This window comes from Bacillus silvicola (assembly GCF_050524305.1).
Classification (GTDB): domain Bacteria; phylum Bacillota; class Bacilli; order Bacillales; family Bacillaceae_G; genus Bacillus_A; species Bacillus_A cereus_AT.
In genome coordinates this window covers 1,062,501-1,118,305 of sequence record NZ_JBNGVC010000013.1, presented here as the reverse complement: position 1 = coordinate 1,118,305, position 55,805 = coordinate 1,062,501, and the positions used below count along the sequence as shown (strand labels likewise).

Genomic DNA, 55,805 nt, shown 5'->3' with positions numbered 1-55,805 from the left:
TGTCAAAATTGTAATATAAGAACAGCAACTTTACATTATACAAAAGTAATCAACGAGAAAAAGGCGGAAGTTCATCTTTGTGAGCAATGTGCAGAACAAAGTGGCTATACGTCTTTCTTTCAATCACAGCACTCTAATTTTTCATTCCATGAACTATTAGCTGGATTATTACATGGTGAATCAGCAATGTTTGAAGAAGGACAAAATACATTTTCGAATATAAATATACTAAGATGTCCAGATTGTAAGATGACATATGAACAATTTACAAAAGTGGGACGCTTTGGTTGTGCTTCTTGTTACGATACATTTAAAGAGCATTTAAAACCACTATTAAAACGTCTACACGGTGGACATACAGATCATTGTGGAAAAATTCCAGAGCGTATAGAAGGAAATATCCACTTAAAGAAAGAATTAGATGAACTAAAACTTACTCTGAAGCAATCTGTGCAAAAAGAGGAGTTTGAGAAAGCAGCTGAAATACGAGATGAAATTCGAGGTCTTGAAAATCGGCTTAGTGAGCATAGAGAGGGGGAATAGTTCTATGTCACTGGACAGAATTATGAACGAAGCAATTAGTCCGTGGATGAAGGGAGATGGCCCTGATTCTGATATTGTTTTAAGTAGTCGAATTCGTTTGGCTCGTAATTTAAAAAAATATCAATTCTCTACTATGCAAAACGAGAAAGAAGCTAAACAGATTCATGAATTATTTAAGAAGAAGTTTGTAAATAAACCGGTAGAACCTTTTGGGAAGTTTGAACTATTAAAAATGGATGAATTAAATCCTCTTCAAAGGAGGGTTTTAGTTGAGAAACATTTAATTAGTCCAAATCTTGCAGGAACAGAATACGGAGCATGTTTACTATCAGAAAGTGAACATATTAGTATCATGCTTAATGAAGAGGATCACGTTAGGATTCAGTGTTTATTTTCAGGGTTACAGTTATCAAAGGCGCTTCAGAGTGCCAATCAAATAGATAATTGGATCGAGGAAGAAGTTGAATACGCTTTTGATGAATCACTTGGATATATTACGAGTTGTCCTACTAACGTTGGTACAGGATTAAGGGCCTCTGTAATGATTCATTTACCGGGACTCGTTTTAACGAAAAGGATTAACCGTATTATACAAGTAATTCAAAAATTAGGGTTAGTAGTAAGAGGAATATACGGTGAAGGTAGCGAAGCGTTAGGTAATATATTTCAAGTGTCCAATCAAATGACACTAGGTAAAGCAGAAGAAGATATTATTGCAGATTTAAAGAGTGTCATTCAACAAATTATACAACAAGAAAAAATAGCTAGAGAATTAATCGTACAAAATTCGAGTGTTGAGCTTGAAGATAAAGTATATCGTTCTTACGGTATACTCTCTAATAGTCGTTTAATCCAATCTGCGGAAGCGGCTACTTGTTTATCCGATGTACGAATTGGTATTGACCTAGGATATATAAAAGGGATATCAAGAAATATTTTGACTGAGTTAATGGTCCTTACTCAGCCAGGCATTTTGCAGCAATATGCAGGAGGACCTTTAGGGCCAGAAGAAAGAGATTATCGAAGAGCAACCTTAATCCGTGAGCGATTACGTATTGAACAAAACTAAGCGCAAGTAGGAGGCGATTTCTATGATGTTTGGAAGATTTACAGAACGAGCACAGAAAGTATTAGCTTTATCTCAAGAGGAAGCAATTCGCATTGGGCATAATAATATTGGTACAGAACATATTTTACTTGGGCTTGTACGCGAAGGCGAAGGGATTGCAGCAAAAGCGTTAATTGCTCTTGGATTAAGTCCAGAGAAAGTTCAAAAAGAGGTAGAAGCATTAATTGGGCGTGGAACAGAAGCTTCACAAACAGTACATTACACACCTCGTGCTAAAAAGGTTATTGAGTTGTCTATGGATGAAGCACGTAAGCTGGGCCATTCCTACGTGGGAACAGAACATGTTTTACTTGGTTTAATCCGTGAAGGTGAAGGGGTAGCGGCACGTGTTTTAAATAATTTAGGTGTAAGTCTAAACAAGGCAAGACAACAAGTACTGCAACTTCTTGGAAGTAACGAAGCTAGTTCAGGTCACCAAGGTGGTTCATCAACAAATGCAAATACACCGACGCTTGACAGTTTAGCACGTGATTTAACAGTTGTGGCACGTGAAAATCGTTTAGATCCTGTTATTGGACGTAGTAAAGAAATTCAACGCGTAATTGAAGTGTTAAGCCGTAGAACAAAAAACAATCCAGTATTAATTGGAGAACCTGGTGTAGGTAAGACAGCAATTGCAGAAGGGTTAGCACAGCAAATTGTAAATAATGAAGTTCCTGAAACTTTAAGAGATAAGCGTGTTATGACATTAGATATGGGAACAGTTGTAGCTGGAACGAAATATCGTGGTGAATTTGAAGACCGTTTAAAGAAAGTGATGGATGAAATTCGTCAAGCGGGCAATATTATTCTATTTATTGATGAGCTTCATACATTAATTGGTGCAGGTGGAGCAGAAGGTGCAATTGATGCGTCAAATATTTTAAAACCATCTTTAGCTCGTGGTGAATTACAATGTATTGGGGCGACAACTTTAGATGAATATCGTAAATATATTGAAAAAGACGCAGCTTTAGAGAGACGTTTCCAGCCAATCCATGTTGATGAGCCGAGTTTAGAGGAATCAATTCAAATTTTGAAAGGTTTACGTGATCGTTACGAGGCGCATCACCGTGTATCTATTACAGATGATGCAATCGATGCGGCTGTAAAACTTTCAGATCGTTATATTACAGATCGTTTCTTACCTGATAAAGCAATTGATTTAATTGATGAGGCTGCATCAAAAGTACGTTTACGTTCTTACACAACACCACCGAACTTAAAAGAGCTCGAAGTGAAACTTGAGGAAATTAGAAAAGAAAAAGATGCAGCTGTACAAAGTCAAGAATTTGAAAAAGCTGCTTCCTTACGTGATATGGAACAACGTTTACGTGAAAAGTTAGAAGATACAAAACGCCAGTGGAAAGAGCAACAAGGAAAAGAAAATTCAGAAGTAACAGTAGAAGACATTGCAAATGTCGTTTCCACATGGACACGTATCCCAGTTTCTAAACTTGCACAAACAGAGACAGATAAATTATTAAACTTAGAATCAATTTTACATGATCGTTTAATTGGTCAAGATGAAGCAGTCGTAGCTGTGGCAAAAGCTGTTCGTCGTGCAAGAGCAGGATTAAAAGATCCGAAGCGCCCGATTGGTTCATTTATTTTCTTAGGACCAACAGGTGTAGGTAAAACGGAACTTGCAAGAGCGTTAGCAGAATCTATGTTCGGTGATGAGGATGCGATGATTCGTATCGATATGTCTGAATACATGGAGAAGCATTCTACTTCTCGTTTAGTTGGATCTCCTCCAGGATATGTTGGATATGAAGAAGGTGGACAATTAACAGAGAAAGTTCGTCGTAAGCCATATTCGGTTGTCCTATTAGATGAGGTAGAGAAAGCTCATCCTGATGTGTTTAATATTTTACTACAAGTATTAGAAGATGGTCGTTTAACGGATTCTAAAGGGCGTACAGTTGATTTCCGTAATACAATTGTTATTATGACGTCTAACGTCGGTGCAGATGCGTTAAAACGTAATAAACATCTTGGCTTTAACGTACAAGATGAGAGCCGCGATTATTCAGATATGAAAGGTAAAGTAATGGATGAACTGAAAAAGGCATTCCGTCCAGAATTCTTAAACCGTATTGATGAAATTATCGTGTTCCATATGCTTGAGAAAAAACATATTCAAGAGATTGTAACACTTATGGTTAATCAGTTAGTGAAACGCTTAAAAGAACAAGAGATTGAATTACACCTAACAGAAGGAGCGATTGCAGCGATTGCTGATAAAGGGTTTGATCGTGAATACGGTGCTCGTCCACTTCGTAGGGCAATTCAGAAGCACGTGGAAGATAGACTGTCAGAAGAACTGTTAAAAGGCGCTATTGAGAAAGGACAAAAAGTTATCTTTGATGTAGAAGGAGAATCATTTGTCATTCATAGTGCGGAAAAGGTAAAATAAGTATAGACAAACAAAGAGGGCTACGCGATAGCCCTCTTTCTTGTACGAGAAGGATAAACGTTTATAGATGAAAGTGAAGTGAAATATAAAAAGATATGGCTAAAAAGAAAACAAAGTTTACATGTCAAGAATGTGGTTATCAGTCACCAAAATATATGGGGAAATGTCCTGGATGTGGTCAATGGAATACGCTTGTTGAAGAGATGGAACCGGTTGTATCATCAAGACGCCTTAATTATGCCAATGCAATCCAATCAGAAGTAACAAAACCAAGACGCCTAACAGAAGTAGAAACAAAGTCAGAGGCGCGTATTGAAACGAAATTCCAAGAGTTTAACCGTGTACTTGGTGGTGGGATTGTAGATGGGTCCTTAGTACTTATTGGTGGAGACCCTGGGATTGGAAAATCAACATTGCTATTACAGATTTCATCGCAATTAGCAGATTCTTCATATGATGTACTATATATATCGGGTGAGGAGTCGGCAAAGCAGATTAAACTTCGTGCAGATCGTTTGCATGTAAAGGGTAGTAATCTATTTGTTGTAGCAGAGACTGATTTACAGCGAATTGCATCGCACATTGAAGAGATGAATCCAGCTTTTGTTGTTATTGACTCCATTCAAACGATACATTTACCTGAAGTGACGTCAGCACCAGGAAGTGTCGCGCAAGTACGTGAATGTACAGCGGAATTAATGAAACTTGCAAAGACGAAAGGGATTCCTATTTTTATAGTCGGACATGTGACAAAAGAAGGGGCAATTGCAGGACCACGTATGCTAGAACATATGGTTGATGCAGTTCTTTACTTTGAAGGAGATCGTCACCATACATATCGTATTTTGCGAGCTGTGAAAAACCGTTTTGGTTCCACAAATGAAATGGGTATCTTTGAAATGAAGGAGCTAGGTCTTGCAGAAGTACTAAACCCTTCTGAAATTTTCCTTGAAGAACGTCCAGTTGGAGTTGCAGGATCCACAGTGGTTGCTTCAATGGAAGGAACAAGACCGGTTTTAGTAGAAATACAAGCATTAATCTCTCCTACTAGTTTTGGAAATCCTCGAAGAATGGCGACGGGAATTGATCATAACCGCGTTTCACTTATTATGGCAGTGTTAGAAAAAAGAACCGGTTTATTGTTGCAAAATCAAGACGCGTATTTAAAAGTCGCGGGTGGTTTGAAATTAGATGAACCAGCAATCGATTTAGCCGTTGCATTAAGTATTGCTTCAAGTTTCAGAGATAAACCTACTGCACCAACCGATGCGGTAATAGGAGAAGTAGGCCTAACTGGAGAAATAAGAAGAGTATCAAGAATTGAACAACGTGTACAAGAAGCAGCGAAATTAGGATTTCAACGTGCTATTATTCCTAGAAAAAATTTGGGAGGATGGACAATTCCAGATGGGATTGAGGTAGTGGGTGTTTCTAATTTAGGAGAAGCGCTTCGTTTGACATTAGGAGGCTAGGCTATGGAGGAAAACAAGCAACGTGTCAAAAGTATGATTAACATTCTACAGCTCGTTGCCCCAGGAACACCACTACGCGAAGGGATAGATAACGTACTTCGTGCGCAAACTGGAGGGCTAATTGTTCTTGGGTATAATGAGCAGATTAAAAGTATTGTTGATGGAGGATTTCACATTAATTGTGCATTCTCACCGGCTAGTTTATATGAATTAGCAAAAATGGATGGGGCACTTATTTTAAATGAAACTGGGAGCAAAATTTTAATTGCAAATGCACAATTAGTTCCAGATCCATCCATTGATTCTATTGAAACAGGTATGCGTCATCGAACGGCAGAGCGTGTAGCAAAGCAGACGGCTAGCCTTGTTGTGGCTATTTCACAAAGACGTAACGTAATTACACTATATCAAGGTAACTTACGTTATACACTAAAAGATATAGGTGTAATTTTAACGAAGGCAAATCAAGCTATTCAAACGTTAGAAAAATATAAAGCTGTATGGAATGATGGGATTACGAATTTGGGCATTCTAGAATTTGAAGAGGTCGTTACAATGTCCGAGGTAGTTCATGTTTTACATAGTGTTGAAATGGTACTGCGTATTAAAAATGAAATATTGAGCTATATTCATGAGTTAGGAACAGAAGGAAGATTAATTCGTTTACAACTCACAGAATTACTAGCTGATTTAGAAGCAGAGGCAGCGCTATTGATTAAGGATTACTACCAAGAGAAAACGCAAGATCACCATCAAATTTTGAAGAAGTTACAAGATCTTGCAAATACACAACTTCTAGAGGATAGCGATTTAGTTAAGTTGCTTGGTTATCCAGGACAAATGAGCTTAGAGGAAAGTGTGACACCGAGAGGATACCGAATCGCAAGCAAAATTTCTCGCGTTCCACCACTTATCATTGAAAATTTAATTAATCGCTTTAAAACGTTGCAAGGTGTTTGTCGCGCAACTATTAATGAATTGGATGATGTGGAAGGAATTGGAGAAGTTAGAGCGAAGAAAATACGAGAAGGCCTAAAAAGAATTCAAGAGCATCTCTATATGAGTAGACACAATTAAGAATATTACATTGATTCCATAATATAACGACACTAGAACATTTTTGGTATATGATATGGTATATTGGTAAATAAAACTATTTACAAAAAAAACACGTCCGCTTTTGCATTCGGCGTTTTGATTAGCAAAACAATGGTTAATAATGAGTAGGAGGTGGTTGGATGTTAAAACGGATCGTACAGCTCTTCTTTTTAGTGATCGGGGGAGCGTTAGGGATTTTCTTGATCCCAAAAGTTATTAATGTATTGGACATAGGTGCTGTTCCATGGCTTGAAGGATCGTATGTTCGGGCAGTTATTGGTGCAATTATTTTATTTTTAACAACATTTTGGCTTGTAGATTATATTGTTCAACTTATTAAGCATATCGAAGAGGCCCTTGTAAAGGCGCCTGTAGCAGATGTTTTATTTGGTACATTAGGGTTGATCTCTGGTCTTATTGTTGCATATTTAATTTTAATACCAATTCGTGAATTTACAATCCCAGTCATTAGTACAGTATTGCAAGTGTTCTTTACCCTTTTGCTTGGATATTTAGGGTTCCAAGTAGGGTTTAAAAAGAGAAATGAATTGCTAGGATTATTTACATTACCACAACGTGGTGGTAAGAAAAAGAACAATAGTGAGACTGAAGAGGCCGAGGGAGAAGTAGAGAAGTCTACAGCTCACTGGAAGATTCTCGATACGAGTGTAATTATTGATGGACGTATTGCTGATATTTGCCAAACAAAGTTTTTAGAAGGAACAATTGTGATTCCACAATTCGTATTAGAAGAGCTTCAGCATATTGCCGATTCTTCCGATGCGTTAAAGCGTAATCGTGGTCGCAGAGGGTTAGACATTTTAAATCGTATTCAAAAAGAGATGCCAATTCCGGTAGAAATTTATGAAGGCGATTTCGAGGATATCCAAGAGGTGGATAGCAAGCTTGTAAAGTTAGCGAAAATCACCGGTGGAACTGTTGTAACAAATGATTTCAACTTAAATAAGGTTTCTGAATTACAAGGGGTAACAGTGTTAAATATTAACGATTTAGCAAATGCAATTAAACCAGTTGTACTTCCTGGCGAAGAACTAAGTGTTTATGTTGTGAAAGATGGTAAAGAACAAAATCAAGGTGTTGCATATTTAGATGATGGCACGATGATTGTAGTAGAAGACGGTAGAGAATATGTCGGTTCACAACTCAATGTACTTGTTACAAGTGTATTGCAAACATCGGCTGGTCGTATGATATTCGCGAAACGTAAATTTTTAGAAAAAGCATTATAAGTAGAGGATTTTTAATATGTATACATTAATTATTCCAGCAGCGGGTCAAGGAAAACGGATGGGTGCTGGCAAAAATAAGTTGTTCTTACTTATAAATGAAGTGCCGATTATTGTGCATACATTACGTGCTTTTGAAAAAGATAGAGCATGCAAAAGTATTATTATGGCAATTAACGAAGAAGAACGCCCGTATTTTGAGGAGTTAATGCAGAAGTACCCAGTTGAAAAACAGGTGCAATTTATTCAAGGCGGGGCTGAAAGGCAAGATAGCGTATATAATGCGCTTCAGCATGTGAGCGGAGTCGAGTATGTTCTCGTACACGATGGTGCGCGCCCGTTCGTAACGAATAAAATGATTCAAGATGTATTAACTGCAGCAGAAAAATATGGTGCTTCCATTTGTGCAGTACCAGTGAAGGATACAGTTAAGAAAGTAGAACAGAGTGTTGTTGTTGAAACGGTAGAACGTTCTCAGCTTAAAGCAGTTCAAACGCCGCAAGGGTTCTCTGTTCCTCTGTTATTAGAAGCTCATAGAAGTGCAAAGCAGAGTTGTTTCCTTGGTACAGATGATGCAAGTCTCGTAGAACGTATCGGGAAGCGAGTAGGTGTAGTGGAGGGGAGTTACTATAATATTAAGGTGACGACTCCGGAGGATTTGTTAATTGCTGAAAGTTTCCTTCATGTTCAGAAGAAATAGTAGTGATGGCATTATAGTAAAGAAAAGCTCGGCAACGGCCGGGCTTTTCTTTATAGGGATAGCAATATAATATAGAATCATAAAGCTCAGTAGTTTAGCTTGAGGAGGATGCAAAGAATGTTTCGAATTGGACAAGGTTTTGATGTACATGAATTTGCGGAAGGTAGACCATTAATTATCGGCGGAATTACAATTCCTCATGAGAAAGGATTAATCGGTCACTCGGATGCGGATGTATTGTTACATACGATTGCTGACGCGTGTTTAGGAGCAATTGCAGCAGGAGATATTGGAAAGCATTTTCCTGATACAGATCCTGCCTTTAAAGATGCAGATTCAGCTATATTGTTACAGAAAGTTTGGGAATTTGTGCGTGAACAAGGTTACGAGCTAGGGAATCTAGATTGTACAATTATTGCCCAAAAGCCAAAAATGGCACCGCATATTGAAAGCATGCGCAAACGTATTAGTGAACTATTAGAAACGTCTGTTGATAATATTAATGTAAAGGCAACAACAACAGAAAAATTAGGATTTACAGGTAGAGAAGAAGGGATTGCTTCTCAAGCAGTCGTATTATTGCAGAAAAAATAATGGTTTTTAATTCGTAAGATGGATAATCACATTTTTTTGTTGTACAATTATAGAATGTGTAGACATTAAGAATGGAAGGTGTACCAATTATGGAAAAGCAAGTGAGAGTGCGCTATGCGCCAAGTCCAACAGGACACTTACATATCGGAAATGCGCGTACGGCATTATTTAATTATTTATTTGCTCGTCATCAAGATGGTAAGTTTATTATTCGTATTGAAGATACTGATGTAAAACGTAATGTTGCTGGTGGAGAAGAAAGCCAATTAAAATACTTGAAATGGCTCGGTATGGATTGGGATGAAGGTGTTGATGTTGGTGGTGAGTTTGGACCATATCGTCAAACAGAGCGTTTAGATATTTATAAAAAATTATATGTAGATTTATTAGAGCGTGGTTTAGCTTACAAATGTTATATGACAGAAGAAGAGCTAGAAGCAGAGCGTGAAGGTCAAATCGCTCGTGGTGAAACACCGCGTTATGCTGGAAATCACCGTGATTTAACTGAGGAACAAATGAAAGGGTTTGAGGCTGAAGGCCGCATTCCAAGTATTCGTTTCCGTGTACCTGCTGATCGCGACTACACGTTTAAAGATATCGTAAAAGACGAAGTGGCATTCCATTCAAATGATTTTGGCGATTTCGTTATCGTGAAAAAAGATGGTATTCCAACTTATAACTTTGCGGTAGCAGTAGATGATCACTTAATGGAAATTACACACGTACTTCGTGGTGATGATCATATTTCAAACACGCCAAAACAAATGATGATTTACGAAGCTTTCGGTTGGGATATCCCGAGGTTCGGTCATATGACTTTAATTGTAAATGAAAGCCGTAAAAAATTAAGTAAGCGTGATGAATCTATTATTCAATTTATTGAGCAATATAAAGAGCTTGGATATCTTCCAGAAGCAATCTTTAATTTTATTGCACTACTAGGTTGGTCGCCGGTAGGAGAAGATGAAATCTTCTCTCAAGATGAGTTTATCAAAATGTTTGATGCAGCTCGTTTATCGAAATCACCTGCATTGTTTGATTCTCAAAAACTAAAATGGATGAACAACCAATATATGAAAAAGCAAGAATTAGATACGGTTGTTGAACTAAGCTTACCGCATTTAGTGAAGGCTGGTCGCGTAGGTGAAAACTTAAGCGAACAAGAACAAGCTTGGGTTCGTGATGTAATTGCTTTATATCATGACCAAATGAGCTTTGGAGCTGAAATTGTAGAGCTTTCTGAAATGTTCTTTAAAGATCATGTTGATTATGAAGAAGAAGGACAAGAAGTATTGAAAGGTGAACAAGTACCTGAAGTGCTTCGTGCATTTGCTGGTCAATTAGAAGCTCTAGAAGCGCTGGAGCCAGCAGCAGTTAAAGCTTCTATTAAAGCAGTTCAAAAGGAAACAGGACATAAAGGTAAAAACTTATTTATGCCAATCCGTGTTGCTACTACTGGACAAACGCATGGCCCAGAACTTCCTAATGCGATTGCTCTTCTTGGAAAAGAAAAAGTTTTAAATCGTATTCAAAAAGTAATTGGTTAACATTTTCTAGATTTAGAAATATAATAAGTATACTTAAAACCTAATAAGGAAAAGCGACGAGAAGGAGAAGTAGAAAATCAGGCTTTTTACAGAGAGAACCACCTTTAGGCTGGAAGTGGTTTATAAGCGGATTTTTGAAATGCCCCTTCGAGTCTTCTGTTGAACAGCGAATTATTTCGTAGAACGTCTTAGGGCGGAAAGTAAACAGAAGCGGTGTACACCGTTATCATGGATGAGTTTGAGGCTTTCTTTAGCCTAAACAGAGTGGAACCGCGCTTATAAGGCGTCTCTGTCGATATGACAGAGGCGTCTTTTTTTTATACCAAAATAGGGTATGAGTATAAGTTTTATCTCCTTGTATAAAGATTTAGGGGGAAGTGGGGAGTTAAGGGAGTTAGTTCATTCGAAAAAAGCAGCCCATAAAGGGGAGGGAACATCGATGTTTAAGAGGCTTCGGGAAGATATTGGAGTCGTTTTTGAACAGGATCCAGCGGCACGAAGTTATTTCGAAGTCATTTTAACTTACTCTGGATTACATGCAGTTTGGTCCCATCGAATTGCACATGCTTTTTATAAAAGGAATTTTTTCTTTATTGCACGCTGGATTTCACAAGTAAGTCGTTTTTTTACTGGCATTGAGATTCATCCAGGAGCAACTATTGGTCGTCGTTTTTTCATTGATCATGGAATGGGAGTTGTGATTGGAGAAACGTGTGAAATTGGTGATAATGTAACAATTTATCAGGGTGTTACATTAGGTGGCACCGGTAAAGAAAAAGGAAAGAGGCATCCTACAATTCAGGATAATGTATTAATTGCAACAGGTGCTAAAGTACTAGGATCGATTACGGTTGGAGAGAATTCTAAAATTGGAGCAGGATCTGTCGTATTAAAAGAAGTCCCTGCGCATTCTACAGTTGTAGGCATACCTGGTCGAGTCGTTATTCAAAATGGAGTAAAGATTGGTCAAGAATTAAATCATTCTGATCTTCCGGACCCAATTTTTGATAAATTAAAGGTTATGGAAGCAGAACTTGATAAATTGAGAAAGCAACTCGAAGTAAAGGTAGAAAGGAAGGATAAAAATGACTATTCACATTTATAATACGTTAACGCGTCAAAAGGAAGAGTTTATTCCACTAGAAGAAAATAAGGTAAAGATGTATGTGTGCGGACCTACAGTTTATAACTACATTCACATTGGGAATGCAAGACCACCTATGGTATTCGATACGGTACGCCGTTACTTAGAATATAAAGGATATGATGTGCAGTATGTATCTAACTTTACTGACGTGGATGATAAATTAATTAAGGCTGCAAATGAATTAGGCGAAGATGTGCCAACAATTGCGGATCGTTTTGTTGAAGCTTACTTTGAAGATGTAACGGCACTGGGTTGCAAACATGCGACGGTTCATCCGCGTGTAACGGAAAATATGGATATCATTATTGAATTTATTCATGAACTTGTGAATAAAGGGTATGCATATGAATCAGAAGGTGATGTGTACTTTAGAACAAAAGAATTCGAGGGTTACGGTAAATTATCGCATCAACCAATCGCAGACTTACGTCACGGTGCACGTATTGAAGTAGGAGAAAAGAAACAAGACCCTCTTGACTTTGCTTTATGGAAAGCTGCGAAAGAAGGAGAAATCTTCTGGGAAAGCCCATGGGGGAAAGGACGCCCAGGATGGCATATTGAATGCTCAGCGATGGCACGTAAATATTTGGGGGATACAATTGATATTCATGCTGGTGGTCAAGACTTGGCATTTCCTCATCATGAAAATGAAATTGCGCAGTCCGAGGCGTTGACTGGAAAAACATTTGCACGTTACTGGATGCATAATGGATATATTAATATTGATAATGAGAAAATGTCTAAGTCACTTGGGAACTTCATTTTAGTTCACGATATTATTAAGCAATATGATCCACAGTTAATTAGATTCTTTATGTTATCAGTGCATTACCGTCATCCAATTAACTTTAGTGAAGAGTTATTACAAAGTACGAATAATGGGCTAGAAAGAATTAAAACAGCTTACGGTAATTTAAAACATCGTATGGAAAGTAGTACAGATTTAACAGATCATAATGAGAAATGGTTAGCTGAAATGGAAAAATTCCAGGCTGCATTTGAAGAGGCAATGGATGATGATTTCAATACGGCTAATGCGATTACTGAATTATATAATGTAGCAAATCATGCAAATCAATATTTATTAGAAGAACATACTTCTAAAGTTGTAATTGGAGCATACGTGAAACAACTTGAAACATTATTTGATATTTTAGGATTAGAAATAGCGCAAGAAGAATTACTTGATGAAGAAATTGAGGCGCTTATCCAAAAGCGTATTGAAGCTCGTAAAAATCGTGATTTCGCATTATCCGATCAAATTCGCGATGATTTAAAAGAACGTAATATTATTTTAGAAGATACCGCTCAAGGTACAAGATGGAAAAGAGGATAAAAATGATTGATGCAAAGCAATTGAACAGCTTAGCGTTAGCATATATGGGTGATGCGGTATATGAACAATATATCCGCTATCACCTTCTTCAAAAAGGAACAGTTCGCCCTAATCAATTACATCGCTTAGGGACGAGCTTTGTTTCGGCAAAAGCACAGGCGAAAGTTGTTTATCATTTATTAGAGACGGCATTTTTGACAGAGGAAGAAGAGGCAGTACTAAGAAGAGGGCGAAATGCGAATTCGGGTACTGTTCCGAAGAATACGGATGTACAAACATACCGATATAGTACAGCTTTGGAAGCTTTAATCGGTTATCATCACTTATTAAATAATCGTGAAAGATTAGACGAAATTGTATATAAGGCAATTGCTGTTTTAGAAGAAAAGGAAGGGAGCACATCATCATGAGTAGTGAATATATTATCGGACGTAACCCTGTAATTGAAGCGTTACGGTCAGGGAGAGATATTAATAAAATTTGGATCGCAGAAGGTGCTGCCAAAGGGCAAGTACAGATTGTACTGGCATTAGCGAAAGAAAATAAGGTTATTTTGCAACACGCACCAAAGAAGAAATTAGATCAATTAGTTGAGGGAAATCATCAAGGTGTAATTGCTCAAGTAGCTGCATATCAATATGCCGAGCTAGAAGATTTATTTAAAGTAGCAGAAAAACGTAATGAAGATCCGTTCTTCTTAATTTTAGATGAAATTGAAGATCCACATAATCTAGGTTCTATTATGCGTACAGCTGATGCGACGGGAGCTCATGGAATTATTATTCCGAAAAGAAGAGCGGTAGGACTTACAGCGTCAGTTGCGAAAGCGTCGACTGGGGCAATTGAATATATTCCGGTTGCGCGTGTAACAAATCTATCTCGTACAATTGATGAATTAAAAGAACGTGGACTTTGGATTGCTGGTACAGATGCCAAAGGGAAAACAGATTACCGCAATTTAGATGGTAAAATGCCAATCGGATTAGTAATCGGTAGTGAAGGAAAAGGTATGAGTCGTATTATTGGTGAAAAATGTGATTTCCTAATTACTTTACCAATGGTAGGTAAAGTTACATCCTTAAATGCTTCAGTAGCCGCAAGTTTGTTAATGTATGAGGTATATCGTAAACGTCACGAAATTGGTAAATAAAAAATGAACGATATTTTAATCGTTGACGGCTACAACATTATCGGGGCTTGGGGAGACTTGAAGGAACTACGGGATGTAGATTTGCAATCATCAAGAGACGCGCTTATTGATAAGATGGCGGATTATCAAGGTTATACAGGAACGAAAGTAATGATAGTCTTTGATGCCTATACAGTGCATGGTATTGAAAAAAAGATGAAACAATCGCGGGTGGAAGTAATATTCACGCGTAAGAATCAAACTGCGGACGAAAAGATAGAGAAACTTGCAATCGAGCTTAGAAATATTAATACACAAATATATGTTGCGACTTCTGATTATACGGAACAATGGGTTATATTTGCGCAAGGTGCCCTTCGGAAATCTGCGCGTGAATTAGAGTTAGAAGTACAAGCGATGGAGCAACAAGTAAGAAGACGTACGAAAGACACGAAAGAAAAGCAACCAGCCATGCGAAAGATATTTAGTAAAGATGTTACAGAAAAGTTAGAAAAATTAAGAAGAGGAGAGCGTTGAAGCATTGACGCTCTTTATCTTTTTACTGTATAATATTGCTAAATCAATAGCGGTCGGAGGGATCAAGGTGGAAGCAGGCTTCGTAAGTGTAGGCGACGTTACATTTCGTGATTTAGAGGATGAGGCAATTGTTGAGTTAGTTCGAAAAGGTAATACTGACGCTCTAGAATATTTAATTCACAAATATAAGAACTTTGTTCGCGCGAAATCAAGATCTTATTTTTTAGTGGGTGCCGATCGAGAAGATATTGTTCAAGAAGGTATGATTGGATTGTTTAAAGCTATTCGTGATTATAAAGAGGACAAGCTGTCTTCATTCAAAGCATTTGCTGAACTGTGTATCACTCGACAAATTATTACCGCTATTAAAACAGCAACAAGGCAAAAACATATTCCATTAAATTCGTATGTGTCTTTAGATAAGCCAATTTACGATGAGGAATCTGATCGAACACTGTTAGATGTTATTTCGGAAGCGAAAGTAACTGATCCTGAAGAAATGATTATAAGTCAGGAAGAATATAGCGACATAGAATCTAAAATATCTGAATTATTAAGCGATTTAGAAAGAAAAGTACTCTCTTTATACTTAGATGGTCGTTCCTATCAAGAAATTTCAGAACAGTTAAACAGACATGTGAAATCCATTGATAATGCATTGCAGCGTGTGAAAAGGAAGTTGGAACGATATATGGAAATGAGAGAGAGTACAAATTTAAATTCATAGAAAGTACCGCAGGTGTAAATTAATTCACCTGTTTTCTTTTTGTAAAGAGAGTACGAGTCATGACATTGACATTGTCTTTTGTTGTATGATACATTTTTAGGGACATAACGTTACAAGGCTGGTGTAACTAATGAGAAAAAAAGTTGTACTCTCATGTGAAGAGTGTAAAAATCGAAACTACTCTACGATGAAAGATACGAGCTCAGTAGAGCGACTTGAGATAAAGAAGTTTTGTAAAACATGCAATAAGCATACAGTTCACAAGGAAACAAAATAAATAATTGAAATAATACACTGGAGGTCCCGTAGATGCGTTTAACGAACTTTTTCGGCGATGTAGGTCGCGAAATGAAAAAAGTAAGTTGGCCTAAAAAAGATGAATTACTCCGCTCAACAGCGACTGTTATCGCTACAGTTGTGTTCTTTGCGATTTTCTTCGCAGTAGTTGATATGGGCATTTCTTCTTTAATTCGGTTAATTCTTGGTTAATTCTTGAATAAGAAGCACTTATCCATGATATAATGTTATTTATAAGAACTGTGTAAAAGCCCGGTGAACGGGTTTTTTCATTTGCGCAAAAAAATGTACGTCAGGGAGGGAAGGACGCTCGTCCTAAATGAATGGAAAAAAGTTGGTATGTTGTCCATACTTATTCTGGATATGAAAATAAAGTAAAAGCAAACCTAGAGAAACGTGTAGAATCGATGGGTATGCAAGATAAAATTTTCCGTGTTGTTGTCCCGGAAGAAGTAGAAGTAGAAATGAAAAATGGTAAAGAAAAATTAATGAAAAGAAAAGTGTTCCCAGGTTACGTGTTAGTGGAACTAATCATGACTGATGACTCTTGGTATGTTGTTCGTAATACACCGGGTGTAACAGGCTTTGTTGGTTCTTCGGGTTCTGGATCTAAACCATCTCCTCTATTAGAAGAGGAAGTTGTTTCCATTATGAAACATATGGGAATGGACAACGAAGTGGTTGATTTCGACTTTGAACTTCATGAGACAGTACGTGTAAATGAGGGTCCATTCGCAGATTATACAGGTGCTATTGAAGAAATTGATGTGGAGAAGAAGAAAGTTAGTGTACTTGTAGACATGTTTGGTCGCGAGACTCCAGTTGAACTTGACTTCCATCAAATTGAAAAATTATAAAATGAAACTTGAAATGAATTGTAAAAAGTGATAATATCTTTTAAGTCAGTACGTCTTCGTTATCGGAGACGTTTTTTGAAAGATTTTATCGTTACAGATAAAATATGACGTGGGAGGGCAAATCACTGTCCAATTGACCACATCACGGACTTAAGGAGGTGTGTCTCGTGGCTAAAAAGGTAATTAAAATGGTAAAGCTTCAAATTCCTGCAGGTAAAGCTAACCCAGCTCCACCAGTTGGTCCAGCATTAGGACAAGCAGGTGTTAACATCATGGGCTTCTGTAAAGAGTTCAACGCTCGTACAGCAGATCAAGCTGGTCTTATCATCCCTGTTGAAATTACGGTATTTGAGGACCGTTCATTCACTTTCATTACTAAAACTCCTCCTGCTGCTGTTCTTCTTAAGAAAGTAGCTGGTATTGAGTCTGGTTCTGGTGAACCAAACCGTAATAAAGTGGCAACTGTTAAGCGTGATAAAGTACGCGAAATCGCTGAAACTAAAATGCCTGACCTAAACGCTGCTAGTGTAGAAGCTGCAATGCGTATGGTTGAAGGTACTGCACGCAGTATGGGCATCGTTATCGAAGACTAATTCGATTTGTTTTTAAAAAAAGGTTGCGGGTCTGGAATTCCAATTCGCAACCTTTATTATCGTAAATGATTATCGTTTTTTAAATAAAAGGATGGCGCGCATCCTCAGGTGAGCCCTGAAAAAAAGGCGTAAACGTGGGAGGTTATTCCGCTAAAACCACATTCGAGGAGGAAATAAAAATGGCTAAAAGAGGTAAAAAGTACGTAGAAGCTGCGAAGCTTGTTGATCGTGCAGCTGCTTACTCTGCAACAGAAGCAGTAGAATTAGTAAAGAAAACAAACACAGCTAAATTTGATGCGACTGTAGAAGCTGCATTCCGTTTAGGTGTTGACCCTAAGAAAGCTGACCAACAAATTCGTGGCGCAGTTGTTCTTCCACACGGTACTGGTAAAGTACAACGTGTATTAGTATTCGCTAAAGGCGAAAAAGCAAAAGAAGCTGAAGCTGCTGGCGCTGAATTCGTAGGCGATGCTGATTACATCGGTAAAATCCAACAAGGTTGGTTCGATTTCGATGTAGTAGTAGCAACTCCTGACATGATGGGTGAAGTTGGTAAACTTGGTCGCGTATTAGGACCTAAAGGTTTAATGCCAAACCCTAAAACTGGAACAGTTACTTTCGATGTAACTAAAGCTGTTAACGAAATCAAAGCTGGTAAAGTTGAATACCGCGTTGATAAAGCTGGTAACATCCACGTTCCAATCGGTAAAGTATCTTTCGAAGATGCTAAATTAGTAGAAAACTTCAAAACAATTGCTGACACGCTACAAAAAGCTAAGCCAGCTGCTGCAAAAGGTACTTACATGAAGAATGCAACTGTTGCTTCTACAATGGGACCTGGCGTACGCGTAGACGTTTCTACACTTGCGTAAAAATTGGAAGTTGACTTCATAAAGAAGTTTTAATATAATTATTTATGTTGTGAATTTAAATAGTGTACCGTAGACAGTAGGTGTCATTCGACTTAATTTCCTACCTAGGTGTTAATATACGAAGCGGAATCTTTTTTCTGTGACTATATGCCTCCATGTCTACAAGTTGGGCATGGAGGTTTTTAGTGCACTTTCGGTACATCTTCTATATAATCTACAGGAGGTGTAATAACATGAGCAAAGTAATCGAAACTAAACAACAAGTTGTAACTGAAATCGCTGAAAAACTTCGTGAGAGTAAATCTACAATCGTTGTTGACTACCGTGGTTTAACAGTTTCTGAAGTAACAGAATTACGTAAAAACTTACGTGAGGCTGGCGTTGAGTTCAAAGTTTACAAAAACTCTTTAACTCGTCGTGCTGCAGAGTCTGCTGAAATGGCTGAGTTAAACGAATTCTTAACAGGACCAAACGCAATCGCGTTCAGTAACGAGGATGTAGTTGCTCCTGCGAAAGTATTAAACGACTTCGCTACAAAACATGAAGCTTTAGAAATTAAAGCGGGCGTAATCGAAGGTAAACTTGTAACACTTGATGAGGTTAAAGCTATCGCTACTCTTCCATCACGTGAAGGCTTACTTTCTATGCTTCTTAGCGTTCTTCAAGCTCCAATCCGTAACCTTGCACTTGCTACTAAAGCAGTTGCAGAGCAAAAGGAAGAGCAAGGCGCTTAATTTTTTAAAAGATAATTACTTGTTATCTATAAAACAATACAAACCTATTTAAGGGAGGATATTTACAATGACTAAAGAACAAATCATTGAAGCAGTTAAATCTATGACTGTATTAGAACTTAACGACTTAGTAAAAGCTATCGAGGAAGAATTCGGCGTAACTGCTGCTGCTCCTGTAGCTGTAGCTGGTGGCGCTGGTGAAGCTGCTGCTGAGAAAACTGAATTTGACGTAGTACTTGCAAGTGCTGGCGCTCAAAAAATCAAAGTTATCAAAGCTGTACGTGAAATCACTGGTCTTGGCTTAAAAGAAGCTAAAGAATTAGTTGACAACACTCCAAAAGCAATCAAAGAAGGCGTTTCTAAAGAGGAAGCTGAAGAAATGAAAGCTAAACTTGAAGAAGTTGGCGCTGCTGTAGAAGTTAAGTAATTAACTTTTGATGCTTTAAAAAAGCTCGCTCTCATGCGAGCTTTTTTTTTAACTGTAAAGAAAAGAGGTGGCCATATGGCAGACCATTATTTTTCTAACGACCCTTCTAGTAAAAGTGATCGTAAACGATGGGAATTTACACTTCGTGAATCTCGATTTACTTTTTTATCTGACCATGGGGTGTTCTCGAAAAACGAAGTGGACTTTGGTTCTCGTCTTTTAATTGAAGCGTTTCAAATGCCGGATATTAAAGGTGATATATTAGACGTAGGTTGCGGATACGGTCCTATTGGTTTATCGTTAGCGAAAGAGTTTCAAGGTCGTGACGTTCACATGGTGGATGTGAATGAAAGGGCGCTTGGGCTTGCGAAAGAAAACGCCGCTAATAACAGAATCGAGAATATACGTATTTTCCAAAGTAGCGTCTATGAAAATGTAGATGGCAAGTATGCTGCTATTCTATCTAACCCTCCAATTCGTGCTGGTAAAGATGTCGTGCACGAGATTTTAGAAAAGGCTGTGGAGTATTTGGTTTCAGGTGGAGAATTGTGGATTGTTATTCAAAAGAAACAAGGTGCACCATCTGCGCTGAAGAAACTAGAAGAAGTATTTTCTGAAGTTGAAGTTGTAGAAAAGAAAAAAGGATATTATATCATAAAATCAAAAAAGCGTTGACGGTTATTTTTGGCTATGTTAACATTATACAATGCCAATATATGATTTTCTGCGTTGAGAAAGATGTATATTTTTGTTTCTCTTGGAAAAGATAGTAAAATCAGCAGATTATGAAACAGAATGATGGTTTTCTTAAAGAAGCCATTTTTCTTTTTTGAGCAGGTAGAAAGACTCAACGTATCTATCTTTAAGAGAAAAAACTACGCTAATAGCAGTAGTTGTATTTATTTGTGATTTTGCACAAATTTTTTTGTGCATTTATAATACTCATGATTTGAGGGGTGAAGCAGTTGACAGGTCAACTAGTTCAATACGGACGCCACCGCCAACGAAGAAGTTATGCCCGTATTAGTGAAGTATTAGAGTTACCAAATCTTATCGAAATTCAAACCTCTTCTTATCAGTGGTTTCTTGATGAGGGTTTGCGAGAAATGTTCCAGGACATTTCTCCGATCGAAGACTTTACGGGAAATCTATCGCTTGAATTTATCGACTACAGCTTAGGTGAACCTAAATACTCTGTAGACGAATGCAAAGAGCGTGATGTGACGTATGCAGCACCACTTCGTGTAAAAGTGCGTCTAATCAACAAGGAAACTGGTGAAGTAAAAGAACAAGATGTGTTCATGGGAGATTTCCCACTCATGACAGAGACTGGAACATTCGTAATTAACGGTGCAGAACGTGTTATCGTTTCCCAGTTAGTTCGCTCTCCAAGCGTATACTATAGTGGCAAAGTGGATAAAAACGGAAAACGTGGTTTTACTGCTACTGTAATTCCAAACCGCGGAGCTTGGTTAGAGTATGAAACAGATGCTAAGGATGTTGTATATGTGCGTATTGACCGTACGCGTAAACTTCCTGTAACTGTTTTGTTACGCGCATTAGGGTTTGGCTCTGATCAAGAAATCACCGAGCTTTTAGGTGATAACGAATACTTAAGCAATACGTTAGAAAAAGACAACACAGATAGCACAGAAAAAGCATTGCTTGAAATTTATGAGCGTCTACGTCCTGGTGAACCACCAACAGTAGAAAATGCAAAGAGCTTACTTGTGTCTCGTTTCTTTGATCCAAAGCGCTATGATTTAGCAAATGTAGGTCGCTATAAGATCAACAAAAAGCTACACATTAAAAACAGATTGTTTAACCAACGTTTAGCTGAAACATTAGTGGATCCAGAAACTGGTGAAATTTTAGCGGCAGAAGGAACAATCTTAGATCGTCGTACACTGGATCGCATTTTACCTTACTTAGAGAAAAACATTGGATTCAAAACAGCGAAACCAATGGGTGGAGTGGTAGAAGGCGATGTTGAGCTGCAATCTATTAAGATTTATGCTCCAGAATCAGAAGGCGAACGTTCTATCAACGTAATTGGGAATGCAAATATTACTCGCGATGTAAAACACATCACACCAGGTGATATTCTGGCTTCTATTAGTTACTTCTTCAACTTACTATACAAAGTAGGGGATACAGATGATATTGACCACTTAGGAAACCGTCGTCTGCGTTCAGTAGGAGAACTATTACAAAACCAATTCCGTATCGGTCTTTCTCGTATGGAACGTGTTGTTCGTGAGAGAATGTCGATTCAAGATACAAATGCAATTACACCACAGGCATTAATCAATATTCGTCCTGTTATTGCATCTATTAAAGAGTTCTTCGGAAGTTCTCAGTTATCTCAGTTCATGGACCAAACAAACCCATTAGCAGAGTTAACTCACAAACGAAGACTATCTGCATTAGGACCCGGTGGTTTAACGCGTGAGCGCGCAGGCTTTGAAGTACGTGACGTTCACTACTCTCACTATGGTCGTATGTGTCCAATTGAAACACCAGAGGGACCAAACATCGGTTTGATTAACTCATTATCTTCGTTCGCGAAAGTAAATGAGTTTGGTTTCATCGAAACACCATACCGTCGTGTTGACCCAGAAACTGGTCTCGTAACAGGGCATGTTGATTATTTAACAGCAGATGAAGAAGATAATTATGTTGTAGCCCAAGCGAATATGAAATTATCTGAAGAAGGAGAATTCCTTGATGAAGATATCGTAGCTCGTTTCCGTGGTGAAAACATTGTCACAAATAAAGAGCGCATCGACTACATGGATGTATCTCCAAAACAAGTAGTGTCGGCAGCGACAGCTTGTATTCCGTTCTTAGAAAACGATGACTCTAACCGCGCACTTATGGGAGCGAACATGCAACGTCAGGCGGTTCCGTTAATGAATCCGGAATCTCCGATTGTAGGTACAGGTATGGAGTACGTATCAGCAAAAGACTCAGGTGCTGCAGTAATCTGTAAATACCCTGGTGTTGTTGAGCGCGTAGAAGCACGTGAAATTTGGGTACGTCGCTATGTAGAAGTTGACGGTCAAACAGTAAAAGGCGATTTAGATCGCTACAAAATGCAGAAATTCATTCGTTCTAACCAAGGAACTTGTTACAACCAACGTCCAATCGTAAGTGTTGGAAATGAAGTTGTAAAAGGTGAAATCCTTGCGGATGGTCCTTCTATGGAACTAGGCGAATTAGCACTTGGACGTAACGTGCTTGTTGGCTTCATGACATGGGACGGTTATAACTACGAGGATGCGATCATCATGAGTGAGCGCCTTGTAAAAGATGATGTGTACACTTCTATTCATATTGAAGAATATGAGTCAGAAGCTCGTGATACGAAGCTTGGACCAGAAGAAATTACACGTGATATTCCGAACGTTGGAGAAGATGCACTTCGTAACCTTGACGAGCGCGGTATTATTCGCGTCGGTGCTGAAGTAAAAGATGGAGACCTACTTGTTGGTAAAGTAACACCAAAAGGTGTAACAGAATTAACGGCAGAAGAACGTCTATTACATGCAATCTTCGGTGAAAAAGCGCGTGAAGTACGTGATACATCACTACGTGTACCACACGGTGGTGGCGGTATTATCTTAGACGTAAAAGTATTCAACCGTGAAGATGGCGATGAATTGCCACCAGGCGTGAATCAACTTGTACGTGCATATATCGTTCAAAAACGTAAAATTTCTGAAGGTGACAAGATGGCCGGACGTCACGGTAACAAAGGTGTTATCTCTCGTATTTTACCAGAAGAAGATATGCCTTACTTACCAGACGGTACGCCAATCGATATCATGTTAAACCCATTAGGGGTACCATCTCGTATGAATATCGGTCAGGTATTAGAGCTTCATCTTGGTATGGCAGCAAGATATCTTGGTATTCACATTGCAACACCAGTATTCGATGGTGCTCGTGAGGAAGATGTATGGGGCACAATTGAAGAAGCTGGTATGGCAAATGACGCGAAAACAATCCTGTATGACGGACGTACTGGTGAACCATTCGATAACCGCGTATCTGTTGGTGTCATGTATATGATCAAACTTGCGCACATGGTTGACGATAAACTTCATGCTCGTTCTACTGGACCATACTCACTTGTAACGCAGCAACCTCTTGGAGGTAAAGCTCAGTTCGGTGGACAGCGTTTCGGTGAGATGGAGGTTTGGGCACTTGAAGCTTACGGTGCTGCTTATACTCTTCAAGAAATCTTAACAGTGAAGTCTGATGATGTTATTGGACGTGTTAAGACGTATGAAGCAATTGTTAAAGGCGAAAATGTTCCAGAGCCAGGCGTTCCAGAATCATTCAAAGTATTGATTAAAGAACTGCAAAGTTTAGGTATGGACGTTAAAATGATGTCTAGCGACGACACAGAAATTGAAATGCGTGATACGGAAGATGACGATGATCATCAATCAGCAGATAAATTGAATGTCGAAGTTGAGACAACTAAGGAATAATTGGGATAACCTGTAGACTAAAAGGGAGGTAGGCCCCTTGATAGATGTAAATAACTTTGAATATATGAAGATTGGACTTGCTTCACCTGACAAGATTCGTTCTTGGTCATACGGTGAAGTTAAGAAACCAGAAACGATTAATTATCGTACGTTAAAGCCTGAAAAAGACGGCTTGTTCTGTGAGCGTATTTTCGGACCACAAAAGGACTGGGAATGTCATTGCGGAAAATATAAACGTGTACGTTATAAAGGTGTAGTTTGTGATCGATGTGGCGTTGAAGTAACGCGTGCAAAAGTTCGTCGTGAACGTATGGGTCATATCGAATTAGCTGCTCCTGTATCTCATATTTGGTATTTCAAAGGTATCCCGAGCCGCATGGGACTTGTCTTAGACATGTCCCCTCGCGCGCTTGAAGAAGTAATTTATTTCGCTTCTTATGTTGTAACAGAAAGTGGAGATACACCACTTGATAAGAAGCAATTACTTTCTGAAAAAGAATACCGTGCATATCGTGATCGATATGGCAGCACATTCCAGGCTGCTATGGGTGCAGAAGCGATTAAAAAGCTATTACAAGACATCGATTTAGATAAAGAAGTAGACTTCTTAAAGGAAGAATTAAAAACAGCACAAGGACAACGACGTACTCGTGCTATTAAACGTCTAGAAGTATTAGAAGCATTCCGTAACTCTGGAAATCACCCATCTTGGATGATCCTAGATGTTCTTCCAGTTATCCCACCAGAACTACGCCCAATGGTACAGTTGGATGGTGGACGTTTTGCTACTTCTGATTTAAACGACTTATACCGTCGTGTAATTAACCGTAACAACCGTTTAAAACGTCTATTGGACTTAGGTGCACCAAGCATCATCGTTCAAAACGAAAAACGTATGTTACAAGAAGCTGTAGACGCATTAATCGATAATGGTCGCCGTGGCCGTCCAGTTACTGGACCAGGTAACCGTCCATTAAAATCACTATCTCACATGCTTAAAGGTAAACAAGGACGTTTCCGTCAAAACTTACTAGGTAAACGTGTTGACTACTCTGGTCGTTCTGTAATCGTTGTAGGACCGAACTTAAAGATGTACCAATGTGGATTACCGAAAGAAATGGCACTTGAACTGTTCAAACCTTTCGTTATGAAAGAGTTAGTGGAAAAAGGGTTAGCACACAACATTAAGAGTGCGAAACGTAAAATCGAGCGTGTACAACCTGAAGTTTGGGACGTTTTAGAATCTGTGATCAAAGAACATCCAGTACTTCTAAACCGCGCACCAACACTTCACCGTCTTGGTATCCAGGCGTTTGAACCTACATTAGTAGAAGGTCGTGCAATCCGTCTTCACCCACTTGTATGTACTGCATACAATGCGGACTTTGATGGTGACCAAATGGCGGTTCACGTTCCGTTATCATCAGAAGCACAAGCAGAAGCTCGTATTCTTATGTTAGCGGCACAAAACATCTTGAATCCAAAAGACGGAAAACCAGTTGTTACTCCATCTCAGGATATGGTATTAGGTAACTACTACTTAACACTTGAGCGTGAAGGTGCAATCGGTGAAGGTATGGTCTTCAAAGATGCAAACGAAGCAATACTTGCATACCAAAATGGATATGTACATCTGCACACACGTGTTGCAGTTGCTGCAAGTTCAGTAAATAATGTAACATTTACTGAAGAGCAGAAGAGTAAGCTTCTATTAACAACAGTTGGTAAATTAATTTTTAACGAGATCTTACCAGAGTCGTTCCCTTATATTAATGAACCAACAAATTCAAACCTTGAAAAAGAAACACCAGCGGAATATTTCGTTGAAAAAGGTGCGAACATTAAAGAAATTATTGCTAGTCGCGAAGAAGTGGCACCATTTAGCAAGAAGATCCTTGGTAACATCATTGCGGAAGTATTCAAGCGTTTCAAAATTACAGAGACGTCTCGCATGCTTGACCGTATGAAGAACCTAGGATTTATGTACTCTACAAAAGCTGGTATTACAGTTGGGGTATCTGACATTCTTGTATTAGGTGAAAAAGATGAAATTCTCCACGAAGCACAAGCAAAAGTAGATAATGTAATTAAACAATTCCGTCGCGGTTTAATCACGGAAGAAGAACGTTACGATCGCGTTATCTCTATTTGGAGTAATGCAAAAGATGTTATCCAAGGAAAACTGATGAAGTCCTTGAATAAACGCAACCCAATCTTCATGATGAGTGATTCCGGTGCCCGTGGTAACGCATCTAACTTCACTCAGCTTGCTGGTATGCGTGGTCTGATGGCCAATCCATCTGGTCGTATCATTGAACTTCCGATCAAATCAAGTTTCCGTGAAGGTTTAACAGTACTTGAGTACTTCATCTCTACGCATGGTGCTCGTAAAGGTCTTGCCGATACAGCACTTAAGACTGCCGATTCTGGTTACTTAACACGTCGTCTTGTAGACGTTGCACAAGATGTAATTGTTCGTGAAGATGATTGTGGAACAGATCGTGGTTTACTAATCGGTGCGATTAAAGAGGGTAATGAAGTAATTGAGTCATTATATGATCGTCTTGTTGGACGTTTTGCAAGAAAAACTGTAAAACATCCTGAAACAGGTGAAGTATTAGTTGCTGAAAATCAATTAATTACTGAAGATATCGCTCATATCGTTGAAAATTCGGGTGTTGAAACTGTAAACATTCGTTCAGCGTTTACGTGTAATACTCGCCATGGTGTATGTAAGAAGTGTTACGGTCGTAACTTAGCAACTGGTACAGACGTAGAAGTAGGAGAAGCGGTAGGTATTATCGCAGCTCAATCTATCGGTGAGCCAGGTACACAGTTAACGATGCGTACGTTCCATACAGGTGGGGTTGCCGGAGATGATATCACACAAGGTTTACCTCGTATCCAAGAGATCTTTGAAGCTCGTAATCCGAAAGGTCAGGCAGTTATCAGTGAAATCGACGGTGTTATCGCAGCGATCAACGATGTTAAAGATCGTCAAGAAGTAGTTGTACAGGGTGAAGTTGAAGCTCGTACGTATGCTATTCCTTACGGTGCTCGTCTGAAAGTAACTCCAGGACAGCCAATTAGCCACGGTAAAGAGTTAACAGAAGGTTCTATTGATCCGAAAGAATTACTAAAAGTAACGGACATTACGGCAGTTCAAGAATACCTATTACGTGAAGTTCAAAAAGTATACCGTATGCAAGGGGTAGAAATTGGCGACAAACACGTAGAAGTAATGGTACGTCAAATGCTACGTAAAGTTCGTGTAAGTGATGCGGGTGAAACAGATGTATTACCAGGAACATTACTAGATATCCATCAGTTTACTGATGCGAATGCGAAGGTGTTACTACAAGGTAAACAACCAGCGACAGCTAGACCTGTTTTACTTGGTATTACAAAAGCTTCACTTGAAACTGATTCATTCTTATCTGCAGCATCATTCCAAGAAACAACTCGTGTCTTAACTGATGCAGCAATTAAAGGTAAACGTGATGAGCTTCTAGGATTGAAAGAGAACGTTATTATCGGTAAACTTGTTCCTGCTGGAACAGGTATGAATCGTTATCGCAAAGTGGACCTTGTAAAAACAACACAAGATGACATGAATGTAGAAAACGATGAGATTTATGTGGAACAGTAAAATTTTCCGTCGTAAATTTTGTATAAAAACATCTAATCCTAGTTGACATTGTATGAGTCAAAATGTTACTATAATCAAGGTTGCTCCTGAACGATGCTTTGGAGGATATTTATATGTCTTATCAAAAAGTGTCAAATGCTGAAAATGTAGTCGTTGGTCATAAACGAACATTGGAAGCAATCAAAAACGGTATAGTTAAAGAAGTTGTTATTGCGGAAGATGCTGATGTGCGGTTAACCCATGTTATCATTCGCACTGCTTTGCAACATAACATACCCATAACAAAAGTTGAATCAGTTCGTAAGCTTGGAAAAGTTTCGGGGATTCAAGTAGGAGCTTCAGCAATAGGAATAATAAGTTAAAACTGTTTTTGTGAGGAGAGAGCATTTGCTCTTCCTTGCAAAAACTTTGTTTTCAACTAATAATGAACCACCTGGATATGTGGTCATACAAACATGCGAAGGGAGGATAATCAAATGCCTACTATTAACCAATTAGTGAGAAATGGTCGTACTGATAAAGTATGGAAATCTAAATCACCTGCGTTAAACAAAGGTTTTAACTCTTTAAAGAAAAAATCAACTGATATCTCTGCACCTCAAAAACGTGGTGTATGTACTCGTGTTGGTACAATGACTCCAAAGAAACCTAACTCAGCGTTACGTAAATACGCTCGTGTACGTTTAACAAACGGTATTGAAGTTACAGCTTACATCCCAGGTATCGGTCATAACCTACAAGAGCATAGCGTAGTATTAATTCGCGGTGGTCGAGTAAAGGATTTACCAGGGGTACGTTACCACATCGTTCGTGGAGCGCTTGATACAGCTGGTGTTGACAAACGTATGCAAGGACGTTCTAAATATGGTACTAAGCGACCAAAACCTGCTAAAAAATAATAAACTTATAATGAAAGGAGGAACTCAATATGCCTCGTAAAGGACCTGTTGCGAAACGTGACGTGTTACCAGATCCAATGTACAATTCGAAACTAGTAACACGCCTAATCAACAAAATGATGGTTGACGGTAAAAAAGGTAAATCTCAAACAATTCTTTATAACGCTTTCGATATCGTTCGTGAACGTTCAGATAAAGAACCAATGGAAGTATTCGAGCAAGCTCTTAAGAACATCATGCCTGTTCTTGAAGTACGCGCTCGTCGTGTTGGTGGTGCTAACTACCAAGTTCCAGTTGAGGTTCGTCCAGAACGCCGTACAACTTTAGGTCTTCGCTGGTTAGTAAACTATGCTCGTCTTCGTGGTGAAAAAACTATGGAAGAGCGTCTAGCTTACGAAATCTTAGATGCAGCTAACAATGCTGGTGCATCTGTTAAGAAACGTGAAGACACTCATAAAATGGCAGAAGCTAACAAAGCATTTGCTCATTACCGTTGGTAGGATTCAACGTAAAATAAATGTAAGCATAAACCGCTTTATTTGTCGCTTATGGAAGTGTGGAGAGGGAGAATGCCTCTCCCTTTCGTTGGGCGCTCGTTTTACATAATGAGGGTACAAGACACTGGCATATGTAACAATATAAAGTGGCTTTTTTGCTACTTAAAATAAAATAATCCAATCCATATATGGAAGGAGCAAGACACCAAATGACTAGAGAGTTCTCTTTAGAAAACACTCGTAATATTGGTATCATGGCTCACATCGATGCTGGTAAAACAACAGCAACTGAGCGTATTCTGTATTACACAGGACGTATTCATAAAATCGGTGAAACTCATGAAGGTGCATCTCAGATGGACTGGATGGAGCAAGAGCAAGAGCGTGGTATCACAATTACTTCTGCTGCAACTACAGCTCAATGGAAAGGTCACCGTGTAAACATCATTGACACTCCAGGACACGTAGACTTCACAGTAGAAGTAGAACGTTCTTTACGCGTACTTGATGGTGCGGTAGCAGTACTTGATGCACAATCTGGTGTAGAACCACAAACAGAAACTGTTTGGCGTCAGGCTACTACTTACGGTGTACCTCGTATCGTATTCGTTAACAAAATGGATAAGATTGGTGCAGATTTCTTATACTCTGTAGGAACAATCCACGATCGTTTACAAGCAAACGCACATCCAATTCAGTTACCAATCGGTGCTGAAGACGAGTTCAATGGTATCATTGACCTTGTTGAAGAATGTGCTTACATGTACGGTAACGATTTAGGAACAGACATCGAGCGTGTCGAAATTCCTGAAGAGCACAAAGAATTAGCTGCAGAATACCGTGGAAAACTTATTGAAGCGGTAGCTGAGCTTGATGAAGAAATGATGATGAAGTACCTAGAAGGTGAAGAAATCACTATAGAAGAGCTTAAAGCTGGTATCCGTAAGGCTACAACTTCTGTAGAATTCTTCCCAGTAATCTGTGGTTCTGCATTCAAAAACAAAGGTGTTCAAATTCTGTTAGACGCAGTTATCGACTACCTACCATCTCCATTAGATGTACCAGCTATTAAAGGTACTCTTCCGGATACAGAGGAAGAAATCGAACGTAAGTCTAGCGATGAAGAACCATTCGCAGCTTTAGCATTCAAAATCATGACTGACCCTTATGTTGGTAAGTTAACGTTCTTCCGTGTGTATTCTGGTGTGTTAAACTCTGGATCATACGTGAAAAACTCAACTAAAGGTAAGCGTGAGCGTGTAGGTCGTATCCTACAAATGCACGCTAACAGCCGTGAAGAGATTTCAACAGTTTACGCTGGTGATATCGCTGCTGCTGTAGGTTTAAAAGATACTACTACTGGTGATACTCTTTGTGATGAGAAGAGTCTTGTTATCCTTGAGTCTATGGAATTCCCAGAGCCAGTTATCTCTGTAGCTATCGAACCAAAATCTAAAGCTGACCAAGATAAAATGGGTACAGCATTATCTAAGCTTTCTGAAGAAGATCCAACATTCCGTGCTCACACTGACCAAGAAACTGGCCAAACAATCATCGCTGGTATGGGTGAACTTCACCTTGATATCATCGTTGACCGTATGCGTCGTGAATTCAAAGTGGAAGCAAACGTTGGTGCTCCTCAGGTAGCATACCGTGAGACTTTCCGCGCTGCTGCGAAAGTTGAAGGTAAGTTCGCTCGTCAATCTGGTGGTCGTGGACAATTCGGTCACGTTTGGATTGAGTTTGAACCTAATGAAGAAGGTAAAGGTTTTGAATTCCAAAACAAAATCGTCGGTGGTGTAGTTCCACGTGAATACATCCCAGCTGTTGGAGCGGGTCTTGAAGACTCACTTAAAAATGGTGTACTAGCTGGTTATCCACTAGTTGACATTAAAGCTGCGTTAGTTGACGGTTCTTACCATGATGTCGATTCATCTGAGATGGCGTTCAAAATCGCTGCATCTATGGCACTTAAAGCTGCGGTTTCTAAATGTAGCCCAGTAATTCTTGAGCCAATGATGAAAGTTGAAGTTGTAATTCCTGAAGAGTACATGGGTGACATTATGGGCGACGTAACATCTCGTCGTGGACGTGTAGAAGGTATGGAAGCTCGCGGTAACGCACAAGTTGTTCGCGCTATGGTTCCACTTTCTGAAATGTTCGGTTATGCAACGGCATTACGTTCTAACACTCAAGGACGCGGAACATTCTCAATGACATTTGATCATTATGAAGAAGTACCGAAGTCTGTTTCTGAAGAAATTATTAAAAAAAATAAAGGTGAATAATTGATTTTTATCGATTGTTCAAGTATAACTACTTATGTAAGCTTAGAAAGTGGGACGTAAGTTTCACTTTCTAGTCTAAATATAAAATAACCTATATAAACTAAGGAGGAATTTAGAATGGCTAAAGCTAAATTCGAACGTTCTAAACCCCATGTTAACATCGGTACAATCGGCCACGTTGACCATGGTAAAACTACATTAACTGCTGCGATCACTACAGTTCTTGCAAAAGCTGGTGGTGCTGAAGCACGCGGATACGATCAAATCGACGCTGCTCCAGAAGAAAGAGAGCGCGGAATCACAATCTCAACTGCACACGTTGAGTACGAAACTGAAACTCGTCACTATGCACACGTTGACTGCCCAGGTCACGCTGACTATGTTAAAAACATGATCACTGGTGCTGCTCAAATGGACGGCGGTATCTTAGTAGTATCTGCTGCTGATGGCCCAATGCCTCAAACACGTGAGCACATCCTTCTTTCTCGTCAAGTAGGTGTTCCTTACATCGTTGTATTCTTAAACAAATGCGACATGGTAGACGACGAAGAATTATTAGAATTAGTAGAAATGGAAGTTCGCGACCTATTATCTGAATACGGATTCCCAGGCGACGACATTCCTGTAATCAAAGGTTCTGCTCTTAAAGCTCTTCAAGGAGAAGCTGATTGGGAAGCAAAAATCATTGAATTAATGACTGAAGTTGATGCTTACATCCCAACTCCAGAACGTGAAACTGACAAACCATTCTTAATGCCTATCGAGGATGTATTCTCTATCACAGGTCGTGGTACAGTTGCAACTGGTCGTGTAGAGCGCGGAATCGTTAAAGTTGGTGACGTAGTAGAAATCATCGGTCTTGCTGAAGAGAATGCTTCTACAACTGTAACTGGTGTAGAAATGTTCCGTAAACTTCTTGACCAAGCTCAAGCTGGAGACAACATCGGTGCTCTTCTTCGTGGGGTTGCTCGTGAAGACATCCAACGTGGACAAGTTCTTGCTAAAACTGGCTCTGTAAAAGCTCACGCTAAATTCAAAGCTGAAGTTTTCGTATTATCTAAAGAAGAAGGTGGACGTCATACTCCATTCTTCGCTAACTACCGTCCTCAGTTCTACTTCCGTACAACTGACGTAACTGGTATCATCCAATTACCAGAAGGTACTGAAATGGTAATGCCTGGTGACAACATCGAAATGACTATCGAACTTATCGCTCCAATCGCTATCGAAGAGGGAACTAAATTCTCTATTCGTGAAGGTGGACGTACAGTAGGTTACGGTGTAGTTGCAACTATCGTTGAGTAATCTTAACTGATATAAAAAAACCAAGGGATCTTCCCTTGGTTTTTTTGTTTGGAGAAATGATGCTTTTAAATTTAAAACGAGTTTCTTCTATAGTATATAAAACAAAAACCAACATCCAAAAACTGTAAGTAGAATAAGAACAGATGAAAACTTGAAATTCTTTAAAGTGCCATGTATAATAGCAAAAGTAGAGAAAAGCAGATGCAAACAAAAAGATGCTTGCATCTAGACGAATAACATTGTATAATAGACAATGTTGGTCTTTGACTGCGATGAAGTGGAAGGTTGCTGACACACCCGGCCGCTTTGCCATGGCATGGTGTGGGGAAATTTCCATGGAGAAGGTCTATTTTAGAAATAGGCGAACGAAGGAGGGAAAATAATGGCAAAAGAAAAAATTCGTATCCGTTTAAAAGCTTATGATCACCGTATTCTTGATCAATCAGCTGAGAAAATTGTAGAAACAGCTAAGCGTTCTGGGGCAACAGTTTCTGGTCCGATCCCATTACCAACTGAGAAGACTATTTACACAATTCTTCGTGCTGTTCATAAGTACAAAGATTCTCGTGAGCAATTCGAAATGCGCACACACAAACGTTTAATCGATATCGTGAGTCCTACTCCACAAACAGTAGATTCATTAATGCGTTTAGACTTACCGTCTGGTGTAGATATCGAAATCAAACTATAAATTATATAACTTAAAAATGTAGGAGGTGTAACTCATGACCAAAGGAATCTTAGGAAGAAAGATCGGTATGACTCAAGTATTTGCTGAGAACGGTGAGTTAATCCCAGTAACGGTAATCGCTGCTAATCCAAACGTTGTTCTTCAAAAGAAAACAACTGAAACTGATGGCTACAACGCAATTCAGTTAGGATTTGAAGACAAACGTGAAAAGTTAACTAACAAACCTGAACAAGGCCACACTGCTAAAGCATCTACAACTCCTAAGCGCTTCATTCGCGAAATCCGCGATGCAGACGTGGACGGATTAGAGGTTGGTCAAGAGGTAAAAGTTGAAGTTTTCGCTGCAGGTGAAATCGTTGACGTAACAGGAATTTCTAAAGGTAAAGGTTTCCAAGGTGTTATCAAACGCCACGGACAATCTCGCGGACCTATGTCTCATGGTTCTCGCTATCACCGTCGTCCAGGTTCTATGGGGCCAGTTGCTCCGAACCGTGTATTCAAAGGTAAAAAACTTGCTGGACGTATGGGTGGAGACCAAGTTACTATCCAAAACTTAGAAATCGTTCAAGTTGACACTGAGCGCAACTTATTACTAGTAAAAGGTAACGTTCCAGGTGCTAAGAAATCTCTTGTAGTTGTTCAAGGCGCTGTGAAGGTTAGCAAATAATTCACAATAGGAAGGAGGAATTCCAATGCCAAAAGTTACTGTATATAACCAAACTGGTTCACAGGTTGGTGAAATCGAATTAGCTGAAGCTATTTTCGGTATCGAACCAAATGAAGCTGTACTTTTCGAAGCTGTAATGATGCAACGTGCATCTTTACGTCAAGGTACACACAAAGTAAAAACTCGCTCTGAAGTTCGCGGTGGTGGTCGTAAACCATGGCGTCAAAAAGGAACTGGACGTGCTCGTCAAGGTTCTATCCGCTCTCCTCAATGGCGTGGTGGTGGTACGGTATTCGGACCTACACCAAGAAGCTATGCGTACAAACTTCCTAAGAAAGTTCGTCGTTTAGCGATTAAATCTGCATTAGCTACTAAAGTAGTTGAGAACAACATTGTAGTTCTTGAAGACCTAGTGTTAAATGCACCAAAAACAAAAGACATGGTAGCAGTACTTAAAGGATTAACTGTTGAGAAGAAAGCTCTTATCGTAACTGCTGATGCAAACGAATCTGTAGAGTTATCTGCTCGCAATATCCCTGGAGTAACAGTAATCACTGCTGATGGCGTAAACGTGCTAGATGTGCTTCATCATGATAAGCTAATCATGACAAAAGCGGCAGTGGAAAAAGTAGAGGAGGTGCTTGCATAATGAGAGATCCTCGTGATATCATTAAGCGCCCAGTTATCACTGAACGTTCTATGGAAATGATGGCTGAAAAAAAATACACGTTCGACGTGGACGTTAAATCTAATAAAACAGAGGTTAAAGACGCTATCGAAGCGATCTTTGGTGTTAATGTAGACAAAGTAAACATCATGAACTACAAGCCGAAAGCAAAACGTGTTGGTCGTCACGCTGGTTTTACTAGCCGTCGTCGTAAAGCAATCGTTAAGCTAACTGCTGACAGCAAAGAAATCGAAATCTTCCAAGGCGTTTAATTCTTACTAAAGAAGGAGGGAAATTGAGATGGGAATTAAAAAGTATAATCCAACTACTAACGGTCGTCGTAACATGACTACGAATGATTTCGCTGAAATCACGACTGACAGACCGGAAAAGTCTTTACTTGCTCCTTTAAGCAAAAAGGCTGGTCGTAATAACCAAGGTAAAATTACTGTACGTCATCAAGGTGGCGGACATAAGCGTCAATACCGTATCATCGACTTTAAGCGTAACAAAGATGGAATTCCAGGACGCGTTGCTACGATCGAATACGATCCAAACCGCTCTGCGAATATCGCATTAATTAACTACGTTGACGGTGAAAAACGTTACATTCTTGCTCCTAAAACTTTAGAAGTAGGTATGGAAGTTATGTCTGGCCCTGAAGCTGACATTAAAATTGGTAACGCATTACCATTAATCAACATTCCAGTAGGTACTGTTGTTCATAACATCGAGCTTAAGCCTGGTCGTGGCGGACAATTAGTTCGTTCTGCTGGTACATCTGCTCAAGTACTTGGTAAAGAAGGAAAATACGTACTTGTACGTTTAACTTCTGGTGAAGTACGTCTTGTATTATCTGCTTGTCGCGCTTCAATCGGTCAAGTTGGTAACGAACAACACGAACTTATCAAAATCGGTAAAGCAGGTCGCTCTCGCTGGTTAGGTAAGCGCCCAACAGTTCGTGGTTCTGTAATGAACCCGGTTGATCACCCACACGGTGGTGGTGAAGGACGCTCTCCAATCGGACGTAAGTCTCCAATGTCTCCATGGGGTAAACCAACTCTTGGATTCAAGACTCGTAAGAAAAACAAAGCGTCTGATAAATTTATCGTTCGTCGTCGTAAAAAATAATGGGATTGTAGTACGGTTCGCTTCAAGAACCGTACGCCAATCACGAAGGGAGGCACCAAAATGGCTCGTAGCTTAAAAAAAGGACCATTTGTCGATGATCACTTAATGAGCAAAATGGAAAAATTAGTTGCATCTGAGCAAAAACAAGTTGTTAAAACTTGGTCTCGCCGTTCAACTATCTTCCCTCAGTTCATCGGACACACAATCGCTGTATATGATGGTCGTAAACACGTACCTGTGTACATCACTGAGGATATGGTTGGCCATAAGTTAGGTGAATTCGCACCAACTCGTACGTATAAAGGTCACCTTGCTGACGATAAGAAAACTAGAAGATAATGAGAGGAGGCACTTCAATGCAAGCTAAAGCAGTAGCGAGAACAGTTCGTATTGCTCCTCGTAAAGTTCGTTTAGTAGTAGACTTAATCCGAGGTAAGCAAGTGGGTGAAGCGATTGCTATCCTTAACCACACACCAAAAACTGCTTCTCCAGTTGTAGAAAAAGTTTTAAAATCTGCAATCGCAAATGCAGAGCACAATTATGAGATGGATATTAACAACTTAGTTGTTGAAAAAGTTTTCGTTGACGAAGGTCCAACGTTGAAACGTTTCCGTCCACGTGCAATGGGTCGTGCAAGCCAAATTAACAAACGCACAAGCCACATCACAGTTGTGGTATCAGAAAAGAAGGAGGGATAATCGATGGGTCAGAAGGTTAATCCAATTGGTCTTCGTGTCGGTGTTATCCGTGACTGGGAATCTCGTTGGTTCGCTGAGAAAGATTACGCTACATTATTACATGAAGACATCAAAATCCGTGAGTACATTACTGTACGCTTAAAAGATTCTGCTGTTGCTAAAGTAGAAATCGAACGTGCAGCAAATCGTGTAAATGTTACAATTCACACTGCAAAACCTGGTATGGTAATTGGTAAAGGTGGTACAGAAGTTGAAGCACTTCGTAAAGCTCTTAACCAATTAACAGGCAAGCGTGTACACATCAATATTTTAGAAGTTAAGAGAGCTGATCTTAACGCTAAATTAGTAGGCGAAAACATCGCTCGTCAATTAGAAAACCGTGTATCATTCCGTCGTGCACAAAAGCAAGTTATTCAACGTGCTATGCGTGCAGGTGCTAAAGGTATTAAAACACAGGTTTCTGGTCGTCTTGGCGGAGCTGATATCGCTCGTGCAGAATCTTACAGTGAAGGAACTGTTCCACTTCATACACTTCGCGCTGATATTGACTATGCAGCAGTTGAAGCTGATACAACATACGGTAAATTAGGCGTAAAAGTATGGATCTACCGTGGAGAAGTCCTTCCTACAAAAAAGAAAGCTTCTGAGGAAGGAGGAAAATAATATGTTAATGCCAAAACGCGTAAAATATCGTAGAGAGCATCGTGGTAAAATGCGTGGTCGTGCAAAAGGTGGAACTGAAATTGCTTTCGGTGAATTCGGTTTACAAGCACAAGCTGCTTCATGGATTACAAACCGTCAAATCGAAGCTGCTCGTCGTGCAATGACTCGTTACATGAAACGTGGCGGTAAAGTATGGATTAAAATTTTCCCTTCTAAACCTTACACTGCAAAACCTCTAGAAGTACGTATGGGTTCCGGTAAAGGGGCACCAGAAGGCTGGGTAGCAGTAGTAAAACCTGGGAAAATTATGTTTGAAATCGCGGGTGTATCTGAAGAGGTAGCACGCGAAGCATTACGTCTTGCAGCTCACAAGTTACCTGTGAAATGTAAATTCGTAAAACGTGAAGAAAATGGTGGTGAATCTAATGAAAACTAATGATATTCGTGAACTAACCACTGCCGAAATCGAAACAAAAGTTAAAGCTTTAAAGGAAGAATTATTCAATCTTCGCTTCCAACTTGCTACAGGACAATTAGAGAATCCAACTCGCATCCGTGAAGTGCGTAAAGCGATTGCTCGTATGAAAACTGTAGTTCGTGAAAGAGAGATCGGAATTAATCGATAAATTGAGGGGAGGTTTGCATAGTGAGCGAACGTAACCAACGCAAAGTTTATACTGGTCGTGTTGTGTCTGATAAAATGGACAAAACGATTACAGTTTTAGTTGAAACTTACAAAACTCATTCCTTGTACGGAAAACGTGTTAAGTATTCTAAAAAGTACAAAGCCCATGATGAGCAAAACCAAGCGAAACTTGGCGATATCGTTAAAATCATGGAAACTCGCCCGCTTTCTGCTACTAAGCGTTTCCGTTTAGTTGAAATCGTTGAAGAAGCGGTTATTATCTAAATAGACGAATCGGAATTTTTAGTCCGAAGGGAGGTTTCATAACATGATCCAACAAGAATCTCGTTTGAAAGTTGCTGACAACTCTGGTGCACGTGAACTTTTAACAATTAAAGTATTAGGCGGCTCTGGTCGTAAATATGCTAACATTGGTGATATTATCGTTGCTACGGTAAAACAAGCAACACCAGGTGGCGTTGTTAAAAAAGGTGACGTTGTTAAAGCAGTAGTAGTACGTACGAAGAGCGGAGCTCGTCGTCCGGACGGTTCTTATATCAAATTTGATGAAAACGCAGCGGTTATCATTAAAGACGATAAGAGCCCACGTGGTACTCGTATCTTCGGACCAGTAGCTCGTGAATTACGTGATAGCAACTTCATGAAGATCGTTTCTTTAGCTCCAGAAGTTCTATAATTTAAGGTATTGCCTTGCTAAGGAGGTGCAGAATTAAGATGCATGTAAAAAAAGGTGATAAAGTACAGGTAATCACTGGAAAAGACAAAGGAAAACAAGGCGTTATCCTTGTGGCTTTCCCAAAGCAAAACCGTGTTATCGTTGAGGGTGTTAACATCGTTAAAAAACACTCTAAGCCATCTCAATTAAATCCACAAGGTGGAATTATTACTAAAGAAGCACCTATTCACGTTTCTAACGTTATGATTTTAGATCCGAAAACAGGTGAACCTACTCGCGTAGGCTTCAAAGTAGAAGATGGTAAAAAAGTTCGTATTGCAAAAAAATCTGGTGAATTATTAGATAAATAATTTTCTTAAGAAAGGAGGTCACTTCATTGAATCGCCTTAAAGAGAAGTTCCAAAAGGAAATTACTCCTGCTCTAGTGAGCAAGTTTAACTATAAATCTGTGATGGAAGTACCGAAAATCGAAAAGATCGTAATCAACACTGGTGTTGGTGACGCGGTATCTAACTCAAAAGCTTTAGACAATGCAGTAGAAGAATTAACACAAATCGCAGGTCAAAAGCCTGTTGTAACTCGTGCTAAAAAATCAATCGCTGGTTTCCGTCTTCGTGAAGGTATGCCAATCGGTGCGAAAGTAACTTTACGCGGCGAGCACATGTATGAGTTCTTCGACAAATTAGTATCAGTTTCTTTACCACGTGTACGTGATTTCCGTGGTGTTTCTAAGAAATCATTTGATGGTCGTGGGAACTACACATTAGGTGTTAAAGAGCAACTTATCTTCCCTGAGATTGATTATGATAAAGTAAGCAAAGTCCGCGGTATGGACATCGTAATCGTTACTACAGCGAAAACTGATGAAGAAGCTCGTGAACTTTTAACACAATTCGGTATGCCATTCCAAAAATAATGGAAGCCAACGCTAAGTAGAGGAGGCGAAAACGTGGCTAAAAAATCTATGATAGCGAAACAAAAGCGTACTCCTAAGTTTAAAGTACAAGAGTATACACGTTGCGAACGCTGCGGTCGTCCGCATTCTGTATACCGCAAATTTAAGCTTTGCCGTATTTGTTTCCGTGAACTTGCATATAAAGGTCAAATTCCTGGTGTTAAAAAAGCTAGTTGGTAAAACCCACAAATGGGAAGGAGGTAAAACACATGGTGATGACAGATCCAATTGCAGACATGCTTACTCGCATCCGTAATGCGAACATGGTACGTCATGAGAAATTAGAGGTTCCTGCTTCTAAAATCAAAAAAGAGATCGCTGAACTTTTAAAACGTGAAGGTTTCATTCGTGATGTAGAATACATCGAGGATAACAAACAAGGTATCCTTCGTATTTTCCTGAAATATGGTGCAAACAATGAACGTGTAATCACTGGATTAAAACGTATCAGTAAACCTGGCTTACGCGTTTACGCTAAAGCTGATGAAGTACCACGTGTACTTAACGGATTAGGTATCGCTCTTGTTTCTACATCTAAGGGAGTAATGACAGACAAAGACGCTCGTCAATTACAAACTGGTGGAGAAGTAGTAGCATACGTTTGGTAATATATATTTAAAACGAACGGAGGTGTGACCACATGTCTCGTATTGGTAAAAAGATTCTTGAAATCCCTGCAGGTGTTACTATTACAATTGCAGAAGACAATACTGTAACAGTAAAAGGCCCTAAAGGTGAATTAACTCGTAAATTCAATGCTGATATGTCTATCAAAATTGAAGAAAATACACTAACAGTTGAGCGTCCATCTGAACAGAAGGAACACCGTGCATTACACGGTACAACTCGTGCTTTAATCGGAAACATGGTTGAAGGTGTAACTGCAGGTTTCGCACGCGGACTTGAATTAGTCGGTGTTGGTTACCGTGCTCAAAAACAAGGTGATAAACTTGTTTTAAGCGTAGGTTATTCTCATCCAGTAGAAATGACTCCGGAAGCAGGTCTTGAAGTTGAAGTACCTGCACCAACTAAAATCGTAATCAAAGGTATCGACAAGCAACGTGTTGGCGAATTTGCTGCTAACATCCGTGCTGTACGTGCTCCTGAGCCATATAAAGGTAAAGGTATTCGTTACGAAGGCGAAGTTGTTCGTCGTAAAGAAGGTAAAACTGCTAAGTAAACCCGTTAGGTGAGAGAAAGGAGTGACAAGAATGATCACTAAAGCTGATAAAAATGCGACTCGTAAGAAAAGACATGCACGTGTACGTGCTAAGCTTACTGGTACTGCAGAACGTCCACGTTTAAACGTGTTCCGTTCTAACCAACATATTTACGCTCAAGTTATTGATGATGTAAATGGTGTAACGTTAGTAAGTGCATCTACTCTTGATAAAGACCTTGCTCTTAACGGTACTAGCAATACTGAAGCTGCTACGAAAGTTGGAGAATCAGTTGCTAAGCGTGCTGTAGAGAAAGGCGTTAAAGAAGTAGTATTCGATCGCGGTGGTTACTTATACCATGGCCGTGTTAAAGCTCTAGCTGAAGCTGCTCGTGAGGCTGGATTACAATTTTAATGGTCAAAGGAGGGAAAATTGATGCATCGCATTGACCCAAGTAAATTAGAACTTGAAGAACGTGTAGTTACGATAAATCGTGTCGCGAAAGTTGTTAAGGGTGGTCGTCGTTTCCGCTTTGCTGCACTAGTTGTAGTTGGCGATAAAAACGGTCATGTTGGATTCGGTACTGGTAAAGCACAAGAGGTACCAGACGCAATTCGCAAAGCTATCGAAGACGCTAAGAAAAACTTAATCGCTGTACCATTAGTTGGTACAACCATTCCACACACAATCAACGGTCATTTTGGAGCTGGTGAAGTATTCTTAAAACCTGCTGCTGAAGGTACTGGTGTTATTGCTGGTGGACCTGTTCGTGCGGTACTTGAATTAGCTGGTGTACAAGATATTCTTTCGAAATCTCTTGGTTCTAACACACCAATCAACATGATTCGCGCTACTGTGAACGGATTAAGCGAACTTAAGCGCGCTGAAGATGTTGCAAAATTACGCGGTAAATCTGTAGAAGAGCTACTAGGTTAAGGAGGGAAAACAAATGGCGAAAAAGTTAGAAATTACCCTCACTCGTAGTGTAATTGGTCGTCCACAAGATCAACGTGCGACGGTAGAAGCTTTAGGTCTTAAAAAGTTGAATTCAACTGTAGTTAAGGAAGAAACTCCTGCTATTCTTGGTATGATCAACAAAGTTTCTCACCTTATAACTGTAAAAGAAGCTTAAGGATAACTCATTAATATAAGGAGGTGCCTGGGAATGAAACTTCATGAATTAAAACCTGCAGAAGGTTCTCGTAAAGTACGTAACCGTGTCGGTCGTGGTATCGGTTCTGGTAACGGTAAAACTGCTGGTAAAGGTCATAAAGGACAAAACGCACGTTCTGGCGGCGGTGTTCGTCTTGGCTTCGAAGGTGGTCAAACTCCATTATTCCGTCGTTTACCAAAACGCGGCTTCACAAACATTAACCGTAAAGAGTTTACTATTGTAAACTTATCAACGTTAAATCGTTTTGAAGATGGTACAGAAGTAACACCTGAATTATTGCTGGAAACTGGCGTTATCAGCAAGTTAAACGACGGTGTTAAAATTCTTGCAAGCGGAGCAGTAGAGAAAAAATTAACTGTTAAAGCGCACAAGTTCTCTTCAAGTGCTAAAGAAGCAATTGAAGCAGCTGGCGGATCAGTTGAGGTGATCTAATGTTTCGTACAATCTCCAACTTTATGCGCGTTGCTGAGATAAGACGTAAAATATTATTCACTTTAGCGATGTTAGTCGTATTCAGGATTGGCACGTTTATCCCAGTGCCATTTACAAATGGAGACGTACTGAAAGCACAAGATCAATTAAATGCCTTAGGTATCCTAAATACATTTGGCGGTGGCGCCTTGAAAAACTTCTCCATCTTCGCGATGGGAATCATGCCGTATATTACAGCATCCATCATCGTGCAATTATTGCAGATGGATGTTGTTCCTAAATTTTCGGAATGGTCGAAGCAAGGTGAAATGGGCCGTCGTAAACTAACGCAATTCACGCGTTACTTTACAATTGTTCTTGCGTTTATTCAGGGGTTTGGTATGTCAATCGGTTTTAACGGTATGGTAGGTGGGCAATTAATTTTGAATCCTGGTTGGAGCACTTATTTATACATTGCTACGGTACTGACTGCTGGTACTGCATTTTTAATGTGGTTAGGTGAACAGATTACAGCTAAAGGTGTAGGTAATGGTATTTCCATCCTTATCTTTGGCGGTATTGCCGCAGCGATCCCAAGTGTTATATCTCAAGTGTATCAACAACAGTTTCAAAATATCGGAGATCAATTGTTCATGAGTATCGTTAAAGTTGCATTGATCTTACTAGCTGTGCTAGCAGTTATTGTTGGTGTTATTTTCATTCAACAAGCTGTTAGAAAGATCCCAATTCAATATGCGAAGCGTGTAACAGGAGGAAATGGGAATCATGCTGGAGCACAAAACACACATTTACCGCTTAAGGTAAATAGTGCGGGTGTTATTCCAGTCATTTTTGCTGTTTCATTCTTAATTACGCCTCCAACTATTGCACAGTTCTTCCCGAATCATGATGTATCGCAGTGGATCATTGCAAACTTTAACTATTCTCACCCAGTGGGAATGATCATATATGTTGCGCTCATTGTAGCCTTCACATATTTCTATGCGTTTGTTCAGGTTAATCCAGAGCAAATGTCAGAGAATCTAAACAAACAAGGTGGATATGTTCCAGGTATTCGTCCGGGTAAGAATACGGAACAATATCTAACAAAAATCTTGTATCGTTTGACCTTTGTAGGATCAATTTTCCTAGCAGCGATTGCAATCTTACCAGTTATCTTTACGAAACTGGGAAATCTTCCTCCATCTGCACAGATTGGTGGAACGAGTATGTTAATCGTTGTCGGCGTTGCTTTAGAAACAATGAAGCAGCTAGAAAGCCAACTGGTAAAACGCCATTACAAAGGGTTTATCAAGCAGTGAGTAAGTGGGAAGAATTGTCTTCCCTACATGCTCATGTACTCTGAGGGGGAACAAGGATGAACTTAATTTTAATGGGGCTTCCTGGTGCTGGTAAAGGTACACAAGCCGAACAGATTGTTGCCAAGTATAACATCCCTCACATTTCAACAGGAGATATGTTCCGTGCAGCTATGAAGGCTGAAACTGAAATGGGTTTACAAGCAAAATCTTTTATTGATAAAGGTGCACTTGTTCCAGATGAAGTTACAATCGGAATCGTTCGTGAACGTTTAAGTCAAGAAGACTGCGTAAGAGGTTTCTTATTAGACGGTTTCCCACGAACTGTTGCACAAGCATCAGCTCTTGAAGAGATTATGAAAGATCTTGGCAAAAAAATCGACTATGTTTTAAACATTAATGTGGATTCAGGTTTGTTATTAAAACGCCTTACAGGCCGTCGCATTTGTAAAGAGTGCGGTGCGACTTACCACTTAGAATTCAATCCACCAGCAAAAGCTGATGTGTGCGATAAATGTGGTGGCGAATTATACCAACGCTCTGATGACAATGAAGAAACTGTAGCAAATCGTTTAGATGTAAATATTAAGCAAACAAAACCTTTGCTTGATTTCTACGAGGAGCTTGGTTACTTACAAAGCATTAATGGTGAGCAAGATATCAATAAAGTATTTGCTGATATCGATGTTCTCATCGGAGGCTTAGCGTAATGATCATCTGCAAAACTCCTCGCGAGATAGAAATCATGCGAGAAGCTGGCAGGATCGTTGCTTTAACTCATCAAGAGTTGAAACAGCATATTACTCCAGGAATTACAACGAAAGAGCTCGATCAAATAGCGGAAAAGACGATTCGAAAATATGGTGCTACGCCATCTTTTAAAGGATACAACGGATTTCCGGGGAGCATATGTGCTTCTGTAAATGAAGAGCTTGTACACGGAATTCCAGGGAAGCGCAAGCTCGAAGAGGGCGATATCATCAGTATCGATATTGGTGCGAAATACAATGGGTACCATGGAGATTCTGCATGGACGTATCCAGTTGGAAACATTTCTGAATCTGTTCAAAAGCTACTTGATGTCACAGAAAAATCGTTGTATCTTGGTCTAGAACAAGTAAAACCAGGCGAAAGATTATCAAATGTCTCACATGCGGTTCAAACCCATGCTGAAGAGAATGGATTCTCGATCGTTAGGGAGTATGTTGGTCACGGAATCGGGCAAGACTTACATGAGGACCCTCAAATCCCGCACTATGGTCCACCAAATAGAGGCCCTAGATTAAAGCCGGGAATGGTCATCTGTGTTGAGCCGATGGTGAATCAAGGAAGACGATATGTAAAAACACTATCTGATGACTGGACAGTGGTAACGGTAGATGGTAAATGGTGTGCACATTTTGAGCACACGATTGCTCTTACAGAAGCAGGATACGAAATCCTTACCACTTTATAAGTAGCTGGCTCTCCGGGATTTCAGAGCAGTGTAAAATGTTACTGATTTGAAGAAGGGAGAACTATTGAATGGCTAAAGATGATGTAATTGAAGTCGAAGGTACCGTTCTTGAAACGTTGCCAAATGCTATGTTCAAAGTAGAATTAGAGAATGGGCATGTCGTATTGGCTCACGTTTCTGGTAAAATCCGTATGAACTTCATTCGTATTTTACCAGGAGACAAAGTTACGGTAGAATTATCTCCGTACGATTTAAATCGTGGTCGTATTACGTACCGTTTTAAATAATATAGCACTCCGTAATCTTTAAGGAGGTTCGAGACATGAAAGTAAGACCGTCAGTTAAACCAATCTGCGAAAAATGTAAAGTTATTCGTAGACGTGGAAAAGTAATGGTTATTTGTGAAAACCCTAAACATAAACAAAAACAAGGTTAATCAGAAGGAGGTGCATTCAGAATGGCACGTATCGCAGGTGTAGATATTCCTCGAGACAAACGCGTTGTTATTTCTTTAACTTACGTATTCGGCATTGGTCGCACAACTGCTGAAAAAATTCTTACTGAAGCTGGTATTTCTTCAGAAACACGAGTTCGTGACTTAACGGAAGACGAACTAGGACGTATCCGTGATATCATCGATCGTATTAAAGTTGAGGGAGACCTTCGTCGTGAAGTATCTCTTAACATTAAACGTCTAATGGAGATCGGTTCTTACCGTGGTCTTCGTCACCGTCGTGGTTTACCAGTTCGTGGTCAAAACTCTAAAAACAATGCTCGTACGCGTAAAGGTCCACGTCGTACAGTAGCAAATAAAAAGAAATAATAAGTAAAGGAGGTTGAACTAACAATGGCACGTAAAACAAACACTCGTAAAAAACGTGTGAAAAAGAATATTGAAGCTGGTATAGCTCATATTCGTTCTACTTTCAACAACACAATCGTAACACTTACAGATACTCATGGTAACGCACTTTCTTGGTCTAGTGCTGGTGCACTTGGTTTCCGTGGATCTCGTAAGTCTACTCCATTCGCTGCGCAAATGGCTGCTGAAGCTGCTGCTAAAGTTGCAATGGAGCACGGTTTAAAAACTTTAGAGGTTACTGTTAAAGGTCCTGGTGCTGGTCGTGAAGCTGCAATTCGTGCTCTTCAAGCTGCAGGTCTAGAAGTAACAGCAATTAGAGATGTTACTCCAGTTCCTCATAATGGATGTCGTCCACCAAAACGTCGTCGTGTGTAATTTTTCTGTATAGAATTTTCCCTTTTGTCTATAATGGATATGATGCATTATCGAGAAATTTCGTACAGAAACATCGCTTGTTGTGCACAATCGGGAACTGCCTAAGGGGGACTTTCGGTTAGACAGGGGGTATCCCTTTGTTTAACCGGGGTTTCGACGTTTTGAAGGAGGGTTTAGTTAATGATTGAAATCGAAAAGCCGAAAATCGAAACGGTTGAACTTAACGAAGATGCTAAATATGGTAAATTCGTAATTGAACCGCTTGAGCGTGGATATGGTACTACTTTGGGTAACTCCTTACGTCGTATTCTTTTATCCTCACTCCCTGGTGCCGCTGTTACTGCTATCCAAATCGATGGCGTATTACATGAATTTTCAACAGTTGAGGGCGTAGTAGAAGACGTTACGACGATCATCTTAAACTTGAAAAAGTTAGCTCTTAAAATCTACTCTGAAGAAGAGAAGACGTTGGAAATTGATGTACAGGGCGAAGGTATTGTCACAGCTGCTGATATTACTCATGATAGTGATGTAGAAATCTTAAATCCAGATTTACACATTGCAACGTTAGCAAAAAATGCGCATTTCCGCATGCGTTTAACTGCAAAGCGTGGCCGTGGGTATACGCCAGCTGATGCAAATAAAAGCGAAGATCAACCAATAGGAGTAATTCCTATTGATTCTATTTATACTCCAGTATCACGTGTAACTTACCAAGTGGAAAAGACACGTGTCGGACAAGTGGCTAATTATGATAAGCTTACGCTTGATGTATGGACGGATGGAAGCATCGGGCCAAAAGAAGCTATCTCTTTAGGTGCCAAAATCTTAACTGAGCATTTAAATATCTTTGTTGGTTTAACTGATGAAGCACAAAATGCTGAGATTATGGTCGAGAAGGAAGAAGATCAAAAAGAGAAAGTTCTTGAGATGACTATCGAGGAACTAGATCTTTCTGTTCGTTCTTATAATTGCCTAAAACGTGCAGGAATTAATACTGTACAAGAGCTTGCGAACAAAACAGAAGAAGATATGATGAAAGTTCGTAACTTAGGACGTAAATCCTTAGAAGAAGTTAAACATAAACTTGAGGAATTAGGTTTAGGTTTACGTAAAGACGACTGAGGATTTAAACCCATCAACAAAGGAGGGAACTACGAATGGCATACAGAAAATTAGGCCGTACAAGTGCGCAACGTAAAGCTATGTTACGTGATTTAGCTACTGATTTAATTATCAACGAGCGCATCCAAACGACAGAAACTCGTGCAAAAGAACTTCGTTCTGTAGTGGAAAAAATGATCACTTTAGGTAAACGCGGAGATCTTCATGCTCGTCGTCAAGCAGCAGCTTTCATTCGCAATGAAGTTGCTAACGCTGAGACTGGTCAAGATGCACTTCAAAAATTATTCGCTGATGTAGCTCCACGCTATGCTGAGCGCCAAGGCGGATACACTCGTATTGCAAAAATTGGTCCACGTCGCGGAGACGCAGCACCAATGGTAATTATCGAGTTAGTATAATGATGATTAAAAGGGCAGGACAGTTCTTTTCAAGTAACTGGTCATGGCCCTTTTTTTTTAAATATAAAAAATAGGCTAACTTGGCGAAGGAAAGGGTGCCTTGTATTGAAAAAAGAGAAACTTCGGACAGAAAATATATCATTTCAATATCCTGGGGCAGCCTCTTATGCATTAAAAGATGTTTCATTTTCCTTATATGAAGGAGAATGGGTATCTGTTATTGGACAAAATGGTTCAGGTAAATCTACACTTGCAAAATTATTGAATGGTTTGTTTTTACCGGAATCAGGGACCATTACTGTAAATGATACAGTGGTTTTATCAGAGGAAACGGTATGGGATGTTCGAAAACAAATTGGGATGGTATTTCAAAATCCTGATAATCAATTTGTTGGAACGACAGTACAAGATGACGTTGTATTTGGTCTAGAAAATATCGGAATGCCAAGGGAGCAGATGATAGAAAGACTAGAACAAGCCCTGCAACTGGTCCGTATGGAAGATTTTCTTAATGATGAACCCCATTCGTTATCTGGCGGACAAAAACAGCGAGTCGCAATAGCAGGTGTTTTAGCACTTCAGCCATCTATTTTAATACTAGATGAAGCAACTTCAATGTTAGACCCTCAGGGGAGACTTGAAGTAGTAGAAACGGTTAGACAACTTGTTAATCAAAAGGGTATTACGGTGTTATCGATTACGCACGATTTAGAAGAAGCGGCACAATCAGACCGTATTATTATTTTGAACAAGGGAGAAATATTAGAGGAAGGTACTCCAGAGCAAATTTTCAAATCCTCTCATATGCTCCAAGAGATTGGATTAGATGTACCTTTTTCGGTGAAAATAGCAGAATTATTAAAAAGAAATGAAATTCACTTGCACAATACGCATCTTACAATGGAAAGCTTGGTGAACGAACTTTGGAGATTACATTCCAAAAAGTAGAACATCGTTATCAATATAAAACTCCATTTGAAAGACGCGCACTTTACGATGTAGACGTGTCGTTTCCAAGTGGGGGCTATTATGCCATTATTGGTCATACTGGTTCAGGAAAGTCGACGATGATTCAACATTTAAATGGTTTATTACAGCCGACAAATGGTACGGTTCAAATTGGCGAACATTTAATTTCAGCAGGGAAGAAAGAAAAGAAACTTAAACCACTACGAAAAAAAGTAGGGGTTGTCTTTCAGTTCCCAGAACATCAGCTATTTGAAGAGACAGTTGAGAAGGATATTTGTTTTGGTCCTACTAATTTTGGTGTATCTGAAGAAGAGGCAAAACAAAAGGCGAAAGATGCAATCCAGCTTGTTGGATTGGACATAGAGTTATTAGCACGTTCTCCGTTTGAGCTAAGCGGTGGGCAAATGAGGCGCGTTGCAATAGCAGGTGTACTTGCGATGGAACCCGAAGTGCTTGTATTAGATGAACCTACAGCAGGGCTTGATCCTAAAGGACAGCACGAGCTCATGGGGATGTTTTACAAGCTTCATAAGGAACAGGGGCTTACAGTCATTCTTGTCACCCACAATATGGAGGATGCCGCTAAGTATGCAGATCAAATTGTGGTTATGCATAAAGGAACGGTCTTTTTGCAAGGAAGAGCAGAGGAAGTATTTTCACACGCAGATGAATTAGAGAAAATTGGTGTGGATCTTCCGATGTCTTTAAAGTATAAACGTGCAATTGAAGAAAAGTTTGGTATTTCAATTTCGAAGGCTACCTTATCTTTAGAGGATCTTACTCATGAAGTTGTACAGGTGTTACGAAAAGGTGGTCATGAATCATGCAGCAGTTGATCATTGGGAGATACATTCCAGGTCAGTCAGTCATTCATAAACTTGATCCTCGTACGAAGCTGTTGATTGTCTTTTTATATGTATTTGTTGTTTTTTTAGCAAATAATGCGATTTCATATGGATTTTTATTTTTGTATGCACTCATTGCTTTATTTTTTGCAAAAGTGCCGATTCGTTATGTACTTTCGGGCTTAAAACCAATTCTATGGATTTTTCTTTTTACATTTTTCCTGCATATTTTTACAAATAAAGAAGGGGAAGTACTATTCCAGCTTGGTTGGTTTTCGATACATGAAAAAGGATTAGAGCAAGGGATATACATTTCTATACGATTCTTCGTTATTATTTTAATGACGACATTATTAACGTTAACGACGACACCTATTGAAATTACAGATGGGTTGGAGACGTTATTAAAGCCGTTGAAGCGTATAAAAGTTCCTGTTCATGAAATCGCATTAATGATGTCAATTTCACTACGTTTTATCCCGACATTAATGGATGAAACGAGTAAAATTATGAAAGCACAAGCGTCACGTGGCATTGATTTCGCCGGGGGACCGATAAAAGATAGGATGAAAGCTATTATTTCACTACTCGTTCCGCTATTTATTAGTGCTTTTAAGCGTGCAGAGGACTTAGCGATTGCGATGGAAGCTCGTGGATATCAAAGTGGCGAAGGACGCACTAAATTTAGGCAACTACGCTGGAAAACAAGTGATACAGTAACGATTATAAGCTTACTTTGTTTAGCTTGTATTTTGGCATGGGTGCGATCGTAATGGAGAATAAAGAAATGGATAGAATAAAATGTACGGTTGCATATGATGGCATGCATTTTTGTGGTTATCAAATTCAGCCGCAGCATCGTACTGTTCAACAAGAGATAGAGAAAGCATTGCAGAAATTGCATAAAGGAGAACTTGTTCGTGTTCAAGCATCGGGCAGAACAGATTCTACCGTTCATGCAAAAGGACAAGTGATACACTTTGATACCCCTTTGTCTCTTGCAGAGTGGCAATGGAGTAATGCTTTAAACACAATGTTGCCAGATGATATTGTTATCAGACAGGTAGAGAAAAAAACAGAAGAATTTCATGCGCGTTACGGTGTCGAGAAAAAAGAATATCGTTATCGTGTATTATTATCAAAGACTGCGGATGTATTCCGTAGAAATTACGTATATCAATATCCATATCCACTTGAAATAAACTCTATAAGAAAAGCGATTCCTTATTTTATTGGAACGCATGATTTCACTTCTTTTTGTTCGGCAAAAACTGACAAAAAAGATAAAGTGCGAACAATTTATGAAATTGAGTTAATTGAGCAAGACGACGAATTAATTTTTCGTTTTGTAGGTAATGGATTTTTATATAATATGGTCAGAATTATTGTTGGTACGTTACTGAACGTAGGGCAAGGAAAGCTTGATCCTGATAGCATTCCAGAGATTTTAGCGAAACAAAATCGCCAGTTTGCTGGAAAGATGGCTCCAGGTCATGGACTTTACTTATGGCAGGTAAACTATAACAACTAATCCTGGTGTAACATTTGCTTGACATTAGAAACTCAAAAGTATATCATAACATATGGTATTGTTTCTAAAACCACGATTAGCCCCGGAAGGAAATCGTGTTTAAGATAAACAATAGATTTTTTCTATGGAAAAGATAACGAGGAGGGAAACACATGCGTACGACTTTTATGGCAAAAGCTAACGAAGTTGAGCGTAAATGGTATGTGGTTGATGCTGAAGGTCAAACTTTAGGTCGCCTATCTACTGAAGTAGCATCCATTTTACGTGGTAAAAACAAACCTACATTTACACCACACGTTGACACGGGTGATCATGTAATTATTATTAACGCTGAGAAAATTCATTTAACAGGTAATAAATTAAACGATAAAATTTACTACCGTCACACTAACCACCCAGGTGGACTTAAGCAAAGAACAGCTCTAGAAATGCGTACAAACTACCCTGTACAAATGTTAGAGCTTGCAATTAAAGGGATGCTTCCAAAAGGACGTTTAGGACGTCAAGTATCTAAGAAATTAAACGTGTATGCTGGAGCAGAGCATCCACACCAAGCACAAAAACCAGAAGTTTACGAACTTCGCGGATAATCAATTAAAGGAGGGCTTACTTTGGCACAGGTTCAATACTATGGCACTGGACGTCGTAAGAGTTCAGTAGCGCGCGTGCGCCTAGTTCCAGGCGAAGGACGCGTTATCATTAACGGTCGTGATTTTGAAAACTATATCCCATTTGCTGCATTACGTGAAGTAGTGAAACAACCTCTAGTTGCAACAGAAACTTTAGGTAACTACGATGTACTTGTAAACGTAAATGGTGGTGGATACACTGGTCAAGCTGGTGCTATTCGTCACGGTATTTCTCGCGCTTTATTAAAAGCTGATCCAGAATACCGTCTAACACTAAAACGTGCAGGTCTATTAACTCGTGACGCACGTATGAAAGAGCGTAAAAAATACGGTCTTAAAGGCGCACGTCGTGCACCTCAGTTCTCAAAACGTTAATTTTTGCGAACTACAAACCCCAACCATTTTGGTTGGGGTTTTTTTATGTTTAATTCCTCTTTTGCAATTTTTTTAGCTTGGAATATTTTAGTGCTACGGCCTCGCGTATGCTTCTTCTTTAGAAGTTTAGACTAATAAGTATTAGGGAGGTTTATACGTACTATGAATGTCATTGTCAGCTTACAAGAAAAGCAAAAAGAAAAGCAGTTAAAATACGAGCGTAAGATGCTGCGAGAATTATCATTAAAAACATTGCGCTCAAATATTCGTGATGCCTTTCAGATGCAAGAACTTCATCGTCAGTATGAAGATTATTGTATTGAACTAGGGATAGAATCTTATTTATTAGGAGCGAGATACAGTAAATTTGGTTATTATGGTGAATCATTTTTTGATGTGAAATATAGAGCCTTAGAAGAAGAGCAACAATTAACTGAAACATTATTTCAATTTTTAACAAGTATGACTATGCGTGAAATTAAATTGCAAGACGAGGAATTACTTTTTGAATCTTGCCAGCAGTTTATCGGCCTGTGGTGGCAGGAAGGGTATGAAAAAGGTGAACGAAGATATCGATTAAAGCTACACTAAGACAAGCATAAACTTTCCTCTTGTCCCATATAAGTAATTAGAGGGACTAGCTGGAGGAGGAAAGGTATGAAGAGAATTCGAATTATCTCTTTTGCGCTCGCTGCGGTTGTTTTGTTTTTTTTAGTCAAACAAGAATTTCAAATTACAAAATCGTGGCGAGCTTGGAATTTGCCCTTATCAGGGAAAGTGATCGTGCTAGACGCTGGGCATGGTGGTCCAGACGGAGGGGCTGTTGGTGGAAAGGATATTGTAGAAAAAGATATTACGCTCGAGATTACAAAAAAAGTACAAGATTATTTACAAGAACAAGGTGCGTTAGTTATTTTAACTCGTGAAGGAGATTATGATTTAGCTAACAAAGATACAAAGTCATATAGTAGGCGTAAAGCAGAGGACTTAAAAAAGCGTGTAGAGATTATTAATAAGCCTGATGTAGACTTTTTTGCAAGCATTCATTTAAACGCTCTAACTAGCGGTGGATCTAAAGGCGCACAAACGTTCTATTACCGTTCTTTAATTGAAAATGAACGGGCTGCGAAATTTATACAGGCTGAATTGAGAACGAGCTTAGAAAATACGAATCGTTCTGCTAAAACAATTCCTCACGTGTACTTATTGAAGTATGCTAAAAAACCGGGTGCTTTAATTGAGGCTGGCTTTTTGTCGAATGTGAATGAAAGGTATATGCTAAATTCGGAGAAGTATCAGCAAAAAGTAGCAGCTGCAATATATCGTGGTATATTACGTTATTTCACAGAAAAAGGAAATCCTCCGGAATAAGGAGGATTTTTCGAGTTTCTCTCGTTAACGAAGTTTTCCGAAAATATGTTATACTGGAAATGTAAACGCATTTATTTCAAAAATAAAGAGAGATAAATTCAATTAGCATTACGTTATTTTTCATACAGGGGGCTGGGCTAATTATGGTAACAAAAGAGCAGGTAGTGGAAGCGTTGGAAGGGATTGTAGATCCGTTTTTACATAAAACGTTAAAAGAAACAAATGCAATTAAAGAGGTAACAGTCAAGCCTGAGAAGGAACATGTAAGTGTTAAAATTGCAATTGTAAAAACAGGTACAGCGGAACAAATGCAGTTGCAGTCTGGAATTGTAAAGTTAGTAAAAGAACTTGGGGCAACAACAGTTGGACTTCGTTTTGCAGAATTTACAGAAGAGGAATTAGCTCAGTTTGCACCACCGCAAGAGGAAGAGAAAAGTGAATCTTTATTATCACCGAACTCACATACAACATTTTTAGCAGTGGCAAGTGGAAAAGGTGGAGTAGGGAAATCGACTGTTTCCGTTAACCTTGCAATTGCTTTAGCTCGTTTAGGGAAAAAGGTCGGTATCATTGACGCGGATATTTACGGTTTTAGTGTACCGGATATGATGGGTATAGAGAAACGTCCAATCGTAAGAGGGGATAAGATAATACCGGTGGAGCGTCTAGGTGTGAAAGTGATCTCAATGGGATTCTTTGTAGAAGATAACGCACCAGTTATTTGGAGAGGACCGATGCTTGGGAAAATGTTAAATCACTTTTTCACAGAAGTAGAATGGGGTGATTTAGATTACTTAGTATTGGATTTACCACCAGGTACGGGTGATGTTGCTTTAGATCTGCATTCGATGTTGCCGGCTTGCAAAGAGATTATTGTAACAACGCCGCATCCAACAGCTGCATTTGTAGCAGCGCGTGCTGGAGCTATGGCTTTACGTACAGAACATAGTATTCTTGGTGTTGTTGAAAATATGGCGTATTTTGAAAGTAAAGCAACTGGTGAAAAAGAGTATGTGTTTGGAAGAGGTGGAGGAGATAAATTAGCTACGGAACTCCAAACAGATGTGCTTGGTCGAATTCCACTTCAACAACCGGATTGGAATAAAGAGGACTTTGCGCCGTCAGTATATGAAGATACACATACAACTGGTCTTATTTATCGTTCGATAGCTGAGACAGTTATTGATAAAACAGCTGTTACACAAAAGTAAAGTAGTAATGAGTGGACAATATATACATTGTCCACTCATTACTATAATTTTTATTATTGTTCTTTGTTCCCACCTTGAGAACCACCTTCACCGCCTGCACCTTTTTTATCAGACCCGCCTTTTTCAGCTTTTTGTACACCTTTACTAATGATGTCAATCATCTTAGCCTGGAAGAGTGGACTTTCGGCAGTTTCGGTTAGTACTTGTTGTAAATATTGACGATACTCTTTACTCTTCATTGTTTGTAACATAATTTTTTCTACTTCAGGATTTTTCATAATCTCTATAACACCTGACTGGTATTCAGGGTCTTTTAGTAAAGTTTTCATTAAGTTTGTTTGTTCTTTTCCCATACTTTTAGCAAATTTCGATGAGAACTCAGGGTCTTTAAAGAGTTTTCCCCAGAATTGTTGCCCTTTTTCGGATACCATCGCATCTTCAATCGTTTTCTTTACTACTGTTTCATCTAGTATGAGTGCTTGTTTCATTTTTTCATCAGTTAATACATCCTGGATCGCTTTTTTTCCTTGGTCTGTTTTTAAAATATCAACAATCATTTTTTTTGTTTGATCATAATCAAGTTCGGATTTTGCTTCTTTTTCTTGTGCACATGCCACTAGTGCGATAAATAGAAAAGAAGAAATCAAAACGAGCAGCAGCCGTTTCATAAATTGGAGCTCCTTTCAGCACAGTTCTCTTTTTTTAATATAAATCTCTTTAAGGAATTTATACATTAACATGGCTAGCTTTTTGAAATTGTCATTGATACAATTTAATTAGAAATATAAGAATAATGGGGGATGTGTTGTGAATAGCCGCAAGTGGGTACGACTATTTTTTACGACGTTATTTCTGGGTGGGATTAGCACAGTCTTAATTGGATTTGTTTTAGAGTGGGACAAGTACGCTAAATTTTTTCAAAATTTCGACGGAAAAGAGATTTTAGCAATTTCTTTTTGGTTGATGGGCGTAGGATTTATTTTTAGTGTTATAAGTCAAATGGGGTTCTTTGCGTATTTAACAATCCATCGTTTTGGATTAGGGATGTTTCGGTCATCGGCTTTATGGAATACGGTGCAACTCTTCTTTATTGCGTTCGTATTGTTTGATTTCGTTTATTTAAGGTCAGTACTTATTGCGAATGGGGAAGTTTCATTAGGGAATAACATACTTGTTGCGGGGATGTTATTTGTATTTGGAGCAATTGTCGCATACATAAAGAGTAAAGAAACGAATAAAAAAGCATTTGTGCCCGCTCTGTTCTTTATGGTTGTTGTAA

The 55,805-nt window shown here is 39.2% G+C and carries 71 protein-coding genes and 2 other annotated features (2 of these 73 cut by a window edge); of the genes, 70 read left to right on the top strand and 1 reads right to left on the bottom strand.

Annotation, left to right across the window (positions count from 1 at the left end):
- From mcsA to ACP6L7_RS27585, 69 genes are all read left to right on the top strand, one after another.
- Positions 1–543, top strand: the 3' portion of a protein-coding gene (mcsA, locus tag ACP6L7_RS27925) for a protein-arginine kinase activator protein McsA (protein WP_097833019.1). 6 nt of this gene lie to the left of the window's left edge; the window shows 543 of its 549 coding nt (coding positions 7–549); its start codon lies off the left edge, out of view; its stop codon occupies positions 541–543.
- A gap of 4 nt (positions 544–547) precedes the next feature.
- Positions 548–1,612: a protein-arginine kinase McsB gene (gene mcsB, locus ACP6L7_RS27920; RefSeq protein ID WP_097833018.1), complete on the top strand. Its 1,065-nt coding sequence runs from the start codon at positions 548–550 to the stop codon at positions 1,610–1,612.
- Positions 1,613–1,634: 22 nt separating this feature from the next.
- On the top strand, positions 1,635–4,070 hold the full coding sequence (gene clpC, locus ACP6L7_RS27915) for an ATP-dependent protease ATP-binding subunit ClpC (RefSeq protein WP_000971190.1): 2,436 nt from the start codon (positions 1,635–1,637) through the stop codon (positions 4,068–4,070).
- Positions 4,071–4,165: 95 nt separating this feature from the next.
- Positions 4,166–5,542: a DNA repair protein RadA gene (gene radA / locus ACP6L7_RS27910; protein ID WP_001085206.1), complete on the top strand. Its 1,377-nt coding sequence runs from the start codon at positions 4,166–4,168 to the stop codon at positions 5,540–5,542.
- A gap of 3 nt (positions 5,543–5,545) precedes the next feature.
- Complete coding sequence (disA, locus tag ACP6L7_RS27905; protein ID WP_000392161.1) at positions 5,546–6,619, top strand: DNA integrity scanning diadenylate cyclase DisA; 1,074 nt, start codon at positions 5,546–5,548, stop codon at positions 6,617–6,619.
- A gap of 161 nt (positions 6,620–6,780) precedes the next feature.
- Positions 6,781–7,890, top strand: coding sequence for a PIN/TRAM domain-containing protein (locus ACP6L7_RS27900; RefSeq protein ID WP_097833017.1), 1,110 nt, complete (start codon positions 6,781–6,783; stop codon positions 7,888–7,890).
- A 16-nt stretch (positions 7,891–7,906) separates the two neighbouring features.
- Positions 7,907–8,587, top strand: coding sequence for a 2-C-methyl-D-erythritol 4-phosphate cytidylyltransferase (gene ispD / locus ACP6L7_RS27895; protein WP_097833016.1), 681 nt, complete (start codon positions 7,907–7,909; stop codon positions 8,585–8,587).
- Between the two features lie 117 nt (positions 8,588–8,704).
- A complete protein-coding gene (ispF, locus tag ACP6L7_RS27890; protein WP_000488381.1) occupies positions 8,705–9,181 on the top strand; it encodes a 2-C-methyl-D-erythritol 2,4-cyclodiphosphate synthase in 477 nt (158 codons plus the stop codon).
- 89 nt (positions 9,182–9,270) lie between these two features.
- Positions 9,271–10,728, top strand: coding sequence for a glutamate--tRNA ligase (gene gltX / locus ACP6L7_RS27885; protein ID WP_097833015.1), 1,458 nt, complete (start codon positions 9,271–9,273; stop codon positions 10,726–10,728).
- A 47-nt stretch (positions 10,729–10,775) separates the two neighbouring features.
- Positions 10,776–11,022 (top strand) — a binding site (T-box leader).
- Between the two features lie 145 nt (positions 11,023–11,167).
- Positions 11,168–11,833, top strand: a complete 666-nt coding sequence (gene cysE / locus ACP6L7_RS27880; protein WP_000476504.1) for a serine O-acetyltransferase — start codon at positions 11,168–11,170, stop codon at positions 11,831–11,833.
- Positions 11,814–13,211, top strand: a complete 1,398-nt coding sequence (cysS, locus tag ACP6L7_RS27875) for a cysteine--tRNA ligase (RefSeq protein WP_097833014.1) — start codon at positions 11,814–11,816, stop codon at positions 13,209–13,211. Before cysE ends, cysS begins: the two co-directional genes overlap by 20 nt.
- A 2-nt stretch (positions 13,212–13,213) precedes the next feature.
- Complete coding sequence (locus tag ACP6L7_RS27870; RefSeq protein WP_000564269.1) at positions 13,214–13,621, top strand: Mini-ribonuclease 3; 408 nt, start codon at positions 13,214–13,216, stop codon at positions 13,619–13,621.
- Positions 13,618–14,361 (top strand): 23S rRNA (guanosine(2251)-2'-O)-methyltransferase RlmB, encoded by a 744-nt coding sequence (gene rlmB / locus ACP6L7_RS27865; RefSeq protein ID WP_000093762.1) that lies wholly within the window; start codon positions 13,618–13,620, stop codon positions 14,359–14,361. Before ACP6L7_RS27870 ends, rlmB begins: the two co-directional genes overlap by 4 nt.
- Before the next feature lie 3 nt (positions 14,362–14,364).
- Positions 14,365–14,877 carry an NYN domain-containing protein gene (locus ACP6L7_RS27860; protein ID WP_097833013.1) on the top strand — a complete coding sequence of 171 codons (513 nt, stop codon included), beginning with the start codon at positions 14,365–14,367 and terminating at the stop codon, positions 14,875–14,877.
- A gap of 67 nt (positions 14,878–14,944) precedes the next feature.
- Entirely contained in the window at positions 14,945–15,604 is a 660-nt protein-coding gene (locus tag ACP6L7_RS27855; protein ID WP_097833012.1) for an RNA polymerase factor sigma-70, read from the top strand.
- Positions 15,605–15,734: 130 nt separating this feature from the next.
- Positions 15,735–15,881 (top strand): 50S ribosomal protein L33, encoded by a 147-nt coding sequence (gene rpmG / locus ACP6L7_RS27850; protein WP_012260172.1) that lies wholly within the window; start codon positions 15,735–15,737, stop codon positions 15,879–15,881.
- Positions 15,882–15,913: 32 nt separating this feature from the next.
- The gene (secE, locus tag ACP6L7_RS27845) at positions 15,914–16,093 is read left to right on the top strand and encodes a preprotein translocase subunit SecE (protein WP_001241321.1); all 180 of its coding nucleotides are present in this window, start codon (positions 15,914–15,916) and stop codon (positions 16,091–16,093) included.
- Between the two features lie 131 nt (positions 16,094–16,224).
- Positions 16,225–16,758, top strand: a complete 534-nt coding sequence (gene nusG / locus ACP6L7_RS27840; protein ID WP_097833011.1) for a transcription termination/antitermination protein NusG — start codon at positions 16,225–16,227, stop codon at positions 16,756–16,758.
- A 167-nt stretch (positions 16,759–16,925) separates the two neighbouring features.
- The gene (gene rplK, locus ACP6L7_RS27835) at positions 16,926–17,351 is read left to right on the top strand and encodes a 50S ribosomal protein L11 (protein WP_001085872.1); all 426 of its coding nucleotides are present in this window, start codon (positions 16,926–16,928) and stop codon (positions 17,349–17,351) included.
- 179 nt (positions 17,352–17,530) lie between these two features.
- Positions 17,531–18,223 (top strand): 50S ribosomal protein L1, encoded by a 693-nt coding sequence (gene rplA, locus ACP6L7_RS27830; RefSeq protein WP_002074134.1) that lies wholly within the window; start codon positions 17,531–17,533, stop codon positions 18,221–18,223.
- A 49-nt stretch (positions 18,224–18,272) separates the two neighbouring features.
- Positions 18,273–18,417 (top strand) — a sequence feature (ribosomal protein L10 leader region).
- Between the two features lie 39 nt (positions 18,418–18,456).
- A complete protein-coding gene (gene rplJ, locus ACP6L7_RS27825; protein ID WP_000048724.1) occupies positions 18,457–18,957 on the top strand; it encodes a 50S ribosomal protein L10 in 501 nt (166 codons plus the stop codon).
- A gap of 67 nt (positions 18,958–19,024) precedes the next feature.
- On the top strand, positions 19,025–19,384 hold the full coding sequence (gene rplL, locus ACP6L7_RS27820) for a 50S ribosomal protein L7/L12 (protein WP_000159737.1): 360 nt from the start codon (positions 19,025–19,027) through the stop codon (positions 19,382–19,384).
- Positions 19,385–19,459: 75 nt separating this feature from the next.
- Positions 19,460–20,059 carry a class I SAM-dependent methyltransferase gene (locus ACP6L7_RS27815; RefSeq protein ID WP_071747342.1) on the top strand — a complete coding sequence of 200 codons (600 nt, stop codon included), beginning with the start codon at positions 19,460–19,462 and terminating at the stop codon, positions 20,057–20,059.
- A gap of 290 nt (positions 20,060–20,349) precedes the next feature.
- The gene (gene rpoB / locus ACP6L7_RS27810; RefSeq protein WP_097833010.1) at positions 20,350–23,883 is read left to right on the top strand and encodes a DNA-directed RNA polymerase subunit beta; all 3,534 of its coding nucleotides are present in this window, start codon (positions 20,350–20,352) and stop codon (positions 23,881–23,883) included.
- A 37-nt stretch (positions 23,884–23,920) separates the two neighbouring features.
- Positions 23,921–27,532, top strand: coding sequence for a DNA-directed RNA polymerase subunit beta' (gene rpoC, locus ACP6L7_RS27805; protein ID WP_097833009.1), 3,612 nt, complete (start codon positions 23,921–23,923; stop codon positions 27,530–27,532).
- 113 nt (positions 27,533–27,645) lie between these two features.
- On the top strand, positions 27,646–27,894 hold the full coding sequence (locus ACP6L7_RS27800) for a 50S ribosomal protein L7ae-like protein (protein ID WP_000121833.1): 249 nt from the start codon (positions 27,646–27,648) through the stop codon (positions 27,892–27,894).
- 114 nt (positions 27,895–28,008) lie between these two features.
- Positions 28,009–28,431, top strand: coding sequence for a 30S ribosomal protein S12 (rpsL, locus tag ACP6L7_RS27795; RefSeq protein WP_001142341.1), 423 nt, complete (start codon positions 28,009–28,011; stop codon positions 28,429–28,431).
- A 29-nt stretch (positions 28,432–28,460) separates the two neighbouring features.
- Entirely contained in the window at positions 28,461–28,931 is a 471-nt protein-coding gene (rpsG, locus tag ACP6L7_RS27790; RefSeq protein WP_001137492.1) for a 30S ribosomal protein S7, read from the top strand.
- A 206-nt stretch (positions 28,932–29,137) separates the two neighbouring features.
- Positions 29,138–31,216 (top strand): elongation factor G, encoded by a 2,079-nt coding sequence (gene fusA / locus ACP6L7_RS27785; protein WP_000196380.1) that lies wholly within the window; start codon positions 29,138–29,140, stop codon positions 31,214–31,216.
- 117 nt (positions 31,217–31,333) lie between these two features.
- Entirely contained in the window at positions 31,334–32,521 is a 1,188-nt protein-coding gene (gene tuf / locus ACP6L7_RS27780; RefSeq protein WP_001029617.1) for an elongation factor Tu, read from the top strand.
- Between the two features lie 382 nt (positions 32,522–32,903).
- Positions 32,904–33,212, top strand: coding sequence for a 30S ribosomal protein S10 (gene rpsJ / locus ACP6L7_RS27775; protein WP_001040595.1), 309 nt, complete (start codon positions 32,904–32,906; stop codon positions 33,210–33,212).
- Positions 33,213–33,246: 34 nt separating this feature from the next.
- A complete protein-coding gene (gene rplC / locus ACP6L7_RS27770; protein ID WP_000160209.1) occupies positions 33,247–33,879 on the top strand; it encodes a 50S ribosomal protein L3 in 633 nt (210 codons plus the stop codon).
- Positions 33,880–33,904: 25 nt separating this feature from the next.
- On the top strand, positions 33,905–34,528 hold the full coding sequence (rplD, locus tag ACP6L7_RS27765; protein WP_001127261.1) for a 50S ribosomal protein L4: 624 nt from the start codon (positions 33,905–33,907) through the stop codon (positions 34,526–34,528).
- Positions 34,528–34,818, top strand: a complete 291-nt coding sequence (gene rplW / locus ACP6L7_RS27760) for a 50S ribosomal protein L23 (RefSeq protein ID WP_001205557.1) — start codon at positions 34,528–34,530, stop codon at positions 34,816–34,818. Before rplD ends, rplW begins: the two co-directional genes overlap by 1 nt.
- A gap of 28 nt (positions 34,819–34,846) precedes the next feature.
- Complete coding sequence (gene rplB, locus ACP6L7_RS27755) at positions 34,847–35,677, top strand: 50S ribosomal protein L2 (protein WP_000511584.1); 831 nt, start codon at positions 34,847–34,849, stop codon at positions 35,675–35,677.
- Between the two features lie 60 nt (positions 35,678–35,737).
- Positions 35,738–36,016, top strand: coding sequence for a 30S ribosomal protein S19 (gene rpsS, locus ACP6L7_RS27750; protein ID WP_000124454.1), 279 nt, complete (start codon positions 35,738–35,740; stop codon positions 36,014–36,016).
- A 17-nt stretch (positions 36,017–36,033) separates the two neighbouring features.
- Positions 36,034–36,375 carry a 50S ribosomal protein L22 gene (gene rplV / locus ACP6L7_RS27745; protein ID WP_001148024.1) on the top strand — a complete coding sequence of 114 codons (342 nt, stop codon included), beginning with the start codon at positions 36,034–36,036 and terminating at the stop codon, positions 36,373–36,375.
- 3 nt (positions 36,376–36,378) lie between these two features.
- The gene (gene rpsC, locus ACP6L7_RS27740; RefSeq protein WP_000529958.1) at positions 36,379–37,038 is read left to right on the top strand and encodes a 30S ribosomal protein S3; all 660 of its coding nucleotides are present in this window, start codon (positions 36,379–36,381) and stop codon (positions 37,036–37,038) included.
- Between the two features lies 1 nt (position 37,039).
- Positions 37,040–37,474: a 50S ribosomal protein L16 gene (gene rplP / locus ACP6L7_RS27735; RefSeq protein ID WP_000928969.1), complete on the top strand. Its 435-nt coding sequence runs from the start codon at positions 37,040–37,042 to the stop codon at positions 37,472–37,474.
- Entirely contained in the window at positions 37,464–37,664 is a 201-nt protein-coding gene (rpmC, locus tag ACP6L7_RS27730) for a 50S ribosomal protein L29 (RefSeq protein ID WP_000855718.1), read from the top strand. The genes rplP and rpmC overlap by 11 nt, the downstream gene beginning before the upstream one ends.
- A gap of 20 nt (positions 37,665–37,684) precedes the next feature.
- Complete coding sequence (gene rpsQ, locus ACP6L7_RS27725) at positions 37,685–37,948, top strand: 30S ribosomal protein S17 (RefSeq protein WP_000004106.1); 264 nt, start codon at positions 37,685–37,687, stop codon at positions 37,946–37,948.
- A 43-nt stretch (positions 37,949–37,991) separates the two neighbouring features.
- Positions 37,992–38,360: a 50S ribosomal protein L14 gene (gene rplN, locus ACP6L7_RS27720; RefSeq protein WP_000615912.1), complete on the top strand. Its 369-nt coding sequence runs from the start codon at positions 37,992–37,994 to the stop codon at positions 38,358–38,360.
- 38 nt (positions 38,361–38,398) lie between these two features.
- On the top strand, positions 38,399–38,710 hold the full coding sequence (rplX, locus tag ACP6L7_RS27715; protein ID WP_000558200.1) for a 50S ribosomal protein L24: 312 nt from the start codon (positions 38,399–38,401) through the stop codon (positions 38,708–38,710).
- Positions 38,711–38,736: 26 nt separating this feature from the next.
- Entirely contained in the window at positions 38,737–39,276 is a 540-nt protein-coding gene (rplE, locus tag ACP6L7_RS27710; RefSeq protein ID WP_071747340.1) for a 50S ribosomal protein L5, read from the top strand.
- Between the two features lie 33 nt (positions 39,277–39,309).
- Entirely contained in the window at positions 39,310–39,495 is a 186-nt protein-coding gene (gene rpsN, locus ACP6L7_RS27705) for a 30S ribosomal protein S14 (RefSeq protein ID WP_001085700.1), read from the top strand.
- Positions 39,496–39,524: 29 nt separating this feature from the next.
- Entirely contained in the window at positions 39,525–39,923 is a 399-nt protein-coding gene (gene rpsH / locus ACP6L7_RS27700; protein ID WP_000245511.1) for a 30S ribosomal protein S8, read from the top strand.
- Positions 39,924–39,955: 32 nt separating this feature from the next.
- Positions 39,956–40,495, top strand: a complete 540-nt coding sequence (gene rplF, locus ACP6L7_RS27695) for a 50S ribosomal protein L6 (protein ID WP_000086551.1) — start codon at positions 39,956–39,958, stop codon at positions 40,493–40,495.
- Between the two features lie 31 nt (positions 40,496–40,526).
- Entirely contained in the window at positions 40,527–40,889 is a 363-nt protein-coding gene (gene rplR / locus ACP6L7_RS27690) for a 50S ribosomal protein L18 (protein WP_000628818.1), read from the top strand.
- Positions 40,890–40,910: 21 nt separating this feature from the next.
- On the top strand, positions 40,911–41,411 hold the full coding sequence (rpsE, locus tag ACP6L7_RS27685; protein ID WP_000554646.1) for a 30S ribosomal protein S5: 501 nt from the start codon (positions 40,911–40,913) through the stop codon (positions 41,409–41,411).
- A gap of 13 nt (positions 41,412–41,424) precedes the next feature.
- Positions 41,425–41,607: a 50S ribosomal protein L30 gene (gene rpmD, locus ACP6L7_RS27680; protein WP_001085231.1), complete on the top strand. Its 183-nt coding sequence runs from the start codon at positions 41,425–41,427 to the stop codon at positions 41,605–41,607.
- A 33-nt stretch (positions 41,608–41,640) separates the two neighbouring features.
- On the top strand, positions 41,641–42,081 hold the full coding sequence (gene rplO / locus ACP6L7_RS27675) for a 50S ribosomal protein L15 (protein WP_000766083.1): 441 nt from the start codon (positions 41,641–41,643) through the stop codon (positions 42,079–42,081).
- On the top strand, positions 42,081–43,382 hold the full coding sequence (gene secY, locus ACP6L7_RS27670; RefSeq protein ID WP_000490151.1) for a preprotein translocase subunit SecY: 1,302 nt from the start codon (positions 42,081–42,083) through the stop codon (positions 43,380–43,382). Before rplO ends, secY begins: the two co-directional genes overlap by 1 nt.
- Before the next feature lie 56 nt (positions 43,383–43,438).
- Positions 43,439–44,089 carry an adenylate kinase gene (locus ACP6L7_RS27665; RefSeq protein WP_001048996.1) on the top strand — a complete coding sequence of 217 codons (651 nt, stop codon included), beginning with the start codon at positions 43,439–43,441 and terminating at the stop codon, positions 44,087–44,089.
- Positions 44,089–44,835, top strand: a complete 747-nt coding sequence (gene map, locus ACP6L7_RS27660; protein ID WP_097833008.1) for a type I methionyl aminopeptidase — start codon at positions 44,089–44,091, stop codon at positions 44,833–44,835. The genes ACP6L7_RS27665 and map overlap by 1 nt, the downstream gene beginning before the upstream one ends.
- A gap of 68 nt (positions 44,836–44,903) precedes the next feature.
- On the top strand, positions 44,904–45,122 hold the full coding sequence (infA, locus tag ACP6L7_RS27655; protein ID WP_001029884.1) for a translation initiation factor IF-1: 219 nt from the start codon (positions 44,904–44,906) through the stop codon (positions 45,120–45,122).
- 35 nt (positions 45,123–45,157) lie between these two features.
- Positions 45,158–45,271: a 50S ribosomal protein L36 gene (gene rpmJ / locus ACP6L7_RS27650; protein ID WP_000868344.1), complete on the top strand. Its 114-nt coding sequence runs from the start codon at positions 45,158–45,160 to the stop codon at positions 45,269–45,271.
- A 21-nt stretch (positions 45,272–45,292) separates the two neighbouring features.
- Positions 45,293–45,658 (top strand): 30S ribosomal protein S13, encoded by a 366-nt coding sequence (gene rpsM / locus ACP6L7_RS27645; RefSeq protein ID WP_000090790.1) that lies wholly within the window; start codon positions 45,293–45,295, stop codon positions 45,656–45,658.
- A 24-nt stretch (positions 45,659–45,682) separates the two neighbouring features.
- Positions 45,683–46,072 (top strand): 30S ribosomal protein S11, encoded by a 390-nt coding sequence (gene rpsK / locus ACP6L7_RS27640; RefSeq protein WP_000101797.1) that lies wholly within the window; start codon positions 45,683–45,685, stop codon positions 46,070–46,072.
- Positions 46,073–46,252: 180 nt separating this feature from the next.
- Positions 46,253–47,197, top strand: a complete 945-nt coding sequence (locus ACP6L7_RS27635; protein WP_000569644.1) for a DNA-directed RNA polymerase subunit alpha — start codon at positions 46,253–46,255, stop codon at positions 47,195–47,197.
- A gap of 35 nt (positions 47,198–47,232) precedes the next feature.
- Positions 47,233–47,595: a 50S ribosomal protein L17 gene (rplQ, locus tag ACP6L7_RS27630; RefSeq protein WP_000331490.1), complete on the top strand. Its 363-nt coding sequence runs from the start codon at positions 47,233–47,235 to the stop codon at positions 47,593–47,595.
- A gap of 105 nt (positions 47,596–47,700) precedes the next feature.
- Positions 47,701–48,543 (top strand): energy-coupling factor ABC transporter ATP-binding protein, encoded by an 843-nt coding sequence (locus ACP6L7_RS27625; RefSeq protein ID WP_097833007.1) that lies wholly within the window; start codon positions 47,701–47,703, stop codon positions 48,541–48,543.
- Positions 48,519–49,400 (top strand): energy-coupling factor ABC transporter ATP-binding protein, encoded by an 882-nt coding sequence (locus ACP6L7_RS27620; RefSeq protein WP_097833006.1) that lies wholly within the window; start codon positions 48,519–48,521, stop codon positions 49,398–49,400. The genes ACP6L7_RS27625 and ACP6L7_RS27620 overlap by 25 nt, the downstream gene beginning before the upstream one ends.
- A complete protein-coding gene (locus tag ACP6L7_RS27615; RefSeq protein WP_001186537.1) occupies positions 49,388–50,182 on the top strand; it encodes an energy-coupling factor transporter transmembrane component T family protein in 795 nt (264 codons plus the stop codon). Before ACP6L7_RS27620 ends, ACP6L7_RS27615 begins: the two co-directional genes overlap by 13 nt.
- Before the next feature lie 14 nt (positions 50,183–50,196).
- Positions 50,197–50,940: a tRNA pseudouridine(38-40) synthase TruA gene (gene truA, locus ACP6L7_RS27610; protein ID WP_002094769.1), complete on the top strand. Its 744-nt coding sequence runs from the start codon at positions 50,197–50,199 to the stop codon at positions 50,938–50,940.
- A gap of 152 nt (positions 50,941–51,092) precedes the next feature.
- Positions 51,093–51,530 (top strand): 50S ribosomal protein L13, encoded by a 438-nt coding sequence (gene rplM / locus ACP6L7_RS27605; protein WP_001260795.1) that lies wholly within the window; start codon positions 51,093–51,095, stop codon positions 51,528–51,530.
- Between the two features lie 21 nt (positions 51,531–51,551).
- Positions 51,552–51,944 carry a 30S ribosomal protein S9 gene (rpsI, locus tag ACP6L7_RS27600; RefSeq protein WP_000079986.1) on the top strand — a complete coding sequence of 131 codons (393 nt, stop codon included), beginning with the start codon at positions 51,552–51,554 and terminating at the stop codon, positions 51,942–51,944.
- Positions 51,945–52,106: 162 nt separating this feature from the next.
- Positions 52,107–52,535, top strand: a complete 429-nt coding sequence (locus ACP6L7_RS27595) for a YbaK family protein (RefSeq protein WP_001101006.1) — start codon at positions 52,107–52,109, stop codon at positions 52,533–52,535.
- Positions 52,536–52,601: 66 nt separating this feature from the next.
- On the top strand, positions 52,602–53,315 hold the full coding sequence (cwlD, locus tag ACP6L7_RS27590; protein ID WP_097833005.1) for an N-acetylmuramoyl-L-alanine amidase CwlD: 714 nt from the start codon (positions 52,602–52,604) through the stop codon (positions 53,313–53,315).
- 143 nt (positions 53,316–53,458) lie between these two features.
- Positions 53,459–54,526: an Mrp/NBP35 family ATP-binding protein gene (locus ACP6L7_RS27585; RefSeq protein ID WP_071747335.1), complete on the top strand. Its 1,068-nt coding sequence runs from the start codon at positions 53,459–53,461 to the stop codon at positions 54,524–54,526.
- 53 nt (positions 54,527–54,579) lie between these two features.
- Here ACP6L7_RS27585 and gerD read toward each other — a convergent pair whose 3' ends face one another.
- A complete protein-coding gene (gene gerD / locus ACP6L7_RS27580; protein WP_097833004.1) occupies positions 54,580–55,194 on the bottom strand; it encodes a spore germination lipoprotein GerD in 615 nt (204 codons plus the stop codon).
- Between the two features lie 139 nt (positions 55,195–55,333).
- On the opposite strand from gerD, the gene kbaA reads away from it, so the two are divergent.
- Positions 55,334–55,805, top strand: the 5' portion of a protein-coding gene (kbaA, locus tag ACP6L7_RS27575) for a KinB signaling pathway activation protein KbaA (RefSeq protein WP_097833003.1). The gene runs 140 nt beyond the window's last position; the window shows 472 of its 612 coding nt (coding positions 1–472); it begins with the start codon at positions 55,334–55,336; its stop codon lies beyond the right edge, outside the window.

What these genes read in the sequence shown, in the direction of transcription:
- mcsB (WP_097833018.1), top strand. Translation starts at nt 548, where the DNA reads ATGTCACTGGACAGAATTATGAACGAAGCAATTAGTCCGTGGATGAAG.
- clpC (WP_000971190.1), top strand. Translation starts at nt 1,635, where the DNA reads ATGATGTTTGGAAGATTTACAGAACGAGCACAGAAAGTATTAGCTTTA.
- radA (WP_001085206.1), top strand. Translation starts at nt 4,166, where the DNA reads ATGGCTAAAAAGAAAACAAAGTTTACATGTCAAGAATGTGGTTATCAG.
- disA (WP_000392161.1), top strand. Translation starts at nt 5,546, where the DNA reads ATGGAGGAAAACAAGCAACGTGTCAAAAGTATGATTAACATTCTACAG.
- ACP6L7_RS27900 (WP_097833017.1), top strand. Translation starts at nt 6,781, where the DNA reads ATGTTAAAACGGATCGTACAGCTCTTCTTTTTAGTGATCGGGGGAGCG.
- ispD (WP_097833016.1), top strand. Translation starts at nt 7,907, where the DNA reads ATGTATACATTAATTATTCCAGCAGCGGGTCAAGGAAAACGGATGGGT.
- ispF (WP_000488381.1), top strand. Translation starts at nt 8,705, where the DNA reads ATGTTTCGAATTGGACAAGGTTTTGATGTACATGAATTTGCGGAAGGT.
- gltX (WP_097833015.1), top strand. Translation starts at nt 9,271, where the DNA reads ATGGAAAAGCAAGTGAGAGTGCGCTATGCGCCAAGTCCAACAGGACAC.
- cysE (WP_000476504.1), top strand. Translation starts at nt 11,168, where the DNA reads ATGTTTAAGAGGCTTCGGGAAGATATTGGAGTCGTTTTTGAACAGGAT.
- cysS (WP_097833014.1), top strand. Translation starts at nt 11,814, where the DNA reads ATGACTATTCACATTTATAATACGTTAACGCGTCAAAAGGAAGAGTTT.
- ACP6L7_RS27870 (WP_000564269.1), top strand. Translation starts at nt 13,214, where the DNA reads ATGATTGATGCAAAGCAATTGAACAGCTTAGCGTTAGCATATATGGGT.
- rlmB (WP_000093762.1), top strand. Translation starts at nt 13,618, where the DNA reads ATGAGTAGTGAATATATTATCGGACGTAACCCTGTAATTGAAGCGTTA.
- ACP6L7_RS27860 (WP_097833013.1), top strand. Translation starts at nt 14,365, where the DNA reads ATGAACGATATTTTAATCGTTGACGGCTACAACATTATCGGGGCTTGG.
- rpmG (WP_012260172.1), top strand. Translation starts at nt 15,735, where the DNA reads ATGAGAAAAAAAGTTGTACTCTCATGTGAAGAGTGTAAAAATCGAAAC.
- secE (WP_001241321.1), top strand. Translation starts at nt 15,914, where the DNA reads ATGCGTTTAACGAACTTTTTCGGCGATGTAGGTCGCGAAATGAAAAAA.
- nusG (WP_097833011.1), top strand. Translation starts at nt 16,225, where the DNA reads ATGGAAAAAAGTTGGTATGTTGTCCATACTTATTCTGGATATGAAAAT.
- rplA (WP_002074134.1), top strand. Translation starts at nt 17,531, where the DNA reads ATGGCTAAAAGAGGTAAAAAGTACGTAGAAGCTGCGAAGCTTGTTGAT.
- rplJ (WP_000048724.1), top strand. Translation starts at nt 18,457, where the DNA reads ATGAGCAAAGTAATCGAAACTAAACAACAAGTTGTAACTGAAATCGCT.
- rplL (WP_000159737.1), top strand. Translation starts at nt 19,025, where the DNA reads ATGACTAAAGAACAAATCATTGAAGCAGTTAAATCTATGACTGTATTA.
- ACP6L7_RS27815 (WP_071747342.1), top strand. Translation starts at nt 19,460, where the DNA reads ATGGCAGACCATTATTTTTCTAACGACCCTTCTAGTAAAAGTGATCGT.
- ACP6L7_RS27800 (WP_000121833.1), top strand. Translation starts at nt 27,646, where the DNA reads ATGTCTTATCAAAAAGTGTCAAATGCTGAAAATGTAGTCGTTGGTCAT.
- rpsL (WP_001142341.1), top strand. Translation starts at nt 28,009, where the DNA reads ATGCCTACTATTAACCAATTAGTGAGAAATGGTCGTACTGATAAAGTA.
- rpsG (WP_001137492.1), top strand. Translation starts at nt 28,461, where the DNA reads ATGCCTCGTAAAGGACCTGTTGCGAAACGTGACGTGTTACCAGATCCA.
- fusA (WP_000196380.1), top strand. Translation starts at nt 29,138, where the DNA reads ATGACTAGAGAGTTCTCTTTAGAAAACACTCGTAATATTGGTATCATG.
- tuf (WP_001029617.1), top strand. Translation starts at nt 31,334, where the DNA reads ATGGCTAAAGCTAAATTCGAACGTTCTAAACCCCATGTTAACATCGGT.
- rpsJ (WP_001040595.1), top strand. Translation starts at nt 32,904, where the DNA reads ATGGCAAAAGAAAAAATTCGTATCCGTTTAAAAGCTTATGATCACCGT.
- rplC (WP_000160209.1), top strand. Translation starts at nt 33,247, where the DNA reads ATGACCAAAGGAATCTTAGGAAGAAAGATCGGTATGACTCAAGTATTT.
- rplD (WP_001127261.1), top strand. Translation starts at nt 33,905, where the DNA reads ATGCCAAAAGTTACTGTATATAACCAAACTGGTTCACAGGTTGGTGAA.
- rplW (WP_001205557.1), top strand. Translation starts at nt 34,528, where the DNA reads ATGAGAGATCCTCGTGATATCATTAAGCGCCCAGTTATCACTGAACGT.
- rplB (WP_000511584.1), top strand. Translation starts at nt 34,847, where the DNA reads ATGGGAATTAAAAAGTATAATCCAACTACTAACGGTCGTCGTAACATG.
- rpsS (WP_000124454.1), top strand. Translation starts at nt 35,738, where the DNA reads ATGGCTCGTAGCTTAAAAAAAGGACCATTTGTCGATGATCACTTAATG.
- rplV (WP_001148024.1), top strand. Translation starts at nt 36,034, where the DNA reads ATGCAAGCTAAAGCAGTAGCGAGAACAGTTCGTATTGCTCCTCGTAAA.
- rpsC (WP_000529958.1), top strand. Translation starts at nt 36,379, where the DNA reads ATGGGTCAGAAGGTTAATCCAATTGGTCTTCGTGTCGGTGTTATCCGT.
- rplP (WP_000928969.1), top strand. Translation starts at nt 37,040, where the DNA reads ATGTTAATGCCAAAACGCGTAAAATATCGTAGAGAGCATCGTGGTAAA.
- rpmC (WP_000855718.1), top strand. Translation starts at nt 37,464, where the DNA reads ATGAAAACTAATGATATTCGTGAACTAACCACTGCCGAAATCGAAACA.
- rplN (WP_000615912.1), top strand. Translation starts at nt 37,992, where the DNA reads ATGATCCAACAAGAATCTCGTTTGAAAGTTGCTGACAACTCTGGTGCA.
- rplX (WP_000558200.1), top strand. Translation starts at nt 38,399, where the DNA reads ATGCATGTAAAAAAAGGTGATAAAGTACAGGTAATCACTGGAAAAGAC.
- rpsH (WP_000245511.1), top strand. Translation starts at nt 39,525, where the DNA reads ATGGTGATGACAGATCCAATTGCAGACATGCTTACTCGCATCCGTAAT.
- rplF (WP_000086551.1), top strand. Translation starts at nt 39,956, where the DNA reads ATGTCTCGTATTGGTAAAAAGATTCTTGAAATCCCTGCAGGTGTTACT.
- rplR (WP_000628818.1), top strand. Translation starts at nt 40,527, where the DNA reads ATGATCACTAAAGCTGATAAAAATGCGACTCGTAAGAAAAGACATGCA.
- rpsE (WP_000554646.1), top strand. Translation starts at nt 40,911, where the DNA reads ATGCATCGCATTGACCCAAGTAAATTAGAACTTGAAGAACGTGTAGTT.
- rpmD (WP_001085231.1), top strand. Translation starts at nt 41,425, where the DNA reads ATGGCGAAAAAGTTAGAAATTACCCTCACTCGTAGTGTAATTGGTCGT.
- rplO (WP_000766083.1), top strand. Translation starts at nt 41,641, where the DNA reads ATGAAACTTCATGAATTAAAACCTGCAGAAGGTTCTCGTAAAGTACGT.
- secY (WP_000490151.1), top strand. Translation starts at nt 42,081, where the DNA reads ATGTTTCGTACAATCTCCAACTTTATGCGCGTTGCTGAGATAAGACGT.
- ACP6L7_RS27665 (WP_001048996.1), top strand. Translation starts at nt 43,439, where the DNA reads ATGAACTTAATTTTAATGGGGCTTCCTGGTGCTGGTAAAGGTACACAA.
- map (WP_097833008.1), top strand. Translation starts at nt 44,089, where the DNA reads ATGATCATCTGCAAAACTCCTCGCGAGATAGAAATCATGCGAGAAGCT.
- infA (WP_001029884.1), top strand. Translation starts at nt 44,904, where the DNA reads ATGGCTAAAGATGATGTAATTGAAGTCGAAGGTACCGTTCTTGAAACG.
- rpmJ (WP_000868344.1), top strand. Translation starts at nt 45,158, where the DNA reads ATGAAAGTAAGACCGTCAGTTAAACCAATCTGCGAAAAATGTAAAGTT.
- rpsM (WP_000090790.1), top strand. Translation starts at nt 45,293, where the DNA reads ATGGCACGTATCGCAGGTGTAGATATTCCTCGAGACAAACGCGTTGTT.
- rpsK (WP_000101797.1), top strand. Translation starts at nt 45,683, where the DNA reads ATGGCACGTAAAACAAACACTCGTAAAAAACGTGTGAAAAAGAATATT.
- ACP6L7_RS27635 (WP_000569644.1), top strand. Translation starts at nt 46,253, where the DNA reads ATGATTGAAATCGAAAAGCCGAAAATCGAAACGGTTGAACTTAACGAA.
- rplQ (WP_000331490.1), top strand. Translation starts at nt 47,233, where the DNA reads ATGGCATACAGAAAATTAGGCCGTACAAGTGCGCAACGTAAAGCTATG.
- ACP6L7_RS27615 (WP_001186537.1), top strand. Translation starts at nt 49,388, where the DNA reads ATGCAGCAGTTGATCATTGGGAGATACATTCCAGGTCAGTCAGTCATT.
- truA (WP_002094769.1), top strand. Translation starts at nt 50,197, where the DNA reads ATGGATAGAATAAAATGTACGGTTGCATATGATGGCATGCATTTTTGT.
- rplM (WP_001260795.1), top strand. Translation starts at nt 51,093, where the DNA reads ATGCGTACGACTTTTATGGCAAAAGCTAACGAAGTTGAGCGTAAATGG.
- ACP6L7_RS27595 (WP_001101006.1), top strand. Translation starts at nt 52,107, where the DNA reads ATGAATGTCATTGTCAGCTTACAAGAAAAGCAAAAAGAAAAGCAGTTA.
- cwlD (WP_097833005.1), top strand. Translation starts at nt 52,602, where the DNA reads ATGAAGAGAATTCGAATTATCTCTTTTGCGCTCGCTGCGGTTGTTTTG.
- ACP6L7_RS27585 (WP_071747335.1), top strand. Translation starts at nt 53,459, where the DNA reads ATGGTAACAAAAGAGCAGGTAGTGGAAGCGTTGGAAGGGATTGTAGAT.
- gerD (WP_097833004.1), bottom strand. Translation starts at nt 55,194, where the DNA reads ATGAAACGGCTGCTGCTCGTTTTGATTTCTTCTTTTCTATTTATCGCA.